At 52.7% G+C, this 57,671-nt stretch carries 49 protein-coding genes and 1 pseudogene (1 of these 50 cut by a window edge); 23 read left to right on the top strand and 27 right to left on the bottom strand.

The annotated features are described in order from the left end of the window. Nucleotides 1–135 precede the first annotated feature (135 nt). The gene (locus tag IV433_RS05600; protein ID WP_195813374.1) at nt 136–2,913 is read right to left on the bottom strand and encodes a flavocytochrome c; all 2,778 of its coding nucleotides are present in this window, start codon (nt 2,911–2,913) and stop codon (nt 136–138) included. 738 nt (nt 2,914–3,651) lie between these two features. Between IV433_RS05600 and IV433_RS05595 the strand changes: the two genes are divergently transcribed. The 3 genes from IV433_RS05595 to IV433_RS05585 all read left to right on the top strand — a co-directional run bounded on the left by IV433_RS05595 (nt 3,652) and on the right by IV433_RS05585 (nt 8,468). Next, complete coding sequence (locus IV433_RS05595) at nt 3,652–5,163, top strand: anion permease (protein WP_255533958.1); 1,512 nt, start codon at nt 3,652–3,654, stop codon at nt 5,161–5,163. Nucleotides 5,164–5,353: 190 nt separating this feature from the next. Next, nucleotides 5,354–7,000 carry a class I fumarate hydratase FumA gene (gene fumA / locus IV433_RS05590; protein WP_195813373.1) on the top strand — a complete coding sequence of 549 codons (1,647 nt, stop codon included), beginning with the start codon at nt 5,354–5,356 and terminating at the stop codon, nt 6,998–7,000. A 151-nt stretch (nt 7,001–7,151) separates the two neighbouring features. Then, nucleotides 7,152–8,468, top strand: coding sequence for a Fic family protein (locus IV433_RS05585; protein ID WP_195813372.1), 1,317 nt, complete (start codon nt 7,152–7,154; stop codon nt 8,466–8,468). Nucleotides 8,469–8,529: 61 nt separating this feature from the next. Here the strand turns inward: IV433_RS05585 and IV433_RS05580 are convergent, their stop codons facing one another. Then, complete coding sequence (locus IV433_RS05580) at nt 8,530–9,474, bottom strand: AEC family transporter (protein WP_195813371.1); 945 nt, start codon at nt 9,472–9,474, stop codon at nt 8,530–8,532. Between the two features lie 489 nt (nt 9,475–9,963). Between IV433_RS05580 and IV433_RS05575 the strand changes: the two genes are divergently transcribed. Further along, a complete protein-coding gene (locus IV433_RS05575; RefSeq protein WP_370530242.1) occupies nt 9,964–11,649 on the top strand; it encodes an NAD-dependent malic enzyme in 1,686 nt (561 codons plus the stop codon). A gap of 64 nt (nt 11,650–11,713) precedes the next feature. On the opposite strand, the gene IV433_RS05570 is transcribed toward IV433_RS05575, so the two are convergent. From IV433_RS05570 to IV433_RS05545, 6 genes and pseudogenes are all read right to left on the bottom strand, one after another. Next, nucleotides 11,714–12,484 carry a DUF3750 domain-containing protein gene (locus IV433_RS05570; protein ID WP_195813533.1) on the bottom strand — a complete coding sequence of 257 codons (771 nt, stop codon included), beginning with the start codon at nt 12,482–12,484 and terminating at the stop codon, nt 11,714–11,716. A 129-nt stretch (nt 12,485–12,613) separates the two neighbouring features. Continuing rightward, nucleotides 12,614–13,078: a hypothetical protein gene (locus IV433_RS05565; protein WP_195813369.1), complete on the bottom strand. Its 465-nt coding sequence runs from the start codon at nt 13,076–13,078 to the stop codon at nt 12,614–12,616. Further along, nucleotides 13,075–13,431, bottom strand: coding sequence for a DUF1240 domain-containing protein (locus tag IV433_RS26380; RefSeq protein WP_370530248.1), 357 nt, complete (start codon nt 13,429–13,431; stop codon nt 13,075–13,077). The genes IV433_RS05565 and IV433_RS26380 overlap by 4 nt, the downstream gene beginning before the upstream one ends. 100 nt (nt 13,432–13,531) lie before the next feature. After that, nucleotides 13,532–14,419: a hypothetical protein gene (locus tag IV433_RS05555; RefSeq protein ID WP_229893225.1), complete on the bottom strand. Its 888-nt coding sequence runs from the start codon at nt 14,417–14,419 to the stop codon at nt 13,532–13,534. Between the two features lie 14 nt (nt 14,420–14,433). Further along, nucleotides 14,434–14,913, bottom strand: coding sequence for an Hcp family type VI secretion system effector (locus IV433_RS05550; protein ID WP_195813367.1), 480 nt, complete (start codon nt 14,911–14,913; stop codon nt 14,434–14,436). Between the two features lie 422 nt (nt 14,914–15,335). Next, nucleotides 15,336–16,193: pseudogene (locus IV433_RS05545) on the bottom strand (substrate-binding domain-containing protein); the annotation flags it as partial. A 146-nt stretch (nt 16,194–16,339) separates the two neighbouring features. Here IV433_RS05545 and IV433_RS05540 point away from each other — a divergent pair. From IV433_RS05540 to eagI, 7 genes are all read left to right on the top strand, one after another. Continuing rightward, complete coding sequence (locus IV433_RS05540) at nt 16,340–17,017, top strand: SDR family oxidoreductase (RefSeq protein ID WP_195813365.1); 678 nt, start codon at nt 16,340–16,342, stop codon at nt 17,015–17,017. Nucleotides 17,018–17,299: 282 nt separating this feature from the next. Then, complete coding sequence (locus tag IV433_RS05535) at nt 17,300–18,541, top strand: MFS transporter (RefSeq protein ID WP_195813364.1); 1,242 nt, start codon at nt 17,300–17,302, stop codon at nt 18,539–18,541. 290 nt (nt 18,542–18,831) lie between these two features. Next, complete coding sequence (locus IV433_RS05530) at nt 18,832–20,562, top strand: ABC-F family ATP-binding cassette domain-containing protein (protein ID WP_195813363.1); 1,731 nt, start codon at nt 18,832–18,834, stop codon at nt 20,560–20,562. Between the two features lie 118 nt (nt 20,563–20,680). Beyond that, the gene (locus IV433_RS05525; protein ID WP_195813362.1) at nt 20,681–23,611 is read left to right on the top strand and encodes an HD domain-containing phosphohydrolase; all 2,931 of its coding nucleotides are present in this window, start codon (nt 20,681–20,683) and stop codon (nt 23,609–23,611) included. Nucleotides 23,612–23,716: 105 nt separating this feature from the next. Next, nucleotides 23,717–24,466 (top strand): pirin family protein, encoded by a 750-nt coding sequence (locus IV433_RS05520; RefSeq protein WP_195813361.1) that lies wholly within the window; start codon nt 23,717–23,719, stop codon nt 24,464–24,466. A gap of 975 nt (nt 24,467–25,441) precedes the next feature. Further along, nucleotides 25,442–26,686, top strand: coding sequence for a tryptophan permease (gene mtr, locus IV433_RS05515; protein ID WP_195813360.1), 1,245 nt, complete (start codon nt 25,442–25,444; stop codon nt 26,684–26,686). A gap of 185 nt (nt 26,687–26,871) precedes the next feature. Continuing rightward, nucleotides 26,872–27,522: an acyl-homoserine-lactone synthase EagI gene (gene eagI, locus IV433_RS05510; protein ID WP_152323864.1), complete on the top strand. Its 651-nt coding sequence runs from the start codon at nt 26,872–26,874 to the stop codon at nt 27,520–27,522. On the opposite strand, the gene IV433_RS05505 is transcribed toward eagI, so the two are convergent. Together IV433_RS05505 and norR are read right to left on the bottom strand one after the other, a co-directional pair. Then, the gene (locus IV433_RS05505) at nt 27,488–28,249 is read right to left on the bottom strand and encodes a helix-turn-helix transcriptional regulator (RefSeq protein WP_195813359.1); all 762 of its coding nucleotides are present in this window, start codon (nt 28,247–28,249) and stop codon (nt 27,488–27,490) included. The genes eagI and IV433_RS05505 overlap by 35 nt on opposite strands. A gap of 337 nt (nt 28,250–28,586) precedes the next feature. After that, on the bottom strand, nt 28,587–30,125 hold the full coding sequence (gene norR, locus IV433_RS05500) for a nitric oxide reductase transcriptional regulator NorR (RefSeq protein ID WP_195813358.1): 1,539 nt from the start codon (nt 30,123–30,125) through the stop codon (nt 28,587–28,589). Nucleotides 30,126–30,284: 159 nt separating this feature from the next. Between norR and norV the strand changes: the two genes are divergently transcribed. Both norV and norW read left to right on the top strand, forming a co-directional pair. Next, nucleotides 30,285–31,718 carry an anaerobic nitric oxide reductase flavorubredoxin gene (gene norV, locus IV433_RS05495; RefSeq protein ID WP_195813357.1) on the top strand — a complete coding sequence of 478 codons (1,434 nt, stop codon included), beginning with the start codon at nt 30,285–30,287 and terminating at the stop codon, nt 31,716–31,718. Nucleotides 31,719–31,729: 11 nt separating this feature from the next. Next, nucleotides 31,730–32,863, top strand: coding sequence for an NADH:flavorubredoxin reductase NorW (norW, locus tag IV433_RS05490; RefSeq protein ID WP_195813356.1), 1,134 nt, complete (start codon nt 31,730–31,732; stop codon nt 32,861–32,863). Nucleotides 32,864–32,924: 61 nt separating this feature from the next. Here the strand turns inward: norW and IV433_RS05485 are convergent, their stop codons facing one another. From IV433_RS05485 to IV433_RS05465, 5 genes are read right to left on the bottom strand one after another with little or no spacing between them, the layout of a single operon-like run. Further along, entirely contained in the window at nt 32,925–33,512 is a 588-nt protein-coding gene (locus IV433_RS05485) for a flavin reductase family protein (RefSeq protein WP_195813355.1), read from the bottom strand. 56 nt (nt 33,513–33,568) lie between these two features. Then, nucleotides 33,569–34,420 carry a metal ABC transporter permease gene (locus IV433_RS05480; RefSeq protein WP_370530247.1) on the bottom strand — a complete coding sequence of 284 codons (852 nt, stop codon included), beginning with the start codon at nt 34,418–34,420 and terminating at the stop codon, nt 33,569–33,571. Beyond that, complete coding sequence (locus tag IV433_RS05475; protein WP_195813353.1) at nt 34,420–35,271, bottom strand: metal ABC transporter permease; 852 nt, start codon at nt 35,269–35,271, stop codon at nt 34,420–34,422. The genes IV433_RS05480 and IV433_RS05475 overlap by 1 nt, the downstream gene beginning before the upstream one ends. Next, entirely contained in the window at nt 35,268–36,092 is an 825-nt protein-coding gene (locus IV433_RS05470; protein ID WP_195813352.1) for a metal ABC transporter ATP-binding protein, read from the bottom strand. The genes IV433_RS05475 and IV433_RS05470 overlap by 4 nt, the downstream gene beginning before the upstream one ends. Beyond that, a complete protein-coding gene (locus IV433_RS05465) occupies nt 36,089–37,030 on the bottom strand; it encodes a metal ABC transporter substrate-binding protein (protein WP_152323854.1) in 942 nt (313 codons plus the stop codon). The genes IV433_RS05470 and IV433_RS05465 overlap by 4 nt, the downstream gene beginning before the upstream one ends. A gap of 188 nt (nt 37,031–37,218) precedes the next feature. Between IV433_RS05465 and mntR the strand changes: the two genes are divergently transcribed. The 3 genes from mntR to IV433_RS05450 all read left to right on the top strand — a co-directional run bounded on the left by mntR (nt 37,219) and on the right by IV433_RS05450 (nt 38,797). Then, nucleotides 37,219–37,674, top strand: a complete 456-nt coding sequence (gene mntR / locus IV433_RS05460) for a manganese-binding transcriptional regulator MntR (RefSeq protein ID WP_152323961.1) — start codon at nt 37,219–37,221, stop codon at nt 37,672–37,674. 206 nt (nt 37,675–37,880) lie between these two features. After that, entirely contained in the window at nt 37,881–38,243 is a 363-nt protein-coding gene (locus tag IV433_RS05455) for a hypothetical protein (protein ID WP_195813351.1), read from the top strand. A gap of 14 nt (nt 38,244–38,257) precedes the next feature. Next, complete coding sequence (locus tag IV433_RS05450; protein ID WP_195813350.1) at nt 38,258–38,797, top strand: glycine zipper family protein; 540 nt, start codon at nt 38,258–38,260, stop codon at nt 38,795–38,797. Nucleotides 38,798–38,888: 91 nt separating this feature from the next. On the opposite strand, the gene IV433_RS05445 is transcribed toward IV433_RS05450, so the two are convergent. The 6 genes from IV433_RS05445 to IV433_RS05420 all read right to left on the bottom strand — a co-directional run bounded on the left by IV433_RS05445 (nt 38,889) and on the right by IV433_RS05420 (nt 44,541). Next, nucleotides 38,889–39,701, bottom strand: a complete 813-nt coding sequence (locus tag IV433_RS05445; RefSeq protein WP_195813349.1) for a Cof-type HAD-IIB family hydrolase — start codon at nt 39,699–39,701, stop codon at nt 38,889–38,891. Between the two features lie 106 nt (nt 39,702–39,807). Then, nucleotides 39,808–40,989 carry an MFS transporter gene (locus IV433_RS05440; protein WP_370530241.1) on the bottom strand — a complete coding sequence of 394 codons (1,182 nt, stop codon included), beginning with the start codon at nt 40,987–40,989 and terminating at the stop codon, nt 39,808–39,810. 98 nt (nt 40,990–41,087) lie between these two features. Next, nucleotides 41,088–42,086 carry an ROK family protein gene (locus IV433_RS05435; RefSeq protein WP_195813348.1) on the bottom strand — a complete coding sequence of 333 codons (999 nt, stop codon included), beginning with the start codon at nt 42,084–42,086 and terminating at the stop codon, nt 41,088–41,090. A 154-nt stretch (nt 42,087–42,240) separates the two neighbouring features. Continuing rightward, nucleotides 42,241–42,963, bottom strand: coding sequence for an amino acid ABC transporter ATP-binding protein (locus tag IV433_RS05430; RefSeq protein ID WP_195813347.1), 723 nt, complete (start codon nt 42,961–42,963; stop codon nt 42,241–42,243). Continuing rightward, a complete protein-coding gene (locus tag IV433_RS05425; RefSeq protein WP_195813346.1) occupies nt 42,950–43,714 on the bottom strand; it encodes an amino acid ABC transporter permease in 765 nt (254 codons plus the stop codon). The genes IV433_RS05430 and IV433_RS05425 overlap by 14 nt, the downstream gene beginning before the upstream one ends. Nucleotides 43,715–43,773: 59 nt before the next feature. Next, on the bottom strand, nt 43,774–44,541 hold the full coding sequence (locus IV433_RS05420; protein WP_165060300.1) for a basic amino acid ABC transporter substrate-binding protein: 768 nt from the start codon (nt 44,539–44,541) through the stop codon (nt 43,774–43,776). 207 nt (nt 44,542–44,748) lie between these two features. Between IV433_RS05420 and IV433_RS05415 the strand changes: the two genes are divergently transcribed. Then, nucleotides 44,749–45,531, top strand: a complete 783-nt coding sequence (locus IV433_RS05415; RefSeq protein ID WP_229893224.1) for a hypothetical protein — start codon at nt 44,749–44,751, stop codon at nt 45,529–45,531. 62 nt (nt 45,532–45,593) lie between these two features. Here IV433_RS05415 and kup read toward each other — a convergent pair whose 3' ends face one another. After that, the gene (gene kup / locus IV433_RS05410) at nt 45,594–47,468 is read right to left on the bottom strand and encodes a low affinity potassium transporter Kup (protein ID WP_195813345.1); all 1,875 of its coding nucleotides are present in this window, start codon (nt 47,466–47,468) and stop codon (nt 45,594–45,596) included. Between the two features lie 113 nt (nt 47,469–47,581). Continuing rightward, complete coding sequence (locus IV433_RS05405) at nt 47,582–48,442, bottom strand: LysR family transcriptional regulator (protein WP_195813344.1); 861 nt, start codon at nt 48,440–48,442, stop codon at nt 47,582–47,584. Nucleotides 48,443–48,557: 115 nt separating this feature from the next. Here IV433_RS05405 and IV433_RS05400 point away from each other — a divergent pair, with 115 nt between their 5' ends. The 3 genes from IV433_RS05400 (at nt 48,558) to pptA (ending at nt 50,746) form a co-directional block, all read left to right on the top strand. Beyond that, entirely contained in the window at nt 48,558–49,562 is a 1,005-nt protein-coding gene (locus IV433_RS05400) for a nitrilase family protein (protein ID WP_195813343.1), read from the top strand. Between the two features lie 323 nt (nt 49,563–49,885). Then, nucleotides 49,886–50,458 (top strand): manganese efflux pump MntP, encoded by a 573-nt coding sequence (gene mntP / locus IV433_RS05395; protein ID WP_152323844.1) that lies wholly within the window; start codon nt 49,886–49,888, stop codon nt 50,456–50,458. Between the two features lie 57 nt (nt 50,459–50,515). Further along, on the top strand, nt 50,516–50,746 hold the full coding sequence (pptA, locus tag IV433_RS05390; RefSeq protein WP_104925012.1) for a tautomerase PptA: 231 nt from the start codon (nt 50,516–50,518) through the stop codon (nt 50,744–50,746). 85 nt (nt 50,747–50,831) lie between these two features. Here pptA and IV433_RS05385 read toward each other — a convergent pair whose 3' ends face one another. From IV433_RS05385 to IV433_RS05370, 4 genes are all read right to left on the bottom strand, one after another. After that, complete coding sequence (locus IV433_RS05385) at nt 50,832–51,740, bottom strand: SDR family oxidoreductase (RefSeq protein WP_195813342.1); 909 nt, start codon at nt 51,738–51,740, stop codon at nt 50,832–50,834. A gap of 105 nt (nt 51,741–51,845) precedes the next feature. Further along, the gene (locus tag IV433_RS05380) at nt 51,846–52,181 is read right to left on the bottom strand and encodes a hypothetical protein (protein WP_195813341.1); all 336 of its coding nucleotides are present in this window, start codon (nt 52,179–52,181) and stop codon (nt 51,846–51,848) included. A 119-nt stretch (nt 52,182–52,300) separates the two neighbouring features. Beyond that, entirely contained in the window at nt 52,301–53,158 is an 858-nt protein-coding gene (locus IV433_RS05375; protein ID WP_195813340.1) for an MBL fold metallo-hydrolase, read from the bottom strand. 53 nt (nt 53,159–53,211) lie between these two features. Beyond that, complete coding sequence (locus tag IV433_RS05370) at nt 53,212–53,412, bottom strand: hypothetical protein (RefSeq protein WP_104925015.1); 201 nt, start codon at nt 53,410–53,412, stop codon at nt 53,212–53,214. Nucleotides 53,413–54,272: 860 nt separating this feature from the next. On the opposite strand from IV433_RS05370, the gene IV433_RS05365 reads away from it, so the two are divergent. The 3 genes from IV433_RS05365 to IV433_RS05355 form a co-directional block, all read left to right on the top strand. Further along, entirely contained in the window at nt 54,273–54,800 is a 528-nt protein-coding gene (locus IV433_RS05365) for a fimbrial protein (RefSeq protein WP_195813339.1), read from the top strand. 96 nt (nt 54,801–54,896) lie between these two features. After that, complete coding sequence (locus tag IV433_RS05360; protein ID WP_195813338.1) at nt 54,897–55,580, top strand: fimbrial biogenesis chaperone; 684 nt, start codon at nt 54,897–54,899, stop codon at nt 55,578–55,580. Between the two features lie 75 nt (nt 55,581–55,655). Next, on the top strand, nt 55,656–57,671 hold the 5' portion of the coding sequence (locus IV433_RS05355; protein ID WP_195813337.1) for a fimbria/pilus outer membrane usher protein. It continues 570 nt past the right edge of the window; only the first 2,016 of its 2,586 coding nucleotides appear in the window; the start codon lies at nt 55,656–55,658; the stop codon falls past the right edge of the window.

The following is a 57,671-nucleotide window of genomic DNA, read 5'->3' as shown; positions in this document are numbered from 1 at the left end:
AAAGAAGAAAAGTAAAAAGCCCGCCCCACAGCGATGCGGGACAGGCTTTACGTTGAACTGAAACCTTAACCTTACGGGTTACAGGCGCTGGCGTAGCGTTGCCAGACTCCGTGCAACCGCAAGGAAAACGGTTCTTTATTGCATCGCGTATTTCGCTGCATTCTGTCCAGCAAGAATACCGAAGATAATGATATCTGCAACGGCATTCCCGCCGATACGGTTGCCCCCGTGGATCCCGCCGACCACTTCACCGGCTGCAAATGCACCGCTGAGCACCTGTTTCTGAGCATCCAGCACGCAGGTATCGGTGTTAATGGTCACGCCACCCATGGTGTGATGAACCCCCGGTGCGATACGGATTGCGTAGAACGGCCCCTGATTGATCGGATGGCGCATCGCTGTTTTACGGCCAAACTCGGCATCGTCCTGTTTATCCACCGCAACGTTGTAAGTTTCCAGCGTAGCGAGGAATGCGTCTGACCCCATTTCCAGCTTAGCGGCGAGTTCGCGTGGCGTTGCTCCGCTGATAACGAAACCACGTGCAATGTACTCATCCGCCGCTTTGTTGTTTAAACGCACCTGCTCGTCGAAGACCACGTAGGCAAATTTCTCTGGCAGACCGATGATTTTTGCTGAAACTTTATCGCGCGTTTCCATCTCATTGAAGAAGCGATGGCCCGCCTGGCTGACCAGGATCGCGCCGCCGCCACGGATGGCTTCGGAAATCAGATATGACGTTGTCTGTTCCACGGTCGGGTGAATCTGAATTTCGCCCATATCGACAGTACCGGCACCGATTTTTTCCAAAATGGCAATACCGCCGCCGGTCGCACCTTTGTGATTGGTGGTCACAAAACCGTCCAGTTCAGGGCGATATTTCACGACCATGTCGCGGTTGGCACTGAAACCACCGGTCGCAACAATCACGCTTTTGGCATTTACCGTTAGCACTTCGTTTTCATCGTTGAGCAGTTCTACGCCCTGCACCGCGCCGTTGATGTAACGGATTTCGGTCACGGACGTATCCAGCATCACGTCGATATTGCGTTTGTTGAGGTTTTTCACCAGACCGCTGATCAGGAAGCCGCCGACTGCGCTGCGGTCTGCCGGACGGTGCGTACGGTCGATACTCATCCCGCCGGTGATGGTGATATCGCTCAGTTCGATGTTGTGTGCAGCCAGCCATTCGACGGCCTGCGGGGCACGTTCGATGAATTCTTTCAGCAGCACAGTGTTATTTTTGAACTGGCCGCCTTTCAGGGTTTCCTGATAGAACAGCTCTTTACTGTCTTCGATGCCTTTCAGTTTCTGATAACGGGTTTCCGCGGCGTTCATACCCACCGAGGCTTTGATGGTGTTGCCGCCGATGGTAGACATTTTCTCGACGATCAGCACTTTCGCGCCTTCATCACAAGCCTGAATCGCTGCCGCCAGGCCGGCACCGCCGCTGCCAACCACCACCACGTCGTAGCTTTGAGGCTCGGAAAGGCTGCCGCCCTCTTCCAGTAATTGCGCTTTGCAGGATTTTGCGATGGCTTTGGATACCGCTTTCTTCACCGCTTCACTCTGTTCAGTTGCCCCCGTAACGGCGTCAACGTGCGGGCTGTTGGCATCCAGAATACGTGTACGGATAATGTCGAAGCTGGTGGTGAACTCCACGTCCAGCTCCGCACCGGCTTCCAGCACGATGTCAGAGATGCGGTCGGTTTCCAGACTGACGTTAATCGCCAGTTCACGCGCATTGTCCTGCACTTTTTCCTGGAAGATACCGGCTTTGAATTTTTTCGACGTCATGCTCATGTCGCGGATCATCGCGTCAACCAGCGAGAAGCGCCACAGCGGTTCAGGGATGGTCAGGGCTTCGCGCTGTGTGCTGTCGATGAACAGCTCGAGTTTCTGATCATTGGCAATACGGTCGGTCCAGTCCGGATAAGCAATGCAGGCTTTACCGATGGCAATCATGTCGTAGCCATGTTCCAGCGCCAGCTCCGCGTCGGCTTTATTCACAATACCGCCCACGCCCATCACCGGGATCGCCGCCAGCACGTCAGAACGCATCGCGACATATTTGTCGATAAGCGGCGTCGGGTCAGTGGTATCGACGATGGAAGGACGCAGCGAATAACCGAGGGAGAAATGCAGATAATCCAGACCGCGTGCTGCCAGTTGCTCGAGCAGATACATAGTGTCCGCGAAGCGAATTCCCGGCTCTTCGAGTTCTTCCGGTGAGAAACGGTAGCCAATAATGAATGAGGAATCGGCGTATTTCTGCGCCATTTCATGGGTGATATCCAGCACCGCCAGCGGGAAGCGTGCGCGGTTTTCGCGGCTGCCGCCCCATTTATCGTTACGCTGGTTGGAGTTCGGGGAGAAAAACTGCTGGATAAGGTAAGTATTCGCGCCGTGAATTTCCACGCCGTCGAAACCGGCTTCAATCGCGCGGCGGGTTGCTTCACCAAATTTGGCAATCATGCCATCGACTTCTTCGGCGCTTAACGCAGCCGGCGTTGCTGCGCCGTCACGCGGAGCGGCCAGCGCACTTGGCGCAACCGGCTGCTGTCCGCCGATCAGTTTGGGTTCACTCATGCGGCCGCCGTGATAAATCTGCAACAGCGCTTTGGAACCCTGAGATTTCACTGCTTCGGCAATTTTCGCCAGACCGGCGATTTTGCTGTCATTGTCGATACCGATAGCGCCCGGGAATGCGAGCCCTTTATCATCAACAAAACAGCACTCGACGATAACGGTGCCGATACTGCCTGCGCGGGCACGGTAATACTCCACCAGTTCGCTGGTAACGGTGCCATCATAAAAACCGGTGCAGGTGGTCATGGGTGCCATCAGGAAACGGTTTTTCAGTACAGTACCATTTGGCAGAGTGAACGGACTCAATAGCGGTTGGTTGGTGCTCATAATGATAACTCCAAATTTTAAGTATTAATTTTCTGAATTCTTTACCGGCCGCTATTTGACGAAATATCTGATTATTATTTGTGTGTTTTATTTCATTGCCGGTCTGATGCTTATTAATATAGTTTTATTTTTAGTTTCAAAACCTCTTACATTAGTTTATTAACTATTTATCTATTAACTTAATGCCTGTTATATTAAAAATATGTTAACGCTAAAAATAAATAATCACATTCGTGTAAACTACGATCTTATTTGTATTTATATGATCAGATAACTATTACATCCGTAGCCGGCTTTCCCGCAAGAAATCAGAGATTTCGCCTGCCCGCAAGGCCACGGGCATCCGCGCAGTCAGGCTCACGGATGTGAATGACTCTCATTTATGAATACCCCTGTTTGTGCAAGGGTTACATCCGCAAAGATACTCCCATCACAACTTCCCGGCAGTTTGATTTAATAGCGTCTCTTCAGGGCATTTATTCATTCTAAAATTTAAACTGCCACCGTATTTTGTTGATCAAGATCAACAGTAATAAATAGGGAAAACGCATTATATAAACATTTCCTCCCTCTTAAGGGGAATGACATCTACCAAACACAAATAATAATAACGGGGCAGATTTTCAATAAGTAACGGGCAACGTTAAATAACTAAAAAAACCAAAGTAACTAAAAAAATACATAAGACATTTTACCTAAGCATCATCACAATATTCCTAACTACCTAAGATAAATATTATGAGCGAAATAACAAAAACTGCGGTGAAAGAGCCAGCGAAAAAAGCCGAAACCGGCAAGAAAAATCGCTGGATCTTTATGTTACTTCCCGTGCTGGTGGCGGTTCTGTTGCTGCTGGTTCCTACTCCTGATGGCCTTGAACCTTACGCATGGCACTTCTTCGCCATTTTTGTCGGTGTCATCGTCGGTCTGATCTTCGAGCCATTGCCAGGTGCCGTTATCGGCCTGACCGGTGTCGTGGTCATCGCCCTTTTCAGCCAGTGGTTGCTGTTCAGCCCGGCAGAACTGGCGGATCCGAAATTCAAAATGGCTGCACAGTCCTTTAAATGGGCAGTCAGTGGTTTCGGCAACTCTACGGTCTGGTTAATCTTCGGCGCATTCATGTTTGCCGCGGGCTACGATAAAACCCAGTTTGGCCGCCGTCTGGCGCTGATTCTGGTGAAATATCTGGGTCGCCGCAGCCTGACGCTCGGTTATGCCATCACCTTCGCAGACCTGCTGCTGGCACCGTTCACACCGTCCAATACCGCGCGCAGCGGCGGCACGATCTACCCGATCATTGCCAACCTGCCCCCGCTGTACGGCTCAAAACCTAACGACCCGAGTGCGCGTAAAATCGGTTCTTATCTGATGTGGGTTGCGATCACCGCGGCGTGTATCACCAGCTCGATGTTCCTGTCTGCACTGGCACCTAACCTGCTGGCGCTGGGCATCGTGAACAGCGTCACCGGAATCAACATTTCCTGGGGCACCTGGTTCATGGCGTTCCTGCCGGTCGGCTTGCTGTTGCTGCTGACCATGCCGCTGCTGGCCTACTGGTTCTACCCGCCGGAAGTCAAAGTGAATGACGAAGTGCCAAAATGGGCGACGTCTGAACTGGCAAAACTGGGCAGAATGTCCCGTCACGAAATCCTGCTGCTGGTCTTCGTATGCTGTGCGCTGGCGATGTGGATTTTTGCCGCCAGCTTCATTGAGCCAGCAATGGCTGCCCTGCTGGTTGTGGTTCTGATGTTGTGGACCGGCGTTCTGAACTGGAACGATATCACCAGCAATAAACCGGCCTGGAACACCTTTGCCTGGTTTGCCACGCTGGTTGCTCTGGCCGATGGCCTGTCCCGTACGGGTTTCATCGCCTGGCTGGGTAAAGAAGGCGCTGCGCTGATGGGCGGTATCTCTCCGGGCGCGGCGACAATCGCCCTGCTGCTGGCGTTCTACCTGCTGCACTATCTGTTTGCCAGCACCACCGCACACACCACCGCACTTTTACCGGCTATGCTGACTATTGGTGCTGCGATCCCGGGCATCAATATGCAGGTGTTCTGTCTGCTGATGGTGACGTCTCTGGGTGTTATGGGGATCATCACACCGTACGGTACTGGCCCGAGCCCGATTTACTACGGGAGTGGTTATCTGCCAACCAAAGATTACTGGCGTCTGGGCACCATCTTCGGTGCAATCTTCCTGGTCGCATTACTGGTTATCGGCTACCCGTGGATGGTGATGATGTTCTGAGGGTGTGCATAAAATCACCTACAAAGCATTAACAGAGCATTTACTGAAATAAAACAGTTAAACCACGTTGCCAGCCTGTGTATTTGGCTGGCAACATACGGAACGAATAGAAACGTCGCCGTGATTTTCCCGTACTCTTCCTGAAAATCGTTGTACCCGTGGCGGCCATAACGGATTAAGTGAGAAAACAATGTCGAATAAACCTTTCTACTATCAGAATCCCTTCCCCGTTTCCAAAGACGAAACCGAATACTATCTGCTGACCAAAGAGCACGTCTCCGTCAGCCAGTTTGACGGTGAAGACGTTTTAAAAGTCGCGCCCGAAGCGCTTACCCTGCTGGCGCAGCACGCATTTCACGATGCTTCTTTCATGCTGCGTCCTGCGCATCAGCAACAAGTTGCCGCAATCCTGGATGACCTGGAAGCCAGCGAAAACGACAAATACGTCGCATTGCAGTTCCTGAGAAACTCAGAGATCGCCGCGAAAGGCATTCTGCCAACCTGCCAGGACACCGGCACCGCGATCATCATGGGCAAAAAAGGCCAGCGCGTCTGGACTGGCGGCAACGACGAAGCCAGTCTGTCTCAGGGCGTGTACAACACGTTCATCGAAGACAACCTGCGCTATTCGCAGAATGCTGCGCTGGATATGTACAAAGAAGTGAACACCGGCACCAACCTGCCAGCGCAAATCGACCTCTACAGCGTCGATGGCGACGAGTACAAATTCCTGTGCATCGCCAAAGGCGGGGGTTCTGCGAACAAAACCTATCTTTATCAGGAAACCAAAGCGCTGATTACCCCGGCGAAGCTGAAAGGTTATCTGGTTGAGAAAATGCGCACGTTGGGCACAGCGGCCTGTCCTCCGTACCATATCGCGTTTGTTATCGGCGGTACTTCTGCCGAAGCCACGCTGAAAACAGTGAAACTGGCGTCAACCCATTACTACGATGGCCTGCCAACTGAAGGCAACGAACACGGTCAGGCGTTCCGCGACGTACAGCTCGAACAGGAATTGCTGGTCGAAGCGAACAATCTGGGCCTCGGCGCACAGTTCGGTGGCAAATACTTTGCTCACGACATCCGCGTTGTCCGTCTTCCACGCCACGGCGCTTCCTGCCCGGTAGGCATGGGCGTTTCCTGCTCAGCTGACCGTAACATCCGCGCGAAAATCAACAAAGACGGTATCTGGATTGAGAAACTGGAAAGCAATCCGGGCAAATATATCCCTGAATCACTGCGTCATGCAGGCGAAGGCGAAGCCGTTAAAGTTGACCTGAACCGCCCGATGAAAGAAATCCTCGCGCAGCTTTCTGAATATCCGGTATCAACCCGCCTTTCCCTGAGCGGTACGATTATCGTGGGCCGTGACATTGCGCACGCCAAACTGAAAGAGCGTCTGGATAACGGCGAAGGTTTGCCGCAGTACGTTAAAGATCACCCGATTTACTATGCTGGCCCGGCGAAAACGCCGGAAGGTTATGCATCCGGTTCCCTCGGCCCGACCACCGCAGGCCGTATGGATTCCTACGTGGATCTGCTGCAATCAAACGGCGGCAGCATGATCATGCTGGCAAAAGGCAACCGCAGCCAGCAAGTGACGGATGCGTGTCACAAACATGGCGGCTTCTATCTGGGTAGCATCGGCGGCCCGGCAGCGGTTCTGGCTCAGCAAAGCATCAAGAGCCTGGAATGCGTTGAATATCCTGAATTAGGGATGGAAGCCATCTGGAAAATTGAAGTCGAAAACTTCCCGGCGTTCATCCTGGTGGATGACAAAGGCAACGACTTCTTCCAGCAGATTCAGCAAAACCAATGTGCTAAATGCGTGAAGTAATCGCATTGCAGTAAAACATAAGGCCCGCCGTAAATGGCGGGCTTTTTTATTTATGCCGCAGAACCGGGTTCTTACAGATCAGAACAATTTGACGCCATCCCGCAGCAGCGTAAACTATATCAATATTCTTAATTTTTGAGATAGATTGCAAATGAGCATTAAACTGCCGCCTGAGTTAACCCCTCTGTCATCCGTCACAGGCGAACAATTAGAGCATTACCTGCCCTACGCGCGTCTGGTGGATGAACGCGGACGTTATATGCCTTGGGATGAATTCAGGCACCGCGTGAATAAGGGTGATGATCAGGTTTTGGCCTGGAGTTTTACCCGCAGAGCGCGCGCTTTCGCATCCCAATTTATTGATTATGAGAACGAATCAGGACAGCGTGCGGGTTTCAATACTACGGCATCCATGAATGAGACCTGCGAGCGCGTTGACAAATCTGGCACAACGCAGGCGCTGCGCCAGCAGGAAGAGAGGTTGCAGGGTACAGGCGCCGCGCTGATACCGCTTGAACTTGATGAAGCAATTACCAGTTCACAGCTTGAGGGGGCCAATACCACAACTCGGGTGGCACGCAGTATGCTCGAGTCAGGCAGAAAACCGCGTACCGAGAGCGAACAAATGATTGTCGGGAACGCCCGGCTGATGGCCGAAATCTCTGAGCATCTGGATGAACCCCTCTCCATCAGCCTGATCCGACATTTGCATGCTGTCGGTATGGAGGGAATTGACGATAGCAAGTACATGCCTGGTCAGTTTCGTGATTCGGATGACATCGTGATTGCGGATTACGACGGCAATATCGTTCACCAACCGCCGCAAGCTGCCAATATTATTGAGCGGCTTGAGAACGTCTGTTCGTGGATAAACTCAGATGCAGGTCCCTACGTTCATCCGCTTCTGCGAGCCTGCATTTTGCACTTTATGATTGCCCATGAACATCCGTTCCGGGATGGCAACGGCCGAACCAGCCGGGCATTGTTTTACTGGTATCTGCTTAAATCGGGCTATGAAGCCTTTCGGTTTATTTCAATCAGCAACCTGCTTTACGCAGCACCGGTCAAATACGCCCGTAGTTATCAGTACACGGAAACTGATGGCATGGATCTCACCTACTTCCTGGAATATCAGCTGAGTATCATCAGACGGGCACTTGATAATCTCTATCACCACATAGATGCTCTTGTAACGCGCCGGACATCTCTCGACATCATGCTGTTCAAATCAGGAGCCCTGCAAAGACTCACTCAGCGCCAGATAGCACTCGTCAACATCATGCTGGCTGCACCCGGTAAGGAATTTACCGCAGCAGAAGTCAGCCAAAAAATGGGCGTTTCTGATAACACGGCAAGAAACGATCTGCGTGCACTGGTGCGGGAACAGTTGTCAGAAGAACATAAAACAAACGGGCAGCAGACCGTGTATATTGCCGTGAATAAGCCTGTGCACATCGCTTCAAACTGAGGAGAGTGAACGGGTTCTGAGCTTTTAATCAGGCCGTTCACTCTCCGTGAATCTTACTGGTTTAAGACATCATAAAAATCACGATCCCTTCCGTCACAATTCCGAGTGCAGTCCCGATGAGAATGGAAGAGGACGCGGATTCCACGTAGGTATCGCTGCGCACCGCAAACATTCCGGCGGCAATCGCCGACGGCGTAGCACCGATAATCACCACCTGCTGCATCAGCGTATGGCTCAGCCCAAATGCTATCCCGGCGGCGGCCATGATGGCCGGCTGGATTAAGTTTTTCATCCCGATGTTGGTAAACGTATGGATATTCAGCGTCGGACGTTCACCGAAGAACAACAACCCCAGCGCGAATAACGAAATCCCGCCTGCCGTTTTCCCCATCATTTCAACTGAAGATGAAAGCAGTTCAGGGATTTTGATCCCTGCCAGACTCATGATGACGCCGAGCACCGGGATCCACACAATCGGGTTTCGCACCGCTTTAAACAGATTGGTCAGAATCATTTTGCCCAGGCTGCCCTGCCCGGCCAGTTCACTGTCTTTATCCCCCATGCGGATCAGAACGATGGTCAGCGGGATCATCAGTACGCTGGTGATCAGATTCCCGACCAGTACGCCGAGAAAACCTTCCGGCCCGATAAGCACAGCCAGAACCGGCGCGCCGAAATACGCCATATCCGGAAACGCACAAACCAGCGACTGAATAGCGCTGGTTTTTATGTCGTGCCGGAACAGAAACCGCGAGATGCACAATGTCAGAAGATAAGACCCCATCAGGCCAATCACCAGCACAGCCATAAAGGATAAATTCTGTATTTTGGAAGGATCGGTGTGTAATGCGCCGATAAAAAGATGTAATGGCAAAGCAAAACGAATCACCACGGTGGCTAATACCGTTGCATCGTCCCGTTTCATATAACCGAGTTTCCCGCTCAGCCAGCCTAAAACCATAACAAAAACTAAAGGAAATAAAGAGGATAAGAGTAACGTTGGCATAATCAGACCTTTATCTTTTTTATTGTTAATTGAATGAAGGAAAATAAAACCGCGAGTCTTTATATTATTTTAACCCAGAGGTATTTGTGATAATGCTCACATCTGTATACCAGATAGGAATAACAATAATTACTTAACCGTAAACCACATCAAAATCAATGCGTTGAATTAATTTCCAATATTTAGCTTAAGTGCAGAGTCATTTTATTACTTACGCTGAATTATTCTGAAATATCCAACAACATACTGACGTCTTTCATCACTAAGTAAGTATTTAAATGCTTTTGTAATTTATGTAACCAGAACCCTACCCCCTCGCGTGATATAAAAATAAGACAATAAAAAATACTATTTCCGGCTGCTGTGCGCCATTTTATTTATTTTCCATTCACTCCGATTTGATTGTTTATAGGATTTTACTGCGAGGGATCCTGAAGCGAAGAAATAACGCCGAGGGAAATCACTGAGTACAAACTCTAAGGCTTAATGATGTTAAAAAAACGCCCACTCTACACGCATTACACCGGTTCGCTGTTACTCGAAAATCCGCTGCTGAACAAAGGTTCGGCCTTCAGTCGCGAAGAACGTCTGGCGCTTAATCTGAACGGATTGCTGCCAAATCAGGTGGAAACCATCAGCGAACAGACCGACCGTGCATACTCCCAATTCTCTGAATTCAAACGTGATATCTCCAAACACGTTTATCTGCGCAATATCCAGGACACCAACGAAACGCTCTTCTATAACCTGGTGAATTCTCATCTGGAAGAAATGCTGCCGATCATTTACACCCCGACCGTTGGTGAAGCCTGCGAGCATTTCTCTGATATCTACCGCCGCGCGAGAGGGTTGTTTATCTCCTACCCGGACCGCGACCACATTGATGAAATGCTGCAAAACTTCTCCAAAAACGACATCCGGGTGATCGTCGTCACCGACGGCGAACGCATTCTGGGGCTGGGCGATCAGGGCATCGGCGGGATGGGTATTCCTATCGGTAAACTGTCGTTATATACCTCTTGCGGCGGGATCAACCCGGCCAATACGTTGCCGATCATGCTCGACGTTGGCACCAATAATGCGCAGCGCCTCGATGACCCGCTGTATATGGGCTGGCGCCACCCGCGCATTACCGACGGCGAATACAATGAATTCATGGATATGTTCATTCAGGCGGTGAAAACACGCTGGCCGGACGTATTGCTTCAGTTCGAAGATTTCGCGCAGACCAACGCGATGCCCTTGCTGGAGCGTTATCGTGAAGAGCTTTGCTGCTTCAATGATGATATACAGGGCACCGCCGCTGTCACGCTGGGCTGCCTGATTGCCGCCAGCCACGCCGCCGGAACGCAACTGCGCGACCAGCACGTGACTTTCCTCGGCGCGGGTTCTGCCGGCTGTGGTATCGCAGAAAAAATTGTTGCGCAGATGATTGCCGAAGGCGCAACGGAAGATGAAGCGCGCAGCCAGGTCTTTATGGTGGATCGCTTTGGCCTGCTGACGGATGACATGCCGAACGTGCTCGGTTTCCAGCGCAAGCTGGTTACTCGCAAGGCCAACATTGCCCACTGGAAGGTCGATGCCCAAAACATCTCGTTGCAGGATGTCGTACATAACTCCAAACCGACGATTCTGATTGGCGTTTCCGGGCAACCGGGGCTGTTCACCGAAGAAATCATCCGCGAAATGCACCACAACTGCCACCATCCGATCATCATGCCGTTGTCGAATCCGACGTCGCGCGCTGAAGCCCGCCCGCAGGACGTAATTGCGTGGACAGAAGGCGCCGCGCTGATGGCCACCGGCAGCCCGTTTGCACCGGTGCATTATCAGGACCGCACCTACCCGATCCCGCAATGTAACAATGCGTATATCTTCCCCGGTTTAGGTTTGGGGATCCTGGCCGCCAAAGCGCGTCGCGTAACTGATGGAATGTTGCTGGCCGCCAGTCAGGCGCTGGCGAGCTTATCTCCACTGGCAACCACCGGCAAAGGTTCGCTGTTACCGGCTATCGCCGATATTCAGCATGTGTCGAAAGTGATTGCCGCCGAAGTCGCCCGTGTGGCACAGCAGGAAGGTGTGGCGCCGGAAATGTCGCAAGAGACGCTGCAAAACCGTCTTGATACTGAATTCTGGAAGCCAGAATACCGGTCCTACAAGCATTCATCGTTCTGATCATTTGTCTGGCCGGAGAGAGTCCGGCCAGTTTTCATTCTGAAGTACATTTTAGTAATAAACGCTAAAGCCCGGCATTTTGAGGATTATCAAAACCAACGCGCCCGACAAACGGCAAACGCAGCGCCGGATTTTTGAAATCAACTCCCAGATTCAGCCCTAGTACATTCACTTCAACACCTTCTTCAACGCCAAGCGTGACGCCCAAAAGCCCCAGTACTGAAACCTGCACGCCCCGCCCGGAAGGCGGTAAACCGATCGGATTTGTAATGCCGCGATAATCTTTGCCAATGGCGTTAGACGGCATATCGAGTTGCAGATCCGGCACTTCACGGCCAATGTGCGCCATAAATGTGTTGCTGTTAGGACCCGGCCACGCGTGATAGGTATGCGGATACGGATAACTTTTTATCGCTGCGACAATATTGGGGATCATCGCTTCAGCCTGAGCCCCGCGGTGATCGACCAGTAATTTAGGCTTAGACCCAAACCAGTAACCGTCAGGGATCGCATAATTGCGGCGGACAACGTTCGTGCTGCCCCAGCTGATGACGTCATAACGTGTAAACGCCGTTTCGCCTTCGCGTTTGAAAATGATCCACGGATGTACCGCCACCAGCCCGCGCCAGCCATACGTCGGTGCGGCATATATCTGGATAATCGCAGTACTGCGCAGTTTGACCGGATCGGGCGCAATACCCGCAGAATCACGACGCGCCGTCGCCCAGTTCTGGCTGGCAGGCTCCGTTTTAGTGTGCGCCGCCCTGGCATAGCTGTAACCGAATGACAGCAACAAAACCCCTACAAAACATAGAATTATCCATTTCACGGCCATTTGTTCGCCCACTCTTGTCAGCCATTTCGAAAGAACAACACTACGCATTCAGTACAAGGCTGGCAACGTGAAAGTCTGGGGGAGAAAAGATGTATTCCTATATATTGGTTTATACAAACACAACCATAACTACTTGCCATCATATGAAAGCCAATACCGAGGTATAATCGTCTTACAGAGTTGGGGGTTAATGACATAATATCTTTTCAGTACTTTCTCATCACAATGTGTATAAGAAGAGGCAAACAATACGAATGGGGCAATACACATAGCTATAAATGAGATAACAAAAATAACAGTACTAAACGCTAGAAAAAAATCGCCAATCGCAGATTTTTTTCTTGGAGCCAATAAACCTTTTGAGAAGATTATACGAAGCGAAAAAAAGAAAAGATAAATCAAAGCGGGTATTGTTCCAACGGCTACCAGGCTCTGACTCTCAAACATCATCACATCGGGGCGCTTTATAAATGAAAGAACCTCATAGAGTTCACCATAGAAAACTATGAAGTAAATCAGACCGATTGCCAGCAATACTAAAAATAGTGCTGCTGATTTGTATAAAATCCATGTGGAAAAATTAAATTCTTTCATTTGTTCCCCAAACGATGCGTAACTATTGCCTTACATAAATCAGGGTGAATGACATAATAATTGCTGTATGTATCTGTATTGCAGGAGGTATAGGATGAAAACATAAATATGAAAGGAATGATAAAGGACATAACAAACCCTAAGCAGCAGGAGGCTATACTAATTCCTAACCAAATATTTCCGATTACAGTAGCTTTTTTTAGAGGTTTTATTCCTTTATGCAAAAGTGTTTTCAATGAAAAGAAAAACACCCAAATCAAAAGAGGAACCCCTCCAATGCAAATAATAGTCTTGCCGTTATATTGTATAATATCCCCTAATGAGATTAATGAGTAAGTATCCTCTACATCCATAAAAACCGTGCAAAGATAAATTAATCCCACGCAAAAGGCGATCATGCAAATTGCAGAAAGCTTGAAAATAATGAACTGCCACAAATTGTTACTTACCATTTCAATATCCAAACCCGACAGGTGTATTTAAAAACAGCTTGGAGTTTTTAAAATTCCATTCGTTTACTTTCTGATACTCAGCAATGCCTAACCGAAGTTTTTCTTTTAAGTTTACAGACAACCCGAGGCTATCATCTAATTCATTCAGTCCTTTGTTTAAATAGATACCAACAACTACAACTAGAAATATTGAAACAACTACAGGAGCACCAATAACAGTCAAAATCCCGCCAGCAATTCCTAAAACAACTCCTGCTACAATGGTTTTTACCGCATCCACCGAAACATCAACAAGAAAATCGGCAAGGTGATAATCAGATTTGAAGATCAGTTCAAGTGCGCGCCAGGCTACGGAAGCAAAAATACAGAATTTCATCCCTTTAACAAGTGCTCCACCGACGCCCCGGTAGCCAATGCCCATTTCCAGCATCTGGGGATGATTAACAGCATAACGGGTGCCCTTGAGAATTTGGCGCAATCCGGCGTACCCGGTTATTTTTATGTAAGACTTTCCCTTGAAGGTGTATTCAATCGCCCGGACACCGAGCGATTTGAAATGAAACACCAGATCACCGGCTGAATTCTTATAGGTCATTAATTTACTGATATTCCCTGTGCCTTCCAGGATATCTTTAATGTTACCCGGCGCCAGTTTGTAGGAGAAGATTTTATCCGTGCCGCCCATCAGGGTATCGACAATTTCTTGCGCCTCTTCCATCGTCAGCAACATGATATGGCGAGATTCGGTAATAAATGTACCGTTTTCGAAAGCCATATCGCGCTGAACAGGATTCATGCTGGGGAAAGAGTTGAATGAGTCCTCGCCCATTAAGATTTTCTTGCCGGCATAGACCCGACGCCAGTAAGCCGCATCCGTTAGATCTGACATTTTGTTTCCCTTTCTTAATAAACGCGTTCAGTCCATAAACTGTAAGCGCTGGTGCCTGCTATGCAGTGTTCCCATGTGATGGTTTCGTAGCTGAAACTGACTCTTTCCTGTGCTTCGGCTTCGCTCTCAAGAATGCTGTGGGGCACAATAAAATCGATATTTGTTATACGGGCACCGGTTAATTTCACTTTGTAATAACACTCTCCCATGCCGACTTTATTTGTACGGTAGAGTTCCAGATCGCAGGTTAATATTTCATTATCTGTTATAGCCTTCCCAAGAAGCGGCGAAGATTTATCTATCGGCTTGAGAATGGTGACTTCATGATGGTTAACGTTCTGATCGCGGGACAGCGTATGTTTCATACTGTAAACCATGATCTTGTCGATATTTCCGATTTGCGCTTTATTGCCAATGGAGTCCAGCGACGAACATCCCGCAGAGATCAGCCCCTGAGTTTGTCCGTTTAACGTCAGATAAGTTAAGTTTGCCATATTAATCCCTTAGAAATTATTTGAATGAGTGATACTTTCCATTTCGACATCACATCAGCTTCGGCGATAATTCATTCCTGTTACTGATTCAATTAATGAAAACCCGTTAATCAGATAATTCATCTCAGTAAATTACTATTGATCAGAGTTTTGATAATTGAAGCAGAGGGTGATTTTGTTCCTGAACTTTTTAAAAAACAAGATATTTATGCATAACTAAAAAATTAGATTTTTATTATTCATGTCACCAATGAATTAATTAATAATATGTAAACGCCAGCAAACAACTGGCGATATAAATCAGGCCTGCCGGTGTTCAGGAGGCAAGTTTCAATGAGCAATGTATTTGTTAGGTGACATGCGGAGGTATTGGCGCGGCATTTTTATTTCAGAAATGCCCGCCCCGCTGCGGGCAATTTCACTCACGCACTCGCGCGTACAATAAAATGCCAGTCCATCATCAGGCGTTCTGCCGGAGATTCCGGGTTATCAATTTTTTTAATCAGTAAGGAAACCGCCTGCCGGCCAATGTCGCGCGACGGTTGTTCGATAGTCGTGAGCTGCGGAGAAACCATTTCGGCCAGTTCAGTGCCATCAAAGCCAATGACCGCAATATCCTGCGGAACCTTCAGCCCGGCTTCCCCGATAGCACGCATCGCGCCTGCGGCCAGCGTGTCGGAGACGGCAAACACACCATCAGGTCGTTCTGCGGCTTGCAGCAATTTTTCCATCGCCGCTTTGCCCGCGCTGAAACTCAGCTCGCTGGCATATTCAATGGCCTGATAACCGTGCTCTTGTTCCAGCATGACCGTTTTATACCCCTGTTCGCGCAGCCGGGCGTACTTGTAGCTCAGGTCGTGGTTGATGAGCGCAATGCAGCGACAACCGCGGGCGAGCAGATGCCGGATGGCAAATTCGGAGGCGTCGATGTCACTGATCCCGACGCAGGAAACGTCTCCCGTATCCGCGTATTCGGCGCACTGCACCCACGGCGTCTGGCCGATCATATTCGTCAGTTCGGGGAGTTTGGAAAATGCATCCATGGTGATAATGCCGTCGACCATTTTGCCGGAAAGCAGACCGAGGCTGGATTTAGAGCGCTCGATGTCGGAGCCGGAATTGCACAAAAGAATGCGGTAGCCGTTCTTTTCGGTTTCTTCTTCAATGCCTTTCACGACATCAGCACAAAACGGATTGGCGATATTCGAGACCATCACCAGAATCATGGAGCTTCTGGACGTTCTCAGCTGGCGGGCCAATAAATTGGGCTGGTAATTACTCACGATAAAAAATCCTGTCAGGAAAATCGGACTCCAGCCCATTGTTGCCAGCGGCGGGCTGTCCCATACTGAAACTCACGCTATGAGGTTTTACAGGTTTAATGAAAACTATAAATTAACGTTACGCATTGAACAAAAGGATGAATATGACTGACTCTAAGAAAGCATTGATCATCGGCGCTTCACGCGGTATCGGTTTGGGTGTGGTGGACGTTCTGGCAAAACGTGGCTGGCAGGTCACGGCGACAACCCGGGATGCCGTTCCGGCCAAAAGCCCGGCTTCGGTTGAATGGGTTAAACTGGACATCAACAAATCCGAAGCCCGCGAGGCAGTTAAAGACGCACTTTCCGAAAGCCGTTTTGACCTGATTTTTGTCAATGCGGGCGTGTTTGGCCCTGACCATCAGGACATTCACCAGGCTACCGATGAAGAAATTATTCAGTTGCTTCTTACCAATGCCGTCTCCCCTGTGCGCACCGCCGCTGAATTCCTTCCGCTGCTGAACCACCGCACCGGCGTGCTGGCGCTGATGACTTCTGAGCTTTCCAGCCTCAATGAGAATGAAGTCGCCACATATCCGCTGTATTCCGCCAGTAAAGCCGCACTGAATATGCTGACCCGCGGGTTGCAGGAAGCGACTGAAAAACAGGAGCTGACGCTGTTGTCTGTTCATCCGGGTTGGGTGAAAACCGATATGGGCGGCGAAGATGCCACGCTTACGGTGGAAGAAAGCGCCACCGGTATTGCCGATCAGTTCGACGCATTTCGCGGCAAAGGCGGCCATCACTTTGTTGAATATTCCGGCCGTAAACTACGCTGGTAAATTTGCAGTTCTCCGTTCGCTGACGGCCTCACCGGAGGCCGTTTTTATTTCTAAAACATATCCATAATCCCCCGCCCGCGAACTCCATTCCTTCTTCACAATATGACGGCAGACTCCGTTAAATGAAGATTTGCTCAACCTTTTGTGATGTTTCTCTTTTATGGTAAAACTAGCCGGTCGGTTGGTTGTTAATAATTTGTACACACAATAATTGCCGGGCTAACTTATTCCAAAATAAGGCTCAGACGCGGCGTATAAACGTCTTTCTTTCAGGGATTTATCATGCCTCCTGCTTCCTCAGCGGATTCGGATTCACTGTTACAACATCGTTCATTTGTGGCGTTCTGGATAGCGCGCGCCGCGTCCAGCTTTGGTTTTCAGATGCTTTCCATCGTGGTGAGCTGGCAAATCTATTCCATCACCGGCCGGGCGTTTGATCTCGGGCTGATCGGGCTGGTGCAGTTTTTCCCCTCCGTCGCACTGGCGCTGGTCGCGGGGCACGTCGCCGACCAGTTTGATCGCCGCCGCGTCGTCTTGCTCGGGCAGATCGTCGAATGGCTGGCGATTGCCGCGCTGGCCTGGTTATCGCTCACGCATCACGTTAATGAAGTGATTGTGCTCGGGCTGATTTTCATTATTTCAACCGCCAAAGCGATGGAGGCGCCGTCGTTGCAGTCGATGCTTCCGGCGCTGGTTCCGCCGCATTTACTGGCGCGCGCGATGGCGGCAAACAGCGTGTCCGGCCAGGCGGCGGCAATGGTTGGCCCGGCACTGGGCGGTTTTCTGTATGTCGCCGGGGCAGGCGTGGCTTATTCGGTCTGCGCCGTGCTGTATCTGCTGTCGATCCTGATGGTCAGCCGTTTACGCTATGAACAGGCGCCTCCGCGCCGTGTTCCGGCCACGTTCAAGACGCTGTTTGCCGGCATCCGTTTTATCCGTAACCGGCCGGACGTTCTGGGCGTCATTTCGCTGGATTTATTCGCCGTACTGCTGGGCGGCGCGACGGCCCTGCTGCCGATTTTTGCTCACGATATTCTGCATACCGGCCCGTGGGGTTTGGGCTTATTGCGCGGCGCGCCTGCGGTCGGCGGGTTAATCGTCGGATTTTGGCTGAGTCACCGCGCGCTGAAACGCAATGTCGGGATGACCATGTTTACGGCGGTGGCCGGTTTTGGCGTCGCGACGTTAGTTTTCGCCTTCTCAACGTCGTTGTGGCTTTCCATGATTGCGCTTTTTGCGCTCGGCGGTTTCGACATGATCAGCATGGTCATTCGTGGCGCACTGGTTCAGCTGGACACGCCGGACGATATGCGAGGCCGCGTCAGCGCCGTGAATTCTATTTTCATCAATACCTCCAACCAGCTCGGCGAGTTTGAATCGGGTTTACTGGCCGCCTGGGTCGGTGCCGTGCCTGCTGCGGCGATTGGCGGCGTCGGTACGCTGATAGTGGTGGGATTATGGATGACCTGGTTCCCGGCCTTGCGTAAGCGGCAGAAGCTGGAAAATGACGCGGTGACACCGTAACGTATTGCGGGGGTTTTCGGGACTGGAACAATTCGGAAATCCCCAATATAATCCGTTCATTCATTCACCAACAGAATACATAAGGAGGATTGCCATGCTGACCCGTGAAGTTTTTTTAATTTCACTCGTCCTTAGCGATCGTCACTGCTCAAGCGTTACCGGTATCGTGCTGCGACAACCTGCTTGAGCGAAGCTAACTGACAATCTGAGAACTTCCCTCCGGCTTACCGGTTATCGTCGGCTATATTGACGAGAGGCATTTTTTTGCCTGTAAAACTTGAGTAAGCACCATGACATTATTATCTTCACAATCCTTATCCTTCGATAATTCCTTCGGCCCTTTGCTGACGGAGATTTCATTCGGCCTGAAAAAAGGCGACCGCATCGGGCTTATCGGCCATAACGGCTGCGGAAAAAGTACCCTTCTGAAAATACTCAACGGCCAACTGGCAGCGACCTCCGGCACGCTGACGCTGGCAAATCAGTGCATTATGGCGACGGTAGAACAGCATCTTCCGGCAGCATTGCAGGAGGCGACGCTGATTGATGCGGTGCAGAACCACCTGCCCGGCAACCTCCATCAGCCGGAACGCTGGCAGGCCGAAGTGCTGCTCGCGACGCTGGGCTTTGAGGAAAAAACCTGGAGCCTGGCCGCCGGAACGCTCAGCGGCGGGCAACATACGCGGCTGATGCTGGCGCGGGCGCTGGTCCGGCAGCCGGATTTACTGCTGCTCGATGAACCGAGTAACCATCTGGATCTGCCCACGTTGCTGTGGCTCGAACAGTTTCTGCAAAACTGGGGCGGCAGCTTTGTGCTGGTTTCCCACGACCGCAGCCTGCTGGACAGCGTCACCAACTGTACCTGGATCCTGCGCGACAAAACGCTGCAATTTATCCGTCTCCCCTGCACTCAGGCACGTCAGGCGCTGGCCGAAAAAGATGCGGCGGACGCATTGCGCCGCAGAGCCGAGCAAAAGGAGATCGACCGTGTCACCAAAAGCGCCAAACGGCTGGCCGTCTGGGGCAGCATTTACGACAACGAAGGTCTGGCGCGCAAGGCCAAGCAAATGGAAAAACAGGTCGACCGCATGAAGGAAGAGCAAACCGATGTCACCGCGGGCAATCATTGGCAGTTGCGGCTGCGCGGAGAAGCCTTACCGGCGGATCGCGTACTGGCGCTTTCTGCCTTACCGATCCGGCCCGCCGCGGATGCGCCGGTCTTGTTTGAAATTGGCGAACTGCGGGTGAAAAGCGGCGACCGTATCGCGCTGGTGGGCCGCAACGGCTGCGGAAAATCATCGCTGCTGCACCATCTGTGGCAGGCTTACAGTCAGCCGGAAACCGCCGCTGAGGGCGTGATGTTTCATCCTAAAGTGCGTACGGGCTATTACGACCAGAGCCTGCGGCAACTACAGGATGAGGATTCGCTGTCGGATGCGCTGGCACACTTTGCGCCGCTGACCGAAGAACAGCGAAAAATGGCGCTGATCGGTGCTGGTTTTCCGTATCTCCGCCATCAGCAAAAAGTCAGCACGCTGAGCGGCGGCGAGCGTTCGCGGCTGCTGTTTATCGGGCTGACGCTGGCGAATTACTCGCTGTTGCTGCTCGATGAGCCGACCAACCATCTGGACATGGAAGGTAAAGAGGAGCTGGCGGAAACGCTGAAAACTTTCAGCGGTGCGGTGCTGCTGGTTTCTCACGACCGGACGCTGATTGCGCAAAGCTGCAACCGCTTCTGGCTTATTCATCAGCAACGGCTGGAGGAATGGCACAGTTTCGCGCCGGTCTGCGCGATCCTCGCCGATATTCCGGTGGCGAATACTCCGGCTGCGGTAAAACCACAGGTGGCTGCGTCTGCGGTTCCCGAAACCGAAGAGGAGCACTGGCTGGCGACGCTGCTGGAGCTGGAAAGTAAACTGGAAGAAGATCTGGCGCGAAAGCCCAGACATCAGAAACCGGAATTACAACGCCAGTGGCAACGGCAAATCGCCGAACTGAATGCCCTGTTGGAACTGAATTAACGTTTAAGTATCTCCCCTTTAAGGCCGCAGAAATGCGGCCTTTTTTCGTGCCAGCCTGTCGCTTTTACCCGCGTCGGTTATGCTTAAAAAGCAGAAACATTTTTCCGGGGAACACAGCATGAAAACCCGTATTAAAAAACTAAAAAACCGGTATCCGCTACACATCCAGATCACAGTCCTTTTTACGTTTTTAATTGTTTCGATCGGCTGCATTATTATTCTTTTCAGCCACACCCGGCTGACAAAACTGACCGAAGTCAGCACGCATCAGCAGTACCAGAAAACCGGTGAGGCCATTGCCGCTGAGCTGGATTCAGTGACACGTAATATGGCGATGTCAGTGGATATTCTGACGAAAATGCCCATCACCGCGGCGCAAACCGAAGCACAACGCATGGCGCTGGTGAGCAATTTCATCATGGTATTGCAGCAGAATCATTACGCCAGCTCGGTCTACAGCGCCTATCAGAACGGCGACTTTTTTATTCTTCGCCGGTTAACCGATCAGAATCGGGCGTTATTTAATGCACCGGCCAGTGCGCAATGGCTGGCTCAAAACTACCGGTTTGATTTAGCGACGCCGGAGAAAAAAGAGTTCTATTTAGACAATAAGCAAAACGTGATTTCCTCAGCCACTGTGCCTTATGACAATTACGATCCGCGCAGCAGAAAATGGTTCACGCTGGCCAGCGCGGAAAAGGGACTGATTACCTCGCCCAACTATATTTTCAAAGGCACGGGCGAAACCGGCTTTACCTACAGCCAGCAGGCAGATAATCAGCACGCCGTGATCGGACTCGACGTTTCTCTTGCCTCGCTGTCCGCCTTTTTGCAGCAGCAGGGATTACCGCCGGGCAGTCAGGCGGCGATTTTGTCAGAATCCGGCGAAGTCATCGCCAGCCAGCCGGCACAAATACGCGGGAATACCGGTGTGGGAAATCTCCCCGTTTTACAACCGTTGTTCACGCAGGATAACGCCGGAAACAGCCGTCTTTTCAGCGTGGATAATCAGGACTGGTACGGTGCCGTCATCAATATTCACAGTATGGGAAACGACTATCGCCTGGCGATCGCCACGCCTTCGGCTTTCCTGACGGCGGATGCCAGTGCGATCAGTAACCGCTCGACGCTGATTGCTTTCCTGCTGCTGTTACTCAGCCTGCCGGTGATCTGGTATTTCTCGCGCAGGATCTCCCGCCCGCTGATCAGCCTGCGAAAAGATGCCGAGGCAATCAGTAATCTGCACTTCGAAGTGGAAGACCATGCCGGACACAGTTCGGTGATTGAAGAGGTCGATGATTTACATACCGCGATGGCGAAAATGAAACTCACACTGACCAAATTTATCTCGATGGGCAGTATGCTGACGGTGAAGAATAATTTTACCCAGCAAATGCAGGGGCTGTTAACGGAGACCACGGAAATAGCCGACATGACCGGCGGCATGGTCTTTCTTGCCAATCAGGACATGAATTTATTTACGCCCGCGGCATTTCGCTGGCGTGAGGAAAATATTGAGCTTACCGGGATTTCGCCTCTGGAAATCGATAACGACCGTTGCAGCGAGTTCTGGCAAATCGTTAAAGGCCAGACTATTAGCGGAACGCTGACGCAGGAGTCGCTGCCCGCCCCGCTGCTCACCTTCTTCCGGCCACATTTACCGCTGCGCTACGTCGCGGTTCCCATGCAGACGCACGATAACCAGCTTCTGGGTTTTCTGCTGCTTTTCAATACCCGAACGCTCACCGACACGCATGAAAACGCCAAAATCCAGCTGATCAATTCGCTGGTCGGCATGCTTTCCGTGGCGATTGAAGCGCAGCATCTGCTGGTGGAACAAAAGAATCTGATGAACGCCTTCATCAAGCTGATCGCCGGTGCCATCGATGAGAAAAGCGCTTATACCGGCGGACATTGTCAGCGCGTGCCGGTCATTACCAAAATGCTGGCCAAAGCCGCGGTTGAAAGCCGCGAAGGGCCTTTCGCCGGTTTTACGCTTTCCGAAAACGAGTGGGAGGAATTGCATACCGCCTGCTGGCTGCACGACTGTGGCAAGATCACCACGCCGGAAGCCGTGGTGGATAAAGCCACCAAGCTGGAGCTGATTTATAACCGGATCCATGAAATTCGCATGCGGTTTGAATTACTGAAACGCGAGAAAGAGATCGCATTTTTACGTGAACACGCCGGACAGCCTGCTGACAGCGCGCAGGCGCACGCTCTGAACGAAACGCTGCGCCAGCTCGACGATGATTTCTATTTTATTGCCCGCTGTAATATCGGCAGTGAGTTTCTCTCCGATGATGCGCTGGTGCGAATCAGTCAGATTGCCGGTTACCGCTGGACGCGCACGCTCGACGATACGGCGGGGATTTCACGCGAAGAGCTGGTGCGCAAACAACGTTTGCCGCAACCGGCGTTACCGGTTCAGGAACCGATGCTGGCAGACAAAGAAGAGCATATCGTCTACCGCGATGGCACCAGCAAACAGGCGGACCGTTATCACTTCAAACTGAAAAAACCGGAATTGCAGTATAACTATGGCGAAATCTACAACCTGGCAATCCGCCGCGGAACACTGAACGACGAGGAGCGTTACAAAATCAACGAGCACATCATGCAGACCATTATCATGCTGGAAAACCTGCCATTCCCGCGCACGATGTCAAACGTGCCGGTGATTGCCGGCGGCCATCATGAGCGCGTCGATGGCAAAGGGTATCCGTATCAGCTTAATTACACGCAGATGAGTGTTCAGGTCAGGATGATGGCGATTGCGGACGTTTTCGAAGCACTGACCGCCGCTGACCGGCCGTACAAACCGGGAAAACTGCTCTCGGAAGCGCTGAATATTATGGTCAGCATGGTGAATGAACATCATCTGGACCGGGACTTATTCATCCTGTTTCTGCAATCGGGTATCTGGCGTGATTATGCCCAAACCTATTTAGAACCGGAGAAAACAGACAGCGTGGACATCGCCGCCCTGCTGGCAAAAATCGCACCGCAGCCTGTTGAGGATATTTTTTGTGAAGTAAGCCCGGCGTGAAAAGTACCCGCAGCCAGGAAACGCCGCATTCTTAACAAAAAGATCACCCCCTCTTCGCCTCCTTGGTAGACTGGCCGGAGACTAAAATAAGCTGCCGGAGAAAACATGTTTAACGTATTACGTGCTGAACCCAAAACGACTTTCGAATACGGCCCTTTCCGGATCCGGCGTATGCGTCCGGGGCAGATCCTGCCGGAGCGCGGTGACGATGCTTTTGGCCCGCTGAGTGTTATTGACCACGCGAATCTCGAACAGGGGACGCTGGTGAAAATGCATGAGCACAATAATGACGAGATCCTCAGCTATATGTGGCGCGGGTCGATGGTTCACGAAGATTCTGCCGGCAACCGCGTTCCCCTTTCGCCGAAAAAACTGATGATGATGAATGCCGGGGAAAGTTTCTGGCATGAAGAATCCACACCTCTGGTTTCGGCCGAGATGCTGCAAATTTTCATCCGCCCGCGCAAGGCGAATCTGGAAGGCCGCGTGCAGTTTATGGAACGTCGGGACGGACCGAAACAAAACGCATGGACACTGATTGGCGCGCCGGAAGGCATTGATTCGCTGCTTGAAATCCGCCAGGCCATCTACATTTACGATACCCGCCTGGACGCTGACACGACAATTGAAATCCCCACGCATCCGGGATTTGCGCAATGGCTGTACGTCATGGACGGCGAGATGATAATTGGCGGTCACACGCTGGCTAAAGGTGACGCAATCAGCGACGAAGCCAGCGCACTGACACCTGCTACGGCCACAAAAGAGACGACGCTGGTGTGTTTTCTGGTGTATCTGGATGCGGAATCTGTTCTGGAAGGCACCATCAGCGGTAAATTCGGTAACGTAAAATAAGGCAACAGGCTAGCGTTACGAATAATCCGAGATATTACAATGCCCTGAATGAAAAAGCCCCAGCAAGTTATTGCCGGGGCTTTTAAGGTACTATCAAATTAGTATTTAACATTCATCAACTTAATTACAGATACTTACTTCTACAGATGTACATCGTTTCACAGGATATATTTTTGAAGCCAGTTAACGCTATCCTCCTATAATATTATGGAATAACATCGTTATCCTGTTCATTTCACTCAGCCTGGTTTTTCACGTCAGGATAAATGAGTACATCACCCTCGCGATATAGACTCTTTGATGCGTGGCCTTACTCTCTTCGCGATATTCTCGATTTCAGACTTACGTACCCAAATCGCGAACATTACTCTTAATTACAAGGCGTTACATCATCGCGTTTTCGTCCACATAATGCGATTGCACAGATTTACTGCGTGGCCTTAAAGCATCATCTCACAGACCTTCAAATATCGCCTGATATTGAATCACCCAAACAAAAATACTTCGTGGCCTTTATCGCATCTCATTACTGACAAGTTTATCAACTTGTTAAATGCACCGGGAAATAAAATCTTCACTTCATTTCTCTGCGGGGCTGACTTCTAATTTACTCGTTATGAGCAGTGTGTCAACACTGTATTTAAGCACAGGTTTTCGCTCCCTTTTTTGATAAGAAATAATAATGAAAACTGTGATCTGCACCAGATATAGGGGTAAGCGTTTTAACCTAAAAAATCAACATTTTCATATTTTAGAAACATCCCGATTCGCGCCCTGCCCGGCATCTTCGCCAATGTGCTGCTTTGTACCAGCAAACTAGTGCAGCAGTGTACATCTGGCACGAGATGCACTATATTGCGGCGCGTAAGGCTAACAAGGCAGGATAAAACTGCGATTTTTGGTCATTTCCCCTATCAATTCTTTTACAGCAATTCTTGAACGAATCGTGATAAAAGCCACGCGAGGAACCGCACTATGGCGACGCTTTCCGTGACCACCCCACAACGCTCGGTGCTGGGTGGCGCAATGATTATCGGAGGAACCATTATTGGTGCCGGGATGTTCTCCCTGCCGGTGGTGATGTCCGGTGCCTGGTTTTTCTGGTCTGTCGCGGCACTGATTTTTACCTGGTTCTGCATGCTGCATTCCGGCCTGATGATCCTCGAAGCCAACCTGAATTATCCGGTAGGATCGAGTTTCAACACGGTGACTGGCGATCTGCTGGGCAAAAACTGGAACCGGCTTAACGGCCTGACCATCGCCTTCGTGCTGTATATCCTGACGTATGCCTATATCTCAGCCAGCGGTTCCGTGCTCCAGCATACAATGCGCGAAATGTCGGTGAACTTCTCCCCGCGTCTCGGCGGGCTGCTGACGGCGCTTGCCGTGGCGTTTATTGTCTGGCTGAGTACCCGCGCGGTGAGCCGCATGACGGCGATTGTGCTGGGCGCTAAAATCATCGCTTTCTTCCTGACGTTCGGCAGCCTGCTGTGGCACATCAAGCCGGTGAATTTACTCAACAGCGTCGAAATCAATCCATGCTACATGCCTTACGTGCTGGCGACGCTGCCGTTCTGCCTGGCATCATTCGGGTATCACGGCAACGTGCCGAGCCTGATGAAGTATTACGGCAAAAATCCGCAGATCATAAAAAAATGCCTGCTGCTGGGCACGCTGATGGCGCTCGGGCTTTACATCATCTGGATGCTGGGGACGATGGGGAACATACCGCGCCCTGAGTTCATCGGCATTGCGGCCCGTGGCGGCAACATCGACGTGCTGGTGCAGTCACTGAGCCAGATCCTCAACAGCGAAGGATTAGATCTCCTGCTGACGGTCTTCTCCAACTTTGCCGTCGCCTGTTCATTCCTCGGCGTGACGCTTGGCCTGTTCGACTATCTGGCGGATCTGTTCGGGTTTGATGACAGCCGCACCGGACGCTTTAAAACCGCGCTGGTGACGTTTATCCCGCCCATCGTTGGCGGCGTGATTTATCCGGATGGCTTTATCTATGCGATCGGCTTTGCCGGTCTGGCGGCCACCGTCTGGGCGGTTATCGTCCCGGCGCTGATGGCGCGCGCATCGCGTCTGCGCTTCGGCAGCCCGCTGTACCGCGTGTGGGGCGGAAATAAAATGATTGTGCTGGTATTACTGTTTGGTGTGCTCAACGCGGCCGTACATATTCTTTCCAGCGTAAATCTGTTACCTGTTTATCACTGACAGCGCATAAATACCGGCATCAGGCCATGTCTTAACGGCATGGCTTTTTTTTGTTTTACATCACAAACTCCCCTCATAAACAAATTCCCCCTACAGACGGTGATTTATTTGCCGATTGTATATTGTAATAATCAATGCAGATGCCAAATATAACCCTTCGACCGTATTCAAAATCAGGAAAAAAAATGCTGGAAATTTTCGATGTGAGTTACAACGACCTGACAGGTAAACGTTCGGATGATCTCTACAAACTGAGGAAAAAAACGTTTAAAGACCGCCTGGACTGGGCTGTTCAGTGCAGCAATGACATGGAATTTGATGAATTTGATAATGCCGATACGCGCTACATGCTGGGTATTTACGACAACCAGCTGGTGTGCAGCGTGCGCTTTGTTGATTTACGTCTGCCAAATATGATCACCCATACTTTTAACCGGCTATTTGATGACGTGAAATTACCTGAAGGTGATTATATCGAATCGAGCCGATTTTTCGTGGATAAGAACCGCGCAAAAGAATTACTCGGCAGCCGTTTCCCGATCAGCCATGTTCTGTTTCTTTCGATGATTAATTATGCGCGCCATCACGGACACACCGGAATATACACCATTGTCAGCCGGGCAATGCTGACGATTGCGAAACGTTCCGGCTGGGAAATTGAAGTGATAAAGGAAGGTTTCGTCAGCGAAAATGAGCCTATTTACCTGCTCCGTTTGCCGATTGATTTGCATAACCAGGGCATCCTTGCCCGGCGCATCAGCGATCAGTCCGAAGCCTCCCTGGAGGCGTTATGTGAATGGCCTATGTCTTTGCCGGTGACACCAGTACAGGTTTGATGAGTTCCAGTTCAACGCCAAGCCGGATTGCCTGCTTGGCGTTAATAACCCCCAGCTTTTTCACCACGTTAGCCATATGATATTTCACGGTTCGCGTCGTGATATTGATGATCTGCGAAATCTCATCGTAGGTTTTCCCCATGCTCGCCCAGTGCAGCACTTCGTTTTCACGCGGTGAGAAAATCGGTTTTCCGCCCGACACCAATGAAGGCGAAATCTGCGATGAACGCGCCGCGCTCTGGTTTAGCATCAGCATCTTTTCATGGGTTTTGATCAGCAGGCATTGCAGCTTATCCATATCCTGCGCGACCCTGTTTTCCGGCCCTTTATCCGCGCCCGCTTCCATAATCAGCGACAGCATGCCCAGATTATTCATGTGGTCATGAAGCACGAAAGTAAAACCGTTCGCGATATTATATTTCTTAGAAAGCGAGAAAATTTTGGATGATTTTAAATCAGAAAGCACGGTAAGATTTTCATCCCACGCGAACGGGGAAACACGTTTAAGCGCGGTCAGAACCACCGGGTCGATATGCTGGTAATTATGCGATTTATAGATATCGGCCCATTCATCCGGATAGCTGGTGACGACAAAGATGTCGACCGGATTTCTTTTATTGATCACCAGATAGGTGTATTTCAGATTGCCGTAAGGAAGTAATTTCCTTTCGAGATAATCACGTAACATATCGATAATCTTTTCATCATTTCTAACACGCGAATGCATTCCTCTTCCCCCCTGGCTGACGCGGCTTCCCTTTTGATTTTCGTGGTCTTTCTGTCACAAAGTACAGTGCACGATTACACCTTAGTACAACTATCGGGTTGCGTCTCCCCCCGTATAATCACCGCATAATAATTAATTAGCAAAAAAAAACCTGACCGTTAGAGTCAGGTAGCAACATTAGCCAACACCAGGGAAATTTTTAAAAGAAGTTATACCTAAAATGCTACAGAAGCGGACGCGTTTCAACAGTTCTCGCTTCCGTAGCATTTATTATTTTCACGCCTCAAACTATTTTGGCTAATTATTCGCCAGCCCCACACCTTAATCTCCCCTGATATTACGCCTTCATTCCTAGCCGCTTCGCCAGCCGGTGAAGATTTCCGCCGTCCATTTCCAGCGCTCTCGCCGCCGCAGACCAGTTCATCTGATTTGCCTGCAAGATTCTGGTAATTTGTTGCCGCTGAAAATCCTGCGTGGCCTGTTGCAGATTGAGTGTAGTTGTCTCCGGGACTTCGGTTTCGGGCGCAGCCATGACGTCCGGATTTCCGGCCTCAGAAAAGTTAAACAGCGCACGATGTAACGTGACGTCGCCCTGATTTTGCGACGCCCGCGCCAGCACCGCCGCACGTTCAATCGCGTGTTTCATCTCACGTACATTGCCGGGCCAGCCATAACTGACCAGCATCGAAAGCGTGTCGGCAGGCAGCCTGAGCTGCGAAATCCCCAGTTTGTTTTTGATGTGCTCGACAAAAAAACCGGCCAGCAGAACGATATCGCCCTTTCTTTCGCGCAGCGGCGGCACGAAAAGCGGAAACACACTCAGGCGATGGAACAGATCGACGCGGAAAGTCCCGTCCACCACCGCTTTTTTCAGGTCGCAGTTCGTCGCGGCCAGGATCCTGACATTCACGCGTTTGGTGCTATCATCGCCGACCCGTTGCAGGTCACCGTACTGAATCACGCGCAGCAACTTGGCCTGAAGCACCAGCGATAGCTCGCCGATTTCATCGAGAAACAGCGTGCCGTTATCCGCCATCTCAAACTTGCCCGTGCGGTTATGGATGGCGCCGGTAAACGCCCCTTTCACATGCCCGAACAGTTCACTTTCCGCCACACTTTCAGGCAGCGCCGCGCAGTTGAGATACACCAGCGGTTTTCCCGCACGCGGTGAAAGATGATGCACGGCGTTGGCCACCAGCTCTTTACCCACGCCGGTTTCACCGGTGATCAGCACGTTGAGATCCGAACCGGCCACCACGCTGATTTCATGCCGTAATTGCTGCATGGCGTCGGAAAGCCCCACCATTTCTTCTTCCGGGCTGCGAACGTTTTGCTTACGCGCATTCGGCGCAGCCATCGCCGGTAACGCCTGCTTTTCAAGGGCATCCACCAGCAGCGCATTATTGAGCGCAGAAGACGCCAGCGCGCCGATGAGCCACAACTCCTCATCGCTGAACGCGTCAAATTGTTCCGGGTTCAGGCTGTCAAACGTCAGCGCGCCAATCAGCGCCTGATCGGCAAACAACGGCAAACCGATGCAGGCGTGAACTTTCAGATCGTCATGACCGGGGATGAGCCCGTCGTACGGATCCGGCAGATGGCTGTCGGCCGGGAAACGCACCACGTTCCCCGCGCGGGCAATGGCTTCGAGACGCGGATGTGAGGCCAGGGCGAAACGCCGTCCGAGCACATCCGGCGATAAACCATCAATCGCCAGCGGCCTGAACTGCTGTTCTTCATAACGCAACAACGCCGACGCATCGCATTTGAGCAGTTCACGCACGCTGGCAATCAGATGCTGAAAGCGATCCTCACCGGACAGACCGTTTTGTAATTCGATGGCGATGCCCGCCAGGGACTGAATGGATAAGCTCATAATGTCATTCCGACACAGGTAAAGTCATTTTGACAATAGTACCGCATTGTCAAAATGACTCATAATTTTATTAAAACTCATAAAATCAATAATATAATAACTGGCACGGTCATTGCTCTCTCTGAAGAAGACCATCCATTACTTTTTCAGGAAACTATCATGGCTATTCAGGTTAAAAATAACATCAGTTGGGTCGGGCAACGTGACTGGGAAGTGCGCGATTTTCACGGCACCGAATATAAAACCCATCAGGGCAGCAGCTATAACAGTTATCTGATCCGTGAAGGCAAAAACGTCCTGATTGACACCGTCGATCATAAATTCAGCCGTGACTTTGTCGCCAATCTGGAGAAAGAAATCGACCTTGCGGCGATCGATTACATCATTATCAACCATGCCGAAGAAGACCATGCCGGCGCGCTGACCGAGCTGATGTCCCGCATTCCTGACACGCCGATTTACTGCACCACCAACGCGATTGATTCCATCAACGGCCATCATCATCACCCTGAATGGAATTTCCACACTGTGAAAACCGGCGACTCACTGGATATCGGTAACGGCAAAACGCTGATTTTTGTTGAGACGCCAATGCTGCACTGGCCGGACAGCATGATGACGTATATGACGGAAGACGCCGTATTGTTCAGCAACGATGCCTTTGGCCAGCACTATTGCGACGAGCATTTGTTTAACGATGAGGTCGATCAGACAGAGCTCTACGAGCAGTGCGCCCGGTATTACGCCAATATTCTGACGCCGTTCAGCCGTCTGGTGACGCCAAAAATTAACGAGATCCTCGGCTTTAATTTGCCGGTGGACATGATTGCCACCTCGCACGGAGTGGTCTGGCGCGACAATCCGACGCAAATTGTGGCGAAATACCTTGAATGGGCGGCGGATTATCAGGAAGACCGCATCACTATTTTCTACGACACCATGTCCTCAAACACCCGCATGATGGCCGACGCCATTGCACAGGGCATTCATGACACAGACCCGACCGTCGCGGTGAAAATCTACAACATCTCCCGCCACGATAAGAACGAGATCCTGACGCAAATCTTCCGCTCCAAAGGCGTGCTGGTCGGTTCATCTACCATGAATAACGTGATGATGCCGAAAGTTGCAGGCATGCTGGAAGAGCTGGCCGGTCTGCGTTTTCGCAACAAAAAAGCCTCCGCGTTTGGCAGCTTTGGCTGGACCGGCGGCGCGGTTGACCGCATTCAGACCCGGCTGATGGATGCCGGTTTTGATATCGCGTTGTCACTGAAAGCCAAATGGCGCCCGGACGGCAAAGCGCTGGAAGAGTGCCGCGAACATGGCCGCAAAATCGCCCGCGAATGGGCTTTACATCCGCTCAATGAAACCCGCGCGCCGGTGCAGCCCGTTGAATCTGCCTGCGGATGCAACGCAGAGCCGAAAGCCGACGCCGGTGTTTCAATGATTTGTACCGTGTGCCAGTGGGTTTATGACCCGGAGCTGGGTGAGCCGTTGCAGGATGTCGCGCCGGGAACCGCGTGGTCTGACGTACCGGAATCCTTCCTTTGCCCGGGCTGTGCGCTGGGTAAATCCGTCTTTGATCCGCTGTGAAGGGAAGCCAGATGGAACACAACATTGTGATTATTGGCGCCGGATTTGCCGCGCGCCAGCTGATAAAAAACATCCGCCGCGCCGACAAACAGGTACCGGTCACGCTGATCGCGGCAGACAGCGCAGACGATTACAACAAACCGGATCTGAGCCATGTCTTCACGCAGAAACAAGGCGCGGATGACCTGACGCGCCAGAGTGCGGCGCAGTTTGCCGCAGAAAACAACCTCACGGTAGTTTCAAACACGCGGGTCACGGCTGTCGATCGCAGGAATAAACGCGTGGTGTGCGGCGACCGGTTTTTTGAGTATGGGAAACTGGTGCTGGCGACCGGCGCGCAGGCGATATTGCCTGCGCTGCCGGGCAGCGAATGGATTTTCACGTTTAACAGCCAGAATGAGTACCGGCAGAATCAGGACGCTTTGCAGTCGGCGAAACAGATTGTGGTACTGGGCGGCGGCCTGATTGGCAGCGAACTGGCGATGGATTTACAGCGCGCCGGAAAACAGGTCACGGTAGTTGACCGTTCCCACAGCCTGCTGGGCTCGGTGATGCCAGCAGAAATCAGCAGCCGGTTACAGCATAAATTCAGCCAGATGGGCATTCAGCTGGCGTTAAATAACGAACTGGAATCGGTGGCTAAAACGGCGGAGGGTCTGAGCGTTTCGCTGAAAAATGGCCTGATAATCCGTGCTGACGCCGTGATCGCCGCCATCGGCCTGAAACCGGAAACCGCCCTCGCCGCAGACGCCGGTTTGCACACGCAGCGCGGCATCGTGGTCAACGGTCAGTTACAAACGTCGGATCCGGCCATTTACGCGCTTGGCGACTGCGCCGAAATTGAAGGGCGAATTCTGCCTTTCCTGCAACCGGCGCAGATTGGCGCAATGACGCTGGCGAAAAACCTGCTGGGCGGCGCAGAAACGCTGAATCTTCCCGCCATGCTGGTGAAGGTCAAAACGCCGGATTTACCGCTGTTCTTCGCCGGTGAAACCACACGCACCGACCTGAACTGGGACATTACCCTGAACAGTCAGGGCATGATGGCGAAAGGCCGGGATGACCAGAATCAGCTGCGGGCGTTTATCGCCAGCGAGGAACACACCAGACAGGCTTTCCTGCTGTTGCGTGAACTGAGCGCATAAGCAAAAAAATCCCCTGCACGAATTTCCGTGACAGGGGATTTTTACGTTTAACGCGACCTGATCAGTCCAGGTCGGTATTGGCGTTCAGGGCTTCGCCGGTGGCATAGAACTGGCCGCCAGCGATGTAATGCAAGCTGCGCAGGGACGGTTCGGCGTCTTCGAAATGCCAGTGACCGTTGCTGAATACGCGGGTATCCGCCCAGGCACCGACAATTTCGCCGATAAACAGATCATGCGCCTGTTGGTTGTGCGGCTCTGGGATCAGCTTGCACGCCAGCCACGCGGAACAACCGGCGACAAACGGCAGGTCGCCGTGCCCTTCCATACGAAACAGCTCTGCGCCGCAGTGCTGCAATTTATCCGGATCGTTACGCAGCGTTCTGTTGCCCAGATCGTACGTCATCTGCAATTGCGCCACCGTTGGCACCTGAATCACGAAATAACCACTTTGCTCAATCAGCTCGCGGGTACGGGCGATTTTATCGATCACCACCGTCAGTTTTGCTGGTTTGAAATCCAGCCCGCACACCCAGGACGCTGACATCACGTTGTCCACACCCGCGTGATGGGCGGATACCAGCGCGGTGGTTCCGTGGTTGATCAGGCGGTAGGCTTTTTCCAGTTCGACGGGCGCAAATTGTGGGGTCATCAGAATCTCTCAGCAAAAATGTCAGAAAACAGCATGGCAAATCAGCCCGGCCAGCACTACGCAATCGGTGCGGACTGGCGCGGTTTTATGGATTTTCGCAGTAAATTAGCCGTCAGCGCCAGCAGGAAAAACAGCGCCTGAATCAGCACAATTGTCGGCCCCGTCGCGGCATCAATATAAAAGCTGATAAACGTGCCTGACACCGCCGCAGAAAGTGACACCGTCACTGCAATCATCACCATTTTCGGCAATGTTTTACACAGCAGAAATGCGGTAATACCCGGCGTGATCAGCATCGCCACCACCAGCACCACGCCGACCGCCTGAAGCGCCGCAACAATGGTCATCGCCAGCATGCACAGCAACGCGTAGTGGTAAAAACGAACCGGTAACCCGATGACTTTGGCCTGAACCGGGTCAAAGCAAAACAGTACCAAATCCTTAAATCTGAACAGGATAGCCAGCGTCACCACTGCTGCGATAATCAGCGTTTGCAGCATTTCGCTGTCCGTTACACCGAGCACGTTGCCAAACAAAATATGGCTGAGATGCTGCTCGGTGTTCACCCGCGAGAAAAGCACCAGCCCGGCGGCGAACATCCCGGAAAACACAATGCCCATCACCGAATCTTCTTTTACCCGGCAATGCTCTTTAATAAAACCGGTGGCGACGGCGCAGAAAAGCCCGGAACCAAACGCCCCGATGGCCAGCGGAATACCCGCCAGATAGGCCAGCACCACGCCCGGTAAAACGGCGTGAGAAATGGCGTCGCCCATCAGCGACCAGCCTTTCAGCACCAGAAAACAGGAAAAAATCGCGCAGACGATACTGGTCGCCGCCGCGGTCAGCAGCGCGCGCTGCATAAATTCGAAGCCCATCGGCTCAAGCAAAACATCCAGCCAGCCCATCATGCGCGGCTCCTGCGGATCCGGAAGTGATTAACCAGCCAGCCGTGTTTCGGCGCAAACAGAAACGCCAGCAGGAAGACGACGGTTTGCAGGCAGACGATAACGCCACCGGTCGCGCCATCCAGGTAGTAACTCAGCCACGCCCCAACTGCACTGGTGACCGCGCCAATAATCACCGAAATAATCAGCAAATGTGAGAAGCGGTCAGAGAGCAGATACGCCGTGGCGCCGGGGGTAATCACCATCGCGATCACCAAAATCGCGCCGACGGTTTGCAAAGCGGCCACGCTGCACGCGCTGAAAATGGTGAAGAAAATGATTTTCAGCTTCAGCGGAGAAAGCCCGACCGACACGGCGTGCGCTTCATCAAAGAACACCGCCAGCAGATCCCGCCAGATAACGCACAGCACCACCAGCGAAACGCCGACGATGATTTGCACCTGCAAAATATCCGCGTCATCGATGCCTAAAATATTGCCGAACAGGATCGACTGGACGTTGACCGACGTCGGGTTAAGCGACACCAGCAGCAGGCCGAGTGCGAAGAACGTGGAGAAAACGAAGCCAATAATCGCGTCTTCACGCAGTTTGGTGAAATGGCGCAACAGCGTCATGGAAAGCGCGGCCAGAATGCCGGTGCCGAAAGCACCGACGGCATACGGAAAACCAAGCGCATATGCGCCCGCCACGCCCGGAACGACCGAATGGGATAAAGCATCACCCATCAGCGACCAGCCTTTGAGCATCAGATACGCCGACAAAAACGCGCACACCGCGCCCACGCCCGCACTGACCCAGATGGCTTTGACCATGTAATTATACTGAAACGGCTCAAGCAGCAGTTCGGTCATACCACCCGCCTTACCGCTGTCTCCGGAATGCTCTCTTTATGCATCCCCTCTTTCTGCATGCTCTCTTTATGCAAAAAATAGCCGATATTACGCAGTGCGCCGCCAAAGGTATTTTCCAGATTCTGGTGCGTAAACGTGGCTTCCAGCTCACCGGCGGCCATCACCGTCCGGTTGATAAGCACCACGCGATCGCAGAAATCCGGCACGCTGGCGATATTGTGCGTGGACACCAGAATCAGATGCCCTTCCTCACGCAGCTGGCGCAGAAGTTCGATAATGGCGTTTTCCGTTTTGATGTCCACGCCGGTAAAAGGCTCATCAAGCAGCAGTACGCGCCCCTGCTGAGCCAGCGCACGCGCGAGAAAAACACGTTTTTTCTGGCCGCCGGACAGCTCACCAATCTGACGATGCGCCAGATCGGTCAGCCCGACACGCGCCAGCGCCGACGCAACCTGATTTTTATCTTCCTGCGAGGGAATACGCAGAAACGACATTTTGCCGTAACGCCCCATCATCACCACGTCACGCACCAGTACCGGAAAATTCCAGTCCACTTCTTCCGACTGCGGCACGTAAGCGATCAGATTCTGCTTCAGCGCTTTAGCGACGTTCAGGCCATCCAGCGTCACGCTGCCGTGCGTCGGCCGGATAATGCCCATAATGGTTTTGAATAACGTGGACTTACCGCTGCCGTTAACGCCCAGCAGCGCGCAAATCGAGCCGCCGTGCAGCGTAAAACTCGCGTCTTCAATGGCGGTGTGACCGTTGTTGTAGGTCACGGTGACATCATCAACCCTGAGGTGAAGCCGCGATTCATTCATTGCCCGAACCCTTGCGCAATCGTGCCAACCGTCACTTTCAGCAAATCAATATACGTGGGCACCGGGCCGTCAGCAGCGGACAGCGAATCGACATACAACACGCCGCCGTATTTCGCGCCGGTTTCCTTGCTGACCTGTTTCGCCGGTTTATCCGAAATCGTACTTTCGCTGAAAACTACCGGGATATTTTGCTGACGCACCAGATCAATCAGCTTTTTCACCTGCTGCGGCGTGCCCTGTTCTTCGGCGTTGATCGGCCACAGATACGCTTCTTTGAGATCGTAATCTTTCGCCAGATAACTGAATGCGCCCTCACTGGTCACCAGCCAGCGCTGACCGGCCGGGATTTTCGCCAGACGTTCGCGCAGCGGCGCATCAAGCTGCATAATTTTCTGCGAATAATCTTTGGCATTACGGTCATAGGTCGCGGCGTTTTCAGGATCGTATTTCACCAGCGCGGCGCGAATATTCTCGACGTAGACCAGTGCGTTTTTCGCGGACATCCAGGCGTGCGGATTCGGGTTACCGAGATACGGCCCTTCCTGAATTGGCATTGGCGTAATGCCGTCCGTGACAGTCGCCGACGGCACATCTTTGATATTGGCAAAGAAGCGCCCGAACCAGCGTTCGAGGTTAAAACCGTTCCACAGAATCAGGTCCGCAGACTGCGTTTTGACGATATCGCGCGGCGTCGGCTGATAATCGTGGATCTCCGCGCCCGGCTTGGTGATCGACTCTACGGTCGCCGCATCACCGGCGACGTTCTGCGCGATGTCCTGGATCACCGTGAAGGTCGTCACCACTTTGAACTTTTTTTTGTCTTTCTCTGCCGCCGTCGCATTTCCGGTGATCAGCGCAACAATCATACCGATCAGCATCAGACGCAAACGAAACGGTGAATAACTGAATAATTTTAAGAGGCTCTGTCCATTTCCCATCAACGTTCTCCTGTGAAACACCACAACAATCGGCGGTTTATTATTCAGGTATAGCACAGGCTATACTCCATAGCCAAGGCAAAGTTTTCAGAAATTGGTAGATGTGTGCACTTGGTTTACAATGCACGGATTGCTGCGGTGAGCGCGGCTGCGGTGGAAAACCGTTGAGCAAGAAAGAGGCAGGCGTAGTGAAAGATAAAAAAATAAATCCATTACTGGATGTGGAAGAACACGCTCAGGGTTTTTTACAGGTGCGCGAGGCGCATCGCCGGGAATTAATGGACGATTACGTTGAGCTGATTTCAGACTTAATTCATGAATTTGGTGAAGCAAGACAGGTCGATCTGGCTGCACGTCTGGGCGTTTCGCAGCCGACGGTGGCGAAAACGCTGAAACGTCTGGCGAACGCCGGGCTGGTTCATCAGCTGCCATATCGCGGCACTTTCCTCACGCCGGAAGGTGAGAAACTGGCGGCGGAAAACCGCGAACGTCATAACGTCGTAGAAGCCTTTTTCATCGCGTTGGGCATCAGCGCAGAAACGGCACGCCTTGATGCGGAAGGTGTGGAACATCACGTCAGCGACGAAACGCTGGCCGCTTTCCGGCGCTTTACCGCAAGCCAGGAAATCAGCGCGAAAAAGTGACTTTCTGGCCCGTCTGCGCAAGGCGGCGGGCCGTTCGTCAACAAACGTATCTCCCTGAATTCTTTATACACAATTACACCCAAACTCTTGTCACATTCCCCCAGTTCTCCCGCCAACCTTTTACACCACGCAAGCGTATCTTTAGCCTCAGGAGTGGTGTCATTTTTGCCGCTCCGTGCATCCGGTCAATGTGCTTCGAGGTGGTTATGAAAAGGCTGTTGTTGTTGATGCTTACCGCTGGCGCGCTGATGTCAGCCAGCTCTGCGTCGTTCGCCTATGGGTATTACGGTCATGGCTATTATGGTCACGGCTATGGTCATGGATATTACGGCCGCGGCTGGTATGGCGGACCGCGTGTTGTTGTCGGTATTCCCTGGGGCCCGCCGCCGCCGGTGTATTACGGGCCACCGCCGGTTGTCTATGTTGCGCCTGCGCAACCGCAGACTTACGTCGAGAAAACCCCTAATTATGCTTACTACTGCCAGAATCCGGCGGGATATTACCCGCAAGTTCCACGCTGTGCGCGCGGCTGGATGAAGGTCGTCGTCGGTGATTCCGCTCCACGTTAACAGGCGATAATGTCATGAACAGGTTTACTCCGCTGGCGGTTATTGCCCTGGCCGCAGCGCTCTCTGGCTGCGTATCTCCCCCGACCCGTCCGGACGTGATGGTTTTACCGGGTACGGGAAAGGATTATCAGCAGTTTCAGAGGGATGAAATGTCCTGCCGGAATGCGGCCTACGGCAGTGTGAACGGCGGTGCGCAAACGGCCAATAATACTGCGGTGAATACCGCGGCAGCAGGCACGGCGGTGGGTGCCGCAGCCGGTGCGCTGCTTGGCGCGGCGTCACATCAGGCCGGTGCGGGCGCGCTGATTGGCGCAGGCAGCGGGCTGTTAATTGGCAGCGCGATGGGCAATAACAGTGCCGGTGCCAGCAGCGGCGATTTGCAGGATCAGTACGATACGGTTTACACCCAGTGCATGTACGCCAAAGGCAACAAAGTGCCGGTAGACGCCAGCTACAGCGACCGTCAGGACTCTGCGCCGCAAAGCCCGGTGCCGCCGGATTACTACCCGTCTCAGCCGGGCGACAATGGCATTCCGCCTGATTATGTTCAGTAAACGCTAAGCCATAACACAAACAATAAAAAAGGCTGCCGTAATCTGCGGCAGCCTTTTCGTTTTAACCGGATTTAGCCCCGGTTCGCGTCAGTCATGCGAACGGCGGACGCGCATTGAATACATCGTCAATCACCTCGAGCACGCCCTCTTTTTCATGTGAAGGCGCGCGGTATTTCGCTGCGGCTTTTGCCGGTGCGGACGCATTCTCCATCGCAAAACCGTAGCCCGCGTAACTCAGCATTTCCAGATCATTACCGCTGTCACCGAACGCCAGCACTTCATCATCTCGGATGCCGTAAATCTGCTGGATTTTGCGCAGCCCGCTGGCTTTATGATTCCCGGCGATAATCAGGTCAACGGATCCGTGTCCGCTGGTCACCGGCGCAACAATCCCGCCGAGCTGCTCTGTGATTTCCCCCATCAGCGGGTAAACGTCGTCTTCCACGTAGCTCAGCGCGAACTTGAAAATCGTATCGCTGATTTCTGCATAACTTTGCACTTTGGTCAGACGATGATAATAACGGCGCATCCGGCTGATAAACGCTTCGGGCGTGCCTTCCAGCACATATGCACCCAGCCTGCCGCAGACAATCGTGTTGATCCCCGGCGTGCGGCTGATCCAGTCCAGCACCAGCGTGACCTGTTCAGGTTCAAGCTTGCCGCAGTAGATTTCCTGCTTTTTATCGACGACGTAACCGCCGCCTTCCGCCACATAAGCGATCCCTTCATCAATGTCATCAAAGAAGGATTTCAGCTGGTAATACTGGTTACCGCTGGCGACGACAAACTTGATACCGCGCTCCAGCATTTGCGCATACTGCCCGCGAAAACGGGCTTTGTTATATTCACCGTTTTGATCCAGGAAAGTGCCATCCATGTCGACGGCAATAAGTTTTACGGCCATTACAGCTCCTTACAGGGTCGGATTTAAAACAATCATCATAAACAAAAAAAGGCTGGCGGGGTTCTGCACACCAGCTGGCAAGATGCCACTCAGTTATAAACTTTTATTAATCAGCCTGATATTTTAATTTGTACGCGCCGAACGTCACGATCAGGAATGCGGCAGCGACGGCGGAAAACGCCACGTACAAACTTGACAGGTGCGCGACAAAACCAATCAGCGCCGGGCCACCCAAAATTCCGAGATACCCGAGTGTGGCGACAAACGCCACTGACATGTTCACCGGCATCACTTTTTCCTGACCGGCCAGCGTGATCAACACCGGCGCAATGTTCGCCGCGCCAATCCCGACCAGCGCAAATCCGCAAATCGGCAGGAACCAGCCCGGCAGCAGGATCACCATCAGATAACCGGCAATCCCGAGAATTCCGCCCATCACCAGAACGCGTTTACGTCCCAGCGCGCTGACAATCGCGTCGCCGGTCAGACGCATCACGGACATCGCGATGGCAAACACCGCAAATCCCCATCCCGCATGTTCAAGCGCCAGCCCGCGCTCCCGGGTCAGGAAAACGCCGCCCCAGTCGAGCACTGCGCCTTCAGCCATAAAGCAAATCATCGCCATAACCGCCATCAGGATCAGTCGGAAATTAGGCCGTGCTTTGGCTTTACCTTCGTGCGAGCTTTCCTCGTGCGCCCCGAACGGCAGCAAGCTGCGCCACGAAAATGCCGTCCCCAAAATCACCAGCACGATGGCGAAAAATGTGCTGCCCGCCGGCGTGATACCGGCGCTGAGCAGCAGCGCACCGCCACCCGCGCCCGCAATCCCGCCGACGCTCCACAGACAGTGAAAACCGGACATCAGCGGTTTATCTGCGGCCTGTTCAACCATCGTGCCCTGCACATTGACCGCCACGTCCGCCAGGCCGATGCCCATGCCGAAAATGAACAGACTCAGCGCCATCAGCCGGATATCGCTGAATGTCGCCAGCAGCGGCATCATCAGACAATACATCACCACGGCGGCGAGGATCACCGCGCGGCAACCGAAACGGCCGATGATCCGGCCGGAGCCGAGCATCGATAACAACGATCCTGCGCCGAGACACAACAGCAGCATACCGAGCGCACCGGCTTCGGAATGCGTTCGCAGCTGTGCGTAGGGCACCAGCGCACCCCACAACCCCATCGCCATGCCGGTTACAAAAAATATCATCCGCGTAGCGACACGGCGGCCCGGTGCGCCGACCCACTCAGCGGGTTTCTCTAATTCAGGTGACAGTGACAAAGTGCGCTCCTGTGCCGTATTGGATAGTTATTAAAAGACTTTTAATAAGTGCGCAGTATATTGATCCGGGCAATGCAAAGTCAACGCCTGAGGCGCGATTAGTTTCCGAAAGCGATATGCAGGTTGTAGTTATTCAGCGTGAGTTCAGTGATGCCTTGCAGATAGTCCTGCCGCATCGACGGGCGATAAATCAGCGCGGGCATATGCTGCGCGGGAATGTGCTCCTGACAGCGTTGGGTCAGTTCGGGGATCAGCGCATCGCAGATTTTCGGGCCGGAGAGCGCAATTGTCGCCGGATTGATAATGGCGCTGAGCGAGACAATGATCTTGGCCATTTCTTCCGCCACAGGCAGCTTATCGAGATCTTTAAACGGCAGGTTCGACACCTCGCCCGCAAACTGACTGGCGCCCTGCAACACCTGCCCGTTGATGACCATTCCGCAGCCGAGGCAAGGCACGTCAGGCTTGAAAATGTAGGCCACCGGCGCGGTTTCTCCCGCACAGCTGCTGCGGTAAAAACCATAGGCGGTGTAGTTCATGTCGTTATCGGCCTGCACGTAAATACCGAATTTTTCGCGCAGCTGTTGTTCGACATCCACACCGGCGAACACGCTGATATCGCAGGTCGCCACGTGCCCTTTCACCACCACGCCCGGCAGGCCGATACCGAGGGCTTTAATGTTCGGATAATCCGCCAGCAACCCGGCAATTTGCTGATAAAACGTCTCCAGGCTGAGCGTCAGAAAGCGCACTTCGCCCTGCGCCAGGCTCACGCCCGTGGCCGAATTCACCGACCAGATAATCTGCGCCGCCTCATCGCTGCCCTGCGCATAGAGACTCAGCACGGAGAAATAATCGGGGTTATAGGCGTAACGCTGCGCAGGCCGCCCGCCGCGGGATTCTTCCAGCTCAAGCGCCAGCACTTCCCGCGTCAGACGTAATTCATTAAGCACCGCGCCGCAGGTCGCAATACTCAGCCCCGTTTGCGCCGCCACTTCCGCTTTGGTCGCCGAGCCCAGAGATTTCAACGCCTGAGTGACCAGCACCACGTTATTGATCTTCATTTCGCGGGTTGTACGGTTTTGCGGGGTAATCATGGTGCCTCGGGATGCGGGGAATTTGAGGGTAATTTAGCACAAAATCAGGGCGCGGACTTTTGCCCGGTAAAACTCAGAAGGCGGGACGTGTCTGGAGATGGAAAGTATCTGGAGGGAGGAAGTATCCGGAGGCAAATCACCTCCGGATGACGGATTACAACACCTTACTCAAGAACTCGCGGGTACGCGGATTGGTCGGGGCGGTGAAAAGCTGCGCCGGCGGCCCTTCTTCCTGGATCACGCCCTGATCGATAAATACTACGCGGTCGGCCACTTCGCGGGCAAAGCCCATTTCGTGGGTCACGATCACCATCGTCATACCTTCAAGCGCCAGCTGTTTCATGACGGCCAGCACTTCGCCGACCAGCTCGGGGTCGAGCGCAGATGTCGGTTCGTCGAACAAAATGATCGAAGGTTCCATCGCCAGCGCGCGGGCGATCGCCACACGCTGCTGCTGACCGCCGGAAAGGCTGGAAGGCCAGGCATCGATTTTGTCGATCAGCCCGACTTTTTGCAGCAGCTTCTCAGCACGTGAAACCGCGTCGGCTTTCGATAACCCTTTCAGCGACATCGGCGCCATAATCAGGTTTTCCAGCACCGTCATGTGCGGAAACAGATTAAAGCGCTGGAACACCATTCCGACGCCGGAACGCAGCGTATTCAGATTAGTTTTCGGGTCATGAACCGCGAAACCGTTCACCACCACTTCGCCGTCGTTCGGTTTTTCCAGCGCGTTCAGGCAGCGCAGGAAGGTACTTTTCCCCGAACCGGACGGGCCGATGACGCACACCACTTCTTTCTCTGCGATATCACACGAGATGCCGCGCAAAACGTGGGTTTCACCGAACTGTTTCTGTAAATCCTTAACGTGAATCACTTTTGCCGAACCTCTTTTCCATGTGTTGAACGAGTAACGAGAGCAGGAAAGTCAGAACCCAGTACACCAGCGAAATCGTCAGGTAGGGTTCCCAGTAGGTGGCGTAAGCGCCGGAAACAGTTCGCGCCGCGTAAGCCAGATCGGCCAGGCCGATGGCTGACGCCAGCGAAGAATCTTTCACAATCGCAATCGCGTTATTGCCCAGCGGCGGCAGAATGCGACGAAACGCCTGCGGCAAAATCACTTTGCGCATCGTTTTACCCCAGCCCATCCCTAATGCACGCGACGCTTCCATCTGGCCGTTATCGATCGACTGGATCCCGGCACGGAAAATCTCGGAAACGTAAGCGCCCGCGTTCAGGGTAATCGCGACGACGCAGGATAAAAACGCGCCGTAATCGGAGCGTAACGCACGGGCGAAATCGGAAGACATCAGGCCGTTGGTGACTAAAATTCCGTCACGCGGGTTGATGAACAGCGGAACCAGCGCGAAGTGGACCACCATGATTTGCACAAACAGCGGCGTGCCGCGAAATGCACTGACGTAAATGCGCACCGGCCATTGCACGGCGAAGCGCAGAACGTATTTCCACGGGCCGTCGTCGGCGCGGGCCATGCGTCCGAGGCCAAGCAGCAGGCCCCAGGTGGTGCCTAAAATGACGCAAATGATGGTGCATTTGATGGTCATCAGCGCGCCCTGCACAAACAGCGGCGCATATTCTGAGATTATCTCCCAGCGAAATCCGGTCATACCTGTCCTTGTTCAGGGGCGTTTTCACGCCCCTGCATACCAATATTTTTCTGGGGGATTTATTGCGCTGGCAGCGTTGGCACGTTCTTATCAAACCAGGTTTCGTAGATTTTTGCGTAGGTGCCATCAGCCACGATTTTCTTCAGACCGGCGTTGATTTTACCCAACAGTTCCGTGTTGTCCTTGGCGACAGCAATGCCGAAATACTGACGTTCGAACTTGCTGTCCGGCACCAGTTTCAGGGCTTTTTCAGGATGGGATTTGATGTAGTACTTCACCACGCCGACGTCGCCGACCGCTGCGCCAATGCCGTCTTCCGCCAGTTCCTGCAACATCAGCGGCGTGTTATCAAAACGTTTGATGTCCGTGCTGTTTTTGCCCAGTGCGTCAGATACCACGATGTCGCCGGTGCTGGAATTCACCACACCGACTTTCAGGCCTTTCAGCGCAGCAACGGAATCCACTTTAGAATCCGCAGGCACCACGATGGACTGTTCTGCCGGGAAATACGGCGCAGAGAAATCGACCATCGCTTTACGTTTGTCGGTAATGGTGATGCCGGAAATAATGATGTCACGATCACCGGAATTCAGGGTGGCGAAAATCCCTTCCCACGGCGTATTGACCAGTTTGATGTCAAAATCTTCCGCTTTCGCGATAGCTTTGATGATGTCGATATCAAAACCTTCCAGCTGTTTCTGGCTGTTTTCATATTCGAAAGGGCGGTACGTGCCGCCGGAACCGACCACGTAAGTGGTCTGCGCCGCGTAGGCTGAAGTGATTAAGGAAGAAAGCAGGCACCCGGTGAGAACTAAAGACTTGAACATGGACACTCCTGTGAGTTTGTTATTTTATGCAGATAATTTGCATAAAAATACACAAATTGACGAAGCGCTTCAACCGAAAGTTTGGTGAGGGTGACAGACTGATAAGAAGAATCCTCCGAGTTCCCCGCCGCGACATTCATCTCAATCCTGAGATCGGGTATATTGGTACGCAGATCACAAAAATCCCTTAAAGGAAGACGTCGCACTATGAGTTATCGTTTCACCCTGGCCGCCGTTGCGGCCGTTTTCGCACTCACAGGATGCGCAAACACCAAAACCGCTGAAAAACCGGCGTTCGATCTCGGTTCCACGCGCCTGACCGTGACACACGTTCCGACCAAAACCGACGATGGCACCCAGATTTACGTCACCATTGATGGCAAAGATGCCGGTGCGCTGGGGCTTGGCGAAAGCGTGGAAGTGCAGCTTCCGGAAGGGAAACATCAGGTCGGCGGTTATGCCCGTTCACTGATCGGGCGCGTGACTATTGCGCCTGTCGATGTGACAACGTCACGTAACGACATCAGCCATGTGACCTATTCCGTTGCGAATCTCAAGCCGACATTCCTGGTTCGCGCGACAACGCCGGTCCCGAAACCTAAGTCAGAATCGGTGCCGTTAGAACCGATCCCGGCCCTGCCAACGCAAATTGAAGCTCCGGCAACGGACGTTCAGGCGCAAACCACAACGCCAGCGGCATCAGCCACTACGCCAGCAGAAACTCCAGCACCGGCAGCAGCCACGACGGCTACATCATCAACGCCAGCCACCACAGCACCGGCGACGACGACCAAAACCGAAACCACTTCGACACCGGCTGCGGCAACTACAACTCCGGCTGCCACAACACAGACTGAAACCACGACGACACCGGCCACGCAGACCACGACGCAGTCTGTGCCTGTCACCACGTTGCAGTCGCAGACGGACACCACAACGTCATCGCCTCAGGCCGCTAACATCACCGAACTTCAGGATCCGCAGAGCTAAACCGTTCTGCTTTCTGAACGGCCCGTTTCCGGATTTCATCCCCGGAAACGGGCCGTTTGCTTTCAGAATTTCACCACCGCACCCAGCTCAATCACACGGTTTGGCGGAATATGGTAATGTTCCGGCGCACGCAGGGAGTTACGTTGTAACACCTGGAACAGTTTCCCCCGCGCTTTGAGATACCACGGACGCGGATCGCCCAGCACAAACGTATCCCGCGACATAAAGAACGACGTTTCATTCATCGTACACTTCAGCCCTTCCAGCCCGCAGCGGTACAAAATATCAGTGACGTTGGGTTTTTCCCGCCAGCCATAACTGGCAATCACCCGCCAGAACGACGGTGAAAGCTGCTCAATCGTCACACGCCGGACGTTATGCACGTAAGGCACGTCTTCCGTCGCAACCGTCAGCAATATCACGCGTTCATGCAATATCTTGTTATGTTTGAGATTATGCAGCAGCACCAGCGGCACTTCATATTGCCCGCGCGACATCACCACGGCGGTGCCCGGTACGCGTTTCGGCGGCGATTTTTCCAGTGACACGATCAGCGCTTCGAGCGCTTCCGGATCCTGACGCAAACGCCTCAGCAGGCGGTTACGTTCGGTTTTCCAGGTCAGCATGATCAGCAAAATCGTCAGGCCGATAACCACCGGCAGCCAGCCGCCGGAGAACAGTTTGACCAGATTCGCGGCAAACAGCGGCACATCAATCAGCAGCATGACCGCCATCATCAGGCCGCCCACCCAGCTTTTCCAGCCCCAGTTTTTGACCATCACAATGCCAATCAGCAGTGAAGTAATGACCATCGTACCGGTCACCACAATGCCGTATGCCGACGCCAGATTGCTGGAGTGTTTGAAGCTGAGAATGGCAATCAGCACCGCGAAATAGAGCAGCCAGTTGACGACCGGAATATAGATCTGCCCCGACTCTTCATCCGAGGTATAAATGATGCGCATCGGCGGCAGATACCCCATCCGCACGGCCTGCCGCGTCAGGGAGAACACGCCCGAAATCACCGCCTGCGAGGCAATCACCGTCGCCAGCGTCGCCAGTATCAGCAGCGGGATCAGCGCCCAGCCCGGTGCCAGCAGGAAAAACGGATTCTGGATGGCATCAGGTTTGCTGAGCAACAGCGCGCCCTGCCCGAAATAGTTCATCACCAGCGACGGCCCGACCAGAATAAACCACGCGATACGGATCGGCTTTTTACCGAAATGTCCCATGTCAGCGTACAACGCTTCCCCGCCGGTCACGGACAGCACCACCATGCCGAGCGCGAAAAATGAAACGGTTTTGTATTCCGCAAAGAAATGCACCGCCCAGTAAGGGTTCAGCGCCTGCAAAACCTGCGGATTACGCAGGATCCCACTTATGCCCAGCACGCCAATCGTGACAAACCACAGCACCATCACCGGCGCAAAGATCTTCCCGACGCTGCCGGTGCCATTTTTCTGAATGAAAAACAGCAACGTCAGAACGGCAATGGAAAAAGGGATGATAAAACGGTCGAGAGAAGGCTCGATGATTTCCAGCCCTTCAATGGCGGAAAGCACCGAAATCGCCGGGGTAATGACGCCGTCGCCGTAGAAGAAACTGCCGCCCACCAGCCCGAGAAACATGATAAGTGGCACCCATCGCGGGCTCAGATTGCGCACAGCCAGCGACATCAGGGTGAGAATCCCCCCTTCGCCGTCGTTGTCTGCGCGCATCACAAAACTGATGTATTTGACCGAAACGACCAGCATCAGCAGCCAGAAGATCAGTGACAGAAAGCCGAACAGAGAACTTTGTGTCAGGGTAATGCCCGCCTGGCCGGTCAGGCACTCCCGCAGGGTATACAACGGGCTGGTACCGATGTCGCCATAGACGACACCAATACAGGCCACAGTCACAGTAAGCAGCGATGATTTCTTTTTTATATGTGTCATAAGTGGCTTCGCGATGTCTCAGGACAACCTTTGTTATCCCATTTTCAGAGTATAGCTGCTGCCACATGTTCAACGCCTCAACAACCCTCATTTTCTTTACATAAAAGAAACATTTAACGCACAAAGCCTTTTGCGATCGCAATAAAATTATCGCGGACAGAATCGTCATAGCGCGGATCCCAGGCGATCCCCACCTGCCAGCGGGTTGCCCCACCCGGAAGCGGCACAATATTCAGCCCCGGCGGCGCGATATGCACCACGCTTTGCGGCAACAGCGCCACGCCGGTACCGGCAATAATCAGCGCGACAATGGTCTGAATATCTTCCACCTGCTGCGTGGAGGCCGGGAAAATGTGCTGGTCGTGCAGGAACAGCGTCGTCTGCGTATTCAGGCCGCCGCCGCGCGCCGGGTACAAACGCAGCAACGGGAATTTTTGCAGCCAGTCTTCGATGCTCAGACCGTTATTCTCCGGCGTGACCAGCACCAGATTATCGTCAAACAGGCTGTGATAACTGAGCGGTTTTGCCGGTGGCACGCGGACAAACCCGACCTGCAACGCCCCGCTTTGCAGCATTTCGTATTGCTGTGCCGAGGGCAAATCTTCCAGCGTAATATCGACGCCGGGAAACTGCGCCCGGAACTGCGCAATGCATTGCGGCGCAAAATAAAAACTGGACAGCCCGAAGCCTGCCGCCAGAAAACCCTCGCGCCCTTTCGCCACCTGTTCCGCGTGATGCAAAAACAGCCCGGCCTGCGCGACGACTTTTTTTGCTTCCGGCAACAGCCGCTGCCCGCCCGCCGTCAGCGCGGTGCCGTGGCGGCCACGCGTAAACAGCATCAGGTTCACCCGGGATTCCAGCAGATTGATCTGTTTGGTGAGCGCAGGTTGTGATATCGCCAGCGCCTCTGCTGCAAGCGCGTAATTTCCTTTTTCAGCCAGCACCACGAACGCCCTGAGCAGTCGCGTATTCATATTTTGCATTCCGTTTGGTTATCAAAAATGAAAAACAATTCATTATAAAGTTATCAACCGGATTGCTGTAATGCCAGTGAAAGTCACCCTTTGTGACCCTTTGCGGAGAACGGCGATGAGCGAAGTAACGTCAGTCAAATCGATAAAAACGGCAGTGGTTCAGTTTCAGCATCAGGCCAGTAATAAGGCTTACAACCTGTTGATTATGGAGAAATACATTGAACAGGCTGCTGCGCAGGGCGTGAAGATCCTGGCCTTCCCGGAAATGTGCATCACCGGTTACTGGCACGTGCCGGGGTTGTCGGCGGAAGAAGTGAATGCGCTGGCTGAACCGGTTGAAACCAGCCCGTCGCTGGCACTGATCAGGGCGCTGGCGGCGAAAAATCAGATGCTGATTGGCGCAGGTCTTATCGAACGCGCGGCAGATGGCCGGATTTATAACACCTACGTAGCCTGCATGCCGGACGGTTCTTATCACGCGCATCGCAAACTGCACGCGTTTGAGCATCCTGCATTCAGCTGCGGCGACGGTTTTACCGTATTTGATACGCCGTGGGGCGTGAAGGTGGGGATCCTGATTTGCTGGGACAATAATCTGGTGGAAAACGTACGCGCGACCACGCTGCTTGGCGCGGATATCCTGCTGGCACCGCATCAGACCGGCGGCACCCATTCGCGCAGCCCGCACGGCATGAAACCCATTCCGCTGGAATTGTGGGAACAGCGTGCGGAAAGAAAGGAAGAAATCACCGCCGCGTTTAAAGGGGAAAGTGGCCGCGGATGGATCCTGCGCTGGCTGCCATCGCGCGCGCACGATAACGGATTGTTCATTTTATTCAGCAACGGCGTGGGCGCAGATGCGGATGAAGTCCGCACCGGCAACGCGATGATCCTCGACCCTTATGGCCGGATCATCAGCGAAACCTGGGTTGCCGCCGACGCCATGGTCAGCGCCGAACTGGATTTAACGCTGATCCCCCTGAGTTCCGGCCGCCGCTGGATCTACGGCCGACGCCCTGAATTGTATTCCATTCTGACCGAGCATCAGGGCTACGAACGCGACGCCATCACCGCACGTTTTTCCGAAGAAGCCACGGGGCCGGCATCACGTAAAGTTTAACGGGTCATCGCGTAATGATAGGTAAGCCGGTTATTTTTGATTTCCGGCTCAGCCGCCCGCAGGCTGCGCCTCACCCGCTGAGAATTACTGAATACTCCCTTCAGAACCTAACGGATTAGGATTACAGGCTTTTTTATCTCTCAGTGGATGAATTTCAGGCCAAATGAAGCCTTTTCATACAAATATAGCCAAGGCTAACATTCTTAACCAATACTATAACTAGTTGAATATTATGGTTTTTTTATTTTGTTTTTTGTGGCAGACTGCGCGCTTCTGATGATAACCCGCCTTTTTGTCACCAAAGGCCTGACCGGTCCGTTTTTATGCAACTTTATACTATCCTCATTCTGGCTTTTGGTATGTCTATGGATGCCTTCGCGGCGGCTATCGGCAAAGGTGCTGCGTTGCACCGTCCCCCGCTGAAAGAGGCACTGCGTACCGGATTAATTTTTGGCGTGATTGAAGCCATTACGCCGGTGATCGGCTGGGCAATCGGGCTGGCGGCCAGCCAGTTTATTATGAGCTGGGATCACTGGGTGGCGTTTACCCTGCTGCTGGTTCTGGGTATTCGTATGATTTCCGAAGCCTTCAAAAAAGATAAGGCCGAAGAGGTTGAAGCGCCGCGCCGTCACGGTTTCTGGCTGCTGGTGACCACCGCGATCGCAACCAGCCTGGATGCGATGGCCGTCGGCGTCGGGCTGGCATTCCTGCAAGTGAATATTCTGGTGATGGCGCTGACGATTGGCGCGGCTACCACCATTATGGCGACTTCCGGCATGCTGCTTGGCCGTTTTCTCGGCGCAGCCATCGGTAAATGGGCCGAAGTGCTGGGCGGTATCGTGCTGATTGGCATCGGTACCTCGATTCTGGTCGAGCATTTAGGTTTGCTGAGCTGACGTGAATTACGGTAGCTTTACGGGAAATGGTTCAGCCAATCCGACAGGAGCACCGTAATGCCACATATTGATTTGAAATTTTACCCGCGCGGACTTTCAGAAGAAGCGACGCAGAAACTGGTCGATGACCTTTCCGCCGTGCTGATCAATCATCTGGGAACAACGGACAAAGCCATCTCCGTGATGCTCACAGAAGTTCAGCCGGATGCGTGGAAAAGCGATGTGTATGATCCGGTCATCAAACCGGCATTAGAGCAGATGGCGAAAAAACCCGGTTATACCCTGTAATCTCTCTCACTGCCCCCCTTGTTTAAGACCCCGTCACGGCTAACGTGACGGGGTCAGTTTTTAGTGCTGATGACTTTAGTGCTAATTACAGCGTTCCCGTCCCGCCATCAGAACACCAGACCTGCCCTGAGGAATAGCTGCTTTCCGGCGATGCAAACGCGACATACAGCGCCGCGATTTCCGCAGGCTGGCCGGGGCGCCCCAGCGGTGCCTGCTCGCCAAATTTTTCCACTTTCTCCTGCGGCTGACCACCCGAGGTTTGCAGGACTGTCCAGTACGGGCCGGGCGCGACGGCATTCACACGGATCCCGTCCGGCGCTAACTGTTTGGCGAGTGATTTGGTAAACGCCACGATGGAGGCCTTGGTTTGCGAATAGTCGAGCAGGTTTTCACTCGGCAAAAATGCCTGAACCGAGGTCGTGTTGATCACCGAGCTGCCGCGCGGAAGATAATCCAGCGCCGCTTTGGTTATCCAGAACATCGCGTAAACGTTGGTTTTAAACGTCGCATCGAACGCCTCCGTTGTGAGGTCTTTAATCGAGTTGCAGAACTGCTGACGCCCGGCGTTATTCACCAGAAGATCCAGCCCGCCGAGCTGTTCGGCGGCTTCTTTCACCAGCTTCTGGCAAAACTGCTCATTACGGATATCCCCCGGAATTGCAATAATCTTGCGCCCTTCACTGCGCAGTAAATCGACGACTTCCCGGGCATCCGGTTCTTCTTCCGGCAAATAATTGATCGCGACATCTGCGCCTTCCCGCGCAAATGCAATCGCGACAGCGCGGCCAATGCCCGAATCACCTCCGGTCACCAGTGCCTTGCGGCCTTCAAGCCTGGAACTCCCCTGATAAGAGGTTTCACCGTGATCCGGAACCGGGATCATTTTGCTCGCCAGACCCGGAAATGGCTGTTTCTGCCTTTCAAAAGGGGGCTTCGGATAGGCATCCACATGTGGCTGATTGAGGGACGGCGGAAGGGTTTTGTGACTGCTCATGACGGCTCCTTAAACTTAAAACGTAGCCTTAAGGGTAGAACACCTCAGCCTGCCCGAGGTGTGTTACGGACAGTTCCGAGTTGAAGCCGCAAGCATTGAGGGATATCAGGTAAACGTCATCGCCCAGGTGATCACCCCGGCGACAACGGTGGTGAAGGTCAGCGCGACGAGAAAAAGTATGTCGGCAGTTTTTTCCAGCTTGTGGTTGCGCCGCACATTACGCGTGCGCAGCGCCCAGTAAGACAGAATGGTGCTCGCCAGATACAAAATGGCGTTAACCGCCAGCAAATCGTCGCCCAGCGTCCCTTCTTTTCGTAACGTCGTGATGACCTGAAAAATCCCGATAACCGTAATGCAGACGCCAACCATCGCCGCTGACGCCGTAAAAATATGAACGCAGATATCCTCATCCAGTTTGACGTTGCGGTTTTGTTTGAGCATCACAGACCCCTGCAGGCAAGCGACGTCCGTTTCGCAAAGTTCGAAGATTCACGGTATCCGACATTTCACTGAGTGTGGATCATGCTTTTGAGTGCATCAACGTCACCGGTTAACATTTTTCAGCTTTTCGGATAAGCCACATGATAGCCCACGGTATTGTCCGGCGAGGTCAGCGGCAGAATATGCGCAAAACCCGGTTCGCCGAAATGCATACCGGCCACCAGCAGGTTTTCCCGGGCGGCCTGCGCCATGATCGTTTTACGGGTGTTTTCCGCCTGAACGGGATCGCAATCAAACGCGATGGAAACGCCGGGCTGCGCGGACTGAATATGCGGGAAATGCACGATGTCGCCCCAAATCAGCAGGCTTTGCTCGCCCGAATCGATGCGGTATCCGCTGTGCCCCGGCGTATGACCGGGCAGCCAGACGGAACGAATGCCTTTCACAATCTCCGCGCCATCAAAAAACTTCAGCTTCGCCGCGTAAGCCGTCAGCATCCGGCGCGCCAGCAAGAAATTACGCTGCCGGTGCTCCGCGACCTGCATCATTTTGCTGTCATCGCGCCAGTATTCGGCTTCGAGCGGGTGAATATGAATTTCTGCATTGGGATAAACCGGTTGCGCCTGCGCGTCCAGCAGCCCGCCGATGTGGTCCGGGTGCGCGTGCGTCAGCAGAACCGTGTCGATATTTTCGGGAGCCACGCCCGCAGACCGCAGATTTTCACCGAGCTTTCCGCCGGAATTATTCAGCCCGCCGGTGCCGGAATCGACCAGAATGATGCGCCCCTGCCCGCGGATCAGATAACAATTGATATGAATATTGCCGGGCTCTGCCAGCCCGGCATCACGTTGTATTTGCGCGGCATCTGCCGCCTCAATGCCGGACAAGAGATCCAGGCTGGCCGCCATGTTCCCATCGCTCAGGGCGGTTACAGTAAAATCCCCAATCTGGCGGGATGCAAAAGACGGATTGTTCATAATCACCTCAGGTTAACTACGTGCATGAGGCTGCAACATCGTGGTTTAGCGACTCATAAGCCTTTAATGTGTTTGATCGCCAGCTGGAGCGCCGAGTTCGGCTCACCGTGGAAATCTAACGCCTCTTCCTGCGCACGTTCGAGACAAAAAACAATACGCCTGCGGCTGACTTCCTCACAGTTCTGAGCAAGCATCAAACAACATTCACCCACCATCCTGCAGGCCTCTTCAAAAATCTGACCGGACTCTCGCATAGCAAACTCCATCACGCCTGAAAATAAAACACTGTTTTTAGGTTAACGGCATAATTTGATAAAAGTTTGTTTTTTTTACCGAACCTTTACTCAAATTTTCTGAGCCAGCGGGTTGGGAATGCCGTGTGTCACAGCCTGAGGGAGGGGTAATGCAGCTATTAGCGGAGAAGAAATACGGCAGTTCTCAGGGCTTATTCACCTGAAACCCAGCAGCCAGTTAATATGAGATAAAGAATTAATATTGCAAACGGTCAGTGAGACAGACAAACCAATCATCAGTAAACAATACACAATAAGAAATATTGTGATAGTCAGTGTTTTTTCACGGACGACGGCTTTATATAAAGAAAGCAACATAATGTTCTTCTCCCTTGCGGATGAAACCTGACATCTGAAAAGCGCCACCGCTTATTCTTTTATCAGTAATTTTATAAGACTTAATGTGCGTACAGTAATTCTGTTGCCGCACATTTACCATTTAAAAAGGATCCACATTTGGACAACGAATTATTTCACCTATAAAACAGCAAGTTAACCAATTATTACTCACACCCCAGAAAGAAAATAAACTGCAAATCCATAAATGGACTTCCAATGTATATTTGAATCCAAAAGGGTTTGAGCTTGTTAACGGACCTGTGGATAATGCGCCCCAACAGAGAGAACAACGTTAAACAATAATAAATGAATGGCTCATAAAAATATGAATCATTGTGATTTATTATTCGGGCGAAATCTTTCTGTAAATAACTTACGCAACAACACATGGAAAGACCGAATGAATACATCCGTTAATTAACGGACGGGAAATTATTGCCCGATTCATTTGGCTAACATATTAACACTCAAGGAATATTGCTATGAAAAAGAATCTTATTGCTGCTGCTATCGCTGCTGTTTCTATCCTGTCTGCTTCTTCTGCTTTCGCTGAAGATGGCCAGGTTAACTTCAAAGGCGAAATCATTGATTCAGCATGTACCGTGGTTAACAGCGTGAGCAACCCACTGGACGTAACTTTGGGTAAGGTCGCTAAAACGGCTTTCACTGGCGCGGGTTCCACTGCAGCAACAACTAAGTTCACCCTGCAACTGAAAGACTGTCCGGAAACCGTTTCCAGCGCGACAGTTAAATTCGACGGCACTGCAGCAGATGGCGATAACAGCGTTCTGGCCCTGACTGACGAATCTGGCGTAGCAACGGGTGTAGGTATTCAGCTGACCGACGCGTCTAACGCCGTTCTGCCACTGTTCACCGCTTCTGCCTCTTACGAACTGTCTTCTACCGAAGATAACGATCTGGACTTCGTTGCCCGTTATATCGCGACTTCAGACACCGTGACTGCCGGCCCGGCAAACTCTGTAGCGAGCTTCACCGTTAACTACAACTAAGTTTGCTCCCAGGCTCCGGCCTCAGGCAGTGAAAATTCGGGTCGGTGGCTTAGGTCACCGGCCCGCTCTTCTTAATCTTTACTGTGGATTTTTTCGATGAAATTTAAACAAAAAGCGCTGTTCGCCGCGTTGTTATTCACCGCGACGATTTCTGTTGCACAAGCAGGCGTTGTCATTGGCGGGACACGCCTGATTTATGACGGTGGAAAAAAGGAGTCTTCACTGAGCGTCAATAACCCGGACAAAGCACCTTATCTGATTCAGTCGTGGGTAGAAACCACCGGCGGTGGCGCTGAGAAAGCCCCCTTTATCATCACGCCTCCCCTGTTCCGGCTTGATGGTGGTCAGCAAAACGTTCTGCGTGTGATCCGCGCGGGCGGCAATCTCGCCAGCGACAAAGAATCGTTGTACTGGATGAACATTAAATCCATTCCGTCTGCTGAGAAAAAAGAAGGCCAGAACACCCTGCAGGTGGCGGTGAAAACACGCATCAAACTGATTTTCCGCCCTGATGGCCTGAAAGGTGTGCCGGAAGAAATGACACAGAACCTGAAGTGGCAGCGCAGTGGCAACCAGCTTCAGGTCACGAACCCGACGCCGTTCTACATGAACTTCCAGCAGGTCACCGTGGGCGGGAAAGAAGTTAAAGAAGCGACGTATGTCGCGCCGATGAGCACTGCCCGTTTTGAGATGCCAGCGGGCATCACCGGTAACAGTGTGAACTGGAAAATTATCAGTGACTACGGCGGTATTGGACCTCAGCACACCGGCGCGATCTGAATTTAAAACTCTCATAAGGCTGTGAGATCAGGGAATGGACGCCGTGCGTCCTTGCAGGTACAGGAGCGTTAACAGATGAGTCATAAGCAATACGAAAAGACCCGCCGGAAGGCACCACGGATAAGTCATCTTGCTTATCTGATTGCGGCACTTTCCGGCAGCCTGAATATGAGTGCTCAGGCTGCCGATTACTTCAACCCCGATCTTTTGCAGGTGGACAATCCGCAGCAGGGCGCAACGGATCTCTCGGTTTTTGAAAATAACGGAGGACAGGCGCCAGGTGTTTATCATGTTGATATCTATCTGAACAACGACAAGGTCGATACCCGTGATGTCACTTTCTCCCTGCAAAAGGGGAAAGACGGCAAAGAAACATTGCAGCCTTGCCTGAGCGTCAAAGCGCTGGCAAACATGGGCGTTAAAACCACGCAGTTCGCTGAACTCGGCACCGGTGAGTGCGCTGATTTGAGTGCCATTCCGCTGGCCAGTGCGGAGTTTCGTTTCGGCGCTCAGCAACTTCTGCTGAGTATGCCGCAGGCCGCCGTTTCACAAACGGCGCGTGGATATGTTCCCCCGGAGCAGTGGGATAACGGCATCACCACCCTGCTGCTGAACTATAGCGTGACAGGTGCCAGCAATTACGCCCGAAACAACTCCGTTCAGGATAACGACAGCCAGTTTGTGAACCTGCGTCCGGGCGCGAATATCGGGCCATGGCGTTTGCGTAACTATTCTACTTACAGCCGCAGCAGCACGGACGGGGACAAGTGGGATACCGTCTACACATACGTGCAGCGCAGTATTATTGCCCTCAAAAGCCAGATGACGCTGGGCGACAGCAGTTCCCCTGCGGACGTCTTTGACAGCATGCCTTTCCGTGGTGGCCAGCTGGCGTCGGATGACGACATGATGCCGGACAGCATGAAAGGCTACGCGCCTGTTGTGCGCGGGATAGCCCGCAGCAATGCGCAAGTCATCATCAAACAGAACGGCTATGTGATTTACCAGAGCTACGTCTCACCGGGCGCGTTCGAAATCACCGATATGTACCCGACCGGCGGCAGCGGCGATTTATATGTGACGATCAAAGAAGCCGACGGCAGCGAGCAGCAGTTAGTGGTGCCTTTTGCCTCCCTGCCCGTTCTGCAACGTGAAGGCCGCCTGAAATACTCCCTGACCAGCGGCCAGTACCGGTCTTATGACGGCAGCGTGGATAAAACGGCCTTCAGCCAGGGCACCGCGATTTACGGTTTATCACACGGTTTCACCGCGTACGGCGGCGGTCAGTTCGCCAGCAAATATCAGTCTCTGGCGACAGGCGTGGGTAAAAACTTCGGTGACTTCGGTGCGCTTTCCGTAGACGTGACGCAGGCGTGGTCAACGATGCAGGATCAGGCGAAAGAGAGCGGTCAGTCATGGCGCGCGCGCTACAGCAAAGATATTTTGCAAACCGGGACCAACTTCTCCATCGCCGGTTATCGTTATTCGACGGCGGGTTTTTACGGCATGCAGGAAGTTCTGGATACGTATCGCAACGATACCAACGACCCGCAGACTGAACGCCGCCGTAACCGCGCAGAACTGACAATGAACCAGAACCTGTGGGAAAACGCCGGTTCGATATCCGTCAGTCTGGTGAGCGAAGATTACTGGAACAGCGGTCGGAATATGAAGTCGATCGGCCTGGGTTACAACAACAGCTGGAACGGCATCAGTTATGGCCTGAATTACAGCTATAACGAGAACTCCACGGCGAATGCCAGTAACAGCGATAAATATGGCAACAGCACCGGTGGCGGCGGTCGTGTTTATGACCGCGATCAGATCTTTGCTTTCAACGTCAGCATTCCGCTGAGCCGCTGGCTGCCAAATACCTATGCAACGCATAACCTCAGCACCAGTAAAAACGGCAACACCACCAATACTGCAGGTCTGAACGGTACCCTTCTCGATGACCATAACCTGAGCTGGAGTGCGCAGGAAGGCTACGGCAGTCAGGGCACGGGCAACAGCGGTAACCTGAATGCAGATTATCGTGGCACCTACGGCGAAGTGAACGGCGGTTACGGCTATGACAAGAACACGCAGCGC

The sequence above is a fragment of the Rahnella laticis genome, assembly GCF_015644585.1.
Taxonomy (GTDB): domain Bacteria; phylum Pseudomonadota; class Gammaproteobacteria; order Enterobacterales; family Enterobacteriaceae; genus Rahnella; species Rahnella laticis.
Note: the sequence above shows the minus strand (reverse complement) of the source record. Positions and strands in the feature narration are given on the sequence as shown.

What these genes read in the sequence shown, in the direction of transcription:
- IV433_RS05600 (WP_195813374.1), bottom strand. Translation starts at nt 2,913, where the DNA reads ATGAGCACCAACCAACCGCTATTGAGTCCGTTCACTCTGCCAAATGGT.
- IV433_RS05595 (WP_255533958.1), top strand. Translation starts at nt 3,652, where the DNA reads ATGAGCGAAATAACAAAAACTGCGGTGAAAGAGCCAGCGAAAAAAGCC.
- fumA (WP_195813373.1), top strand. Translation starts at nt 5,354, where the DNA reads ATGTCGAATAAACCTTTCTACTATCAGAATCCCTTCCCCGTTTCCAAA.
- IV433_RS05585 (WP_195813372.1), top strand. Translation starts at nt 7,152, where the DNA reads ATGAGCATTAAACTGCCGCCTGAGTTAACCCCTCTGTCATCCGTCACA.
- IV433_RS05580 (WP_195813371.1), bottom strand. Translation starts at nt 9,474, where the DNA reads ATGCCAACGTTACTCTTATCCTCTTTATTTCCTTTAGTTTTTGTTATG.
- IV433_RS05575 (WP_370530242.1), top strand. Translation starts at nt 9,964, where the DNA reads ATGTTAAAAAAACGCCCACTCTACACGCATTACACCGGTTCGCTGTTA.
- IV433_RS05570 (WP_195813533.1), bottom strand. Translation starts at nt 12,484, where the DNA reads ATGGCCGTGAAATGGATAATTCTATGTTTTGTAGGGGTTTTGTTGCTG.
- IV433_RS05565 (WP_195813369.1), bottom strand. Translation starts at nt 13,078, where the DNA reads ATGAAAGAATTTAATTTTTCCACATGGATTTTATACAAATCAGCAGCA.
- IV433_RS26380 (WP_370530248.1), bottom strand. Translation starts at nt 13,431, where the DNA reads ATGGATGTAGAGGATACTTACTCATTAATCTCATTAGGGGATATTATA.
- IV433_RS05555 (WP_229893225.1), bottom strand. Translation starts at nt 14,419, where the DNA reads ATGTCAGATCTAACGGATGCGGCTTACTGGCGTCGGGTCTATGCCGGC.
- IV433_RS05550 (WP_195813367.1), bottom strand. Translation starts at nt 14,913, where the DNA reads ATGGCAAACTTAACTTATCTGACGTTAAACGGACAAACTCAGGGGCTG.
- IV433_RS05540 (WP_195813365.1), top strand. Translation starts at nt 16,340, where the DNA reads ATGACTGACTCTAAGAAAGCATTGATCATCGGCGCTTCACGCGGTATC.
- IV433_RS05535 (WP_195813364.1), top strand. Translation starts at nt 17,300, where the DNA reads ATGCCTCCTGCTTCCTCAGCGGATTCGGATTCACTGTTACAACATCGT.
- IV433_RS05530 (WP_195813363.1), top strand. Translation starts at nt 18,832, where the DNA reads ATGACATTATTATCTTCACAATCCTTATCCTTCGATAATTCCTTCGGC.
- IV433_RS05525 (WP_195813362.1), top strand. Translation starts at nt 20,681, where the DNA reads ATGAAAACCCGTATTAAAAAACTAAAAAACCGGTATCCGCTACACATC.
- IV433_RS05520 (WP_195813361.1), top strand. Translation starts at nt 23,717, where the DNA reads ATGTTTAACGTATTACGTGCTGAACCCAAAACGACTTTCGAATACGGC.
- mtr (WP_195813360.1), top strand. Translation starts at nt 25,442, where the DNA reads ATGGCGACGCTTTCCGTGACCACCCCACAACGCTCGGTGCTGGGTGGC.
- eagI (WP_152323864.1), top strand. Translation starts at nt 26,872, where the DNA reads ATGCTGGAAATTTTCGATGTGAGTTACAACGACCTGACAGGTAAACGT.
- IV433_RS05505 (WP_195813359.1), bottom strand. Translation starts at nt 28,249, where the DNA reads ATGCATTCGCGTGTTAGAAATGATGAAAAGATTATCGATATGTTACGT.
- norR (WP_195813358.1), bottom strand. Translation starts at nt 30,125, where the DNA reads ATGAGCTTATCCATTCAGTCCCTGGCGGGCATCGCCATCGAATTACAA.
- norV (WP_195813357.1), top strand. Translation starts at nt 30,285, where the DNA reads ATGGCTATTCAGGTTAAAAATAACATCAGTTGGGTCGGGCAACGTGAC.
- norW (WP_195813356.1), top strand. Translation starts at nt 31,730, where the DNA reads ATGGAACACAACATTGTGATTATTGGCGCCGGATTTGCCGCGCGCCAG.
- IV433_RS05485 (WP_195813355.1), bottom strand. Translation starts at nt 33,512, where the DNA reads ATGACCCCACAATTTGCGCCCGTCGAACTGGAAAAAGCCTACCGCCTG.
- IV433_RS05480 (WP_370530247.1), bottom strand. Translation starts at nt 34,420, where the DNA reads ATGGGCTGGCTGGATGTTTTGCTTGAGCCGATGGGCTTCGAATTTATG.
- IV433_RS05475 (WP_195813353.1), bottom strand. Translation starts at nt 35,271, where the DNA reads ATGACCGAACTGCTGCTTGAGCCGTTTCAGTATAATTACATGGTCAAA.
- IV433_RS05470 (WP_195813352.1), bottom strand. Translation starts at nt 36,092, where the DNA reads ATGAATGAATCGCGGCTTCACCTCAGGGTTGATGATGTCACCGTGACC.
- IV433_RS05465 (WP_152323854.1), bottom strand. Translation starts at nt 37,030, where the DNA reads ATGGGAAATGGACAGAGCCTCTTAAAATTATTCAGTTATTCACCGTTT.
- IV433_RS05455 (WP_195813351.1), top strand. Translation starts at nt 37,881, where the DNA reads ATGAAAAGGCTGTTGTTGTTGATGCTTACCGCTGGCGCGCTGATGTCA.
- IV433_RS05450 (WP_195813350.1), top strand. Translation starts at nt 38,258, where the DNA reads ATGAACAGGTTTACTCCGCTGGCGGTTATTGCCCTGGCCGCAGCGCTC.
- IV433_RS05445 (WP_195813349.1), bottom strand. Translation starts at nt 39,701, where the DNA reads ATGGCCGTAAAACTTATTGCCGTCGACATGGATGGCACTTTCCTGGAT.
- IV433_RS05435 (WP_195813348.1), bottom strand. Translation starts at nt 42,086, where the DNA reads ATGATTACCCCGCAAAACCGTACAACCCGCGAAATGAAGATCAATAAC.
- IV433_RS05425 (WP_195813346.1), bottom strand. Translation starts at nt 43,714, where the DNA reads ATGACCGGATTTCGCTGGGAGATAATCTCAGAATATGCGCCGCTGTTT.
- IV433_RS05420 (WP_165060300.1), bottom strand. Translation starts at nt 44,541, where the DNA reads ATGTTCAAGTCTTTAGTTCTCACCGGGTGCCTGCTTTCTTCCTTAATC.
- IV433_RS05415 (WP_229893224.1), top strand. Translation starts at nt 44,749, where the DNA reads ATGAGTTATCGTTTCACCCTGGCCGCCGTTGCGGCCGTTTTCGCACTC.
- kup (WP_195813345.1), bottom strand. Translation starts at nt 47,468, where the DNA reads ATGACACATATAAAAAAGAAATCATCGCTGCTTACTGTGACTGTGGCC.
- IV433_RS05405 (WP_195813344.1), bottom strand. Translation starts at nt 48,442, where the DNA reads ATGAATACGCGACTGCTCAGGGCGTTCGTGGTGCTGGCTGAAAAAGGA.
- IV433_RS05400 (WP_195813343.1), top strand. Translation starts at nt 48,558, where the DNA reads ATGAGCGAAGTAACGTCAGTCAAATCGATAAAAACGGCAGTGGTTCAG.
- mntP (WP_152323844.1), top strand. Translation starts at nt 49,886, where the DNA reads ATGCAACTTTATACTATCCTCATTCTGGCTTTTGGTATGTCTATGGAT.
- pptA (WP_104925012.1), top strand. Translation starts at nt 50,516, where the DNA reads ATGCCACATATTGATTTGAAATTTTACCCGCGCGGACTTTCAGAAGAA.
- IV433_RS05385 (WP_195813342.1), bottom strand. Translation starts at nt 51,740, where the DNA reads ATGAGCAGTCACAAAACCCTTCCGCCGTCCCTCAATCAGCCACATGTG.
- IV433_RS05380 (WP_195813341.1), bottom strand. Translation starts at nt 52,181, where the DNA reads ATGCTCAAACAAAACCGCAACGTCAAACTGGATGAGGATATCTGCGTT.
- IV433_RS05375 (WP_195813340.1), bottom strand. Translation starts at nt 53,158, where the DNA reads ATGAACAATCCGTCTTTTGCATCCCGCCAGATTGGGGATTTTACTGTA.
- IV433_RS05370 (WP_104925015.1), bottom strand. Translation starts at nt 53,412, where the DNA reads ATGCGAGAGTCCGGTCAGATTTTTGAAGAGGCCTGCAGGATGGTGGGT.
- IV433_RS05365 (WP_195813339.1), top strand. Translation starts at nt 54,273, where the DNA reads ATGAAAAAGAATCTTATTGCTGCTGCTATCGCTGCTGTTTCTATCCTG.
- IV433_RS05360 (WP_195813338.1), top strand. Translation starts at nt 54,897, where the DNA reads ATGAAATTTAAACAAAAAGCGCTGTTCGCCGCGTTGTTATTCACCGCG.